Below are 55785 nucleotides of genomic sequence, written 5' to 3'. Positions count from 1 at the left end.
GTTTCTATGTGCTCTCTATTCTCAGTGACATTTCACTGCTGCGCAGTTCAGAGGCGCAGATCCGTTACCTTGCCTACCATGACACCCTGACCGGCCTGCCGAACCGCACCTCACTGAATGAGGAGCTGCACCAGCTGGCGGCCCGCAGCCTCTACCATCCGCAACATTGCGCTTTGCTGGTGTTCAACCTGAACTATTTCACTGTGCTGAATGACACTTACGGCTACCAGTCCGGTGACAGCATTCTGTGTGAGTTTGGCCAGCGACTGCGCACGCTGATCGGCCAGCAGGGGATGCCGGCGCGCCTGGGGGCGGATGAGTTTGCCGTGCTGCTGCGTGGCAAATCGGCCATTGAGGAGGTTGAGCCGGTTGCCAGTGCCATCATCGCCATGATGCATGAGCCGTTTACCCTGACCCAGGCCAAACCGGTTGTCACCCTCTCCTGCGGTATCGTCAGCCTGAACAGCGAAAACCTCACCGCCGGGGAGATCCTGCGGCGCGGCAATGCGGCCCTGCGTGAGGCGCAGCGCCAGGGGCAGAACACCTTCTGCTTCTACTCCGAAGCGCTGGATGCCGGTTCAGAGAACAAACGGGTGATGGTGAAAGCACTGGCGGAATCGCTGACCAAAGAGGGCGAACTGACCTGCGTCTACCAGCCGATTTTGCGCAGCAGCGATGAAAAAATCATCGGGGTTGAGGCACTGGCACGCTGGACGCACCCGCAACTGGGGCCGGTGCCGCCGGTGCAATTTATCGCGCTGGCAGAAGAGACCGGGCTGGTGAGCCAGCTGGGGGAATCGGTGTTGCGCCAGGCGTGCCGCCATATCAAACCGCTGGGGGATCTGCGGTTGGCGATCAACGTGTCAGCCGTGCAATTGCGTGAACGGCAGTTCGCTGAAAAAACCCTGGCCCTGCTGCATGAAGAGGGCTTCCCCTGCCACCGGCTGGAGCTGGAACTCACCGAAACCGCCGTGATGAACGCCGATGCCGACAGCCTGCAACAGCTGATGCAACTGCGCAACGCCGGCATCAAAATCTCGCTGGATGATTTCGGTACCGGTTACTCCAGCCTGAGCCTGCTGAAAGACATTGCGGTAGACAGCGTCAAAATCGACCGCTCTTTTGTGCAATACGTCAATGACGTTACGGATACGGCGGCGATCGTCACGGCGGTATCGCAACTCGGCAACAAGATGAAGCTGAACGTGATTGCCGAAGGGGTGGAGAACGATCTGCAAAAACGTTTCCTGCTGACCGCCGGTTGCTCCCATATGCAGGGTTTCCTGTTTTCACGCCCGGTGCCGGTGGATGTGCTGACCGCGCTGCTGCCTGCCGCCTGACCCCTGCCTGACAGAATGCCCGTTCCCGCCCTTTACCCAGGGAACGGCATCATCCATAAGCAAAAACAATAATAACGTTTTTGGTATTAATTCATTCAATTGGTACTCTGCCCTGTGCTGCGTCATAGTCTTGGCAGGCGGTGCTCCCGCTTAAAGAAGCCGAAAAATCAACCCACTATGGAACAGCTCATGACGCCCTCTGCCCCTCTGAACGGCCCTTCCGGCACCCCCGCGGTGACCCTGGCCTGTGGCGTGCGTGCTGCTGATAAATCGAAGAAACCGTCGCTCATCTGACCGGGCGCTGTCCCGTCAGGTGAGATGACAGGACAGCGGCATCACGGCAACGTGCCCCTTTCCTGGCCTCTTTCCCCCTGGCGGCACCTACTTTTCAAGGAGAAGAACATGTCATACTTTTCAGGTATCTGGGTTCCGCTGGTCACCCCTTTCCGCCAGGGCGCGCTGGATCTGCCCGCGCTGAAAACCCTGGCGACGTCACTGATTGCCTCCGGCGTGTCAGGCGTGGTGGTGTGCGGCACCACCGGTGAAGCCGCCGCCCTGAGCGACGAAGAACAGTTACAGGCGCTGGATGCGGTGCTGGAGGTGGTGCCGGGTGCGCAGGTGGTAATGGGGCTGGCCGGTAACCATCTGCCCTCCATCCTGGCGATGCAGGATGCTGTTCAGCAGCGGCCGGTTGCCGGGTTGCTGGTGGCTGCCCCCTACTATATCCGCCCGACCCAGGCAGCGCTGGCCCACTATTTCACCACGCTTGCCGATCGCACCCACCTGCCGATCATCCTGTATAACGTCCCTTACCGCACCGGCATTGCGCTGGAGTGGGAGACGCTGCGCCGCCTGAGCGATCACCCGCGGATTGTGGCGATCAAAGATTGTGGCGGCAATGCCGAGCTGACGCTGGACCTCATCCATGACGGCAAGCTGGATGTACTGACCGGCGAGGATACCCAGATGCTCACGGTGCTGGCACTCGGCGGCACCGGCGCGATTACCGCCTCAGCCCACCTCTGCCCGGCGCAGTTCGTCGCGCTGGTGCAACAGGTGAAAGAGGGCAACCTTCCGGCAGCCCGCGCCACCTTCTTTGGCCTGTTGCCGATGATCCGCCTGCTGTTCTCGATTGCCAACCCGGTCGCCATCAAGTGCGCCCTGGCGTTGCAGGGGCAGATGGAAAACGAGCTGCGCGAACCGATGCTGGCGGCCCCTGCCGACGTCGAACAGGCGCTGCGCGACTATTTCACCCTGCACATGCACTAGGCTTATCTTGCCCCTCCCGCCAAAAGGCGGCGAACCGGGTTTATCCCATGACGCCGCTTTTTATTCAGTATTTCGCACACTTACACCCTGACTTTTCCCCCACCGGCTTCTAGGATAAAGGTTTACCCCCCCCTGATGGAGCCTTACGATGAAACTTTACTACAAGCCGGGTGCCTGCTCGCTCTCCCCCCATATCGTTCTGCGTGAAGCCGGGCTGGACTTCAGCATCGAAAAGGTCGATCTGGTGTCGAAAAAGACCGAGCATGACGCGGATTTCCTGGCAATCAACCCGAAAGGCCAGGTGCCGGTGCTGCAACTGGACGACGGCAGCTTCCTGACGGAAAATGCGGTGATTGTGCAATACCTGGCCGACCAGAAGCCTGACCGCCAGCTGTTGCCGGAAGCCGGCACCCCGGCGCGTTACCATGCCCTGGAGTGGCTTAACTATGTGGCAACCGAGCTGCACAAAGGCTTCAGCCCACTGTTTAACCCGCGTTTCCCGGACGAGGCCAAAACGGTGGCACGTGAGCTGCTGGAGAAGAAGTTTATTTTCCTGAACGATCAGCTGGCGGAGAAAGAGTATCTGCTGGGGAGCCGGTTCAGCGTGGCCGATGCCTATCTGTTCACGGTCCTGAACTGGGCAAACGCGCTGAAATTTGATTTTTCCGCCCTGCCGCACCTGAGTGCCTTTGTTGAGCGCATGAAGGCCCGCCCGGCAGTGGATGCCGCCCTGACGGCGGAAGGGTTGAAATAACGCTGAGGCGTGAAGCAGGGGCAGCCACTGCCCCTGCAAATATCAGAGTTTTTCTGCGGTAAAATGGTGGGTTGGGCGGGCAATCGCCTCTTGTGCCGCCACCACCTGCAACTCATATTCGCCCATCTGCCGGGTCGTCAGCATCACCTCGTAGACCGCTGCCGTCACATGTTCCAGCGCCTTGTCCAACGGCTCGCCCTTCAGCAGATTCACTAACAACAAACCACTGGTGAGATCGCCGACGCCGACCGGCTGGCGATCGGGGAACGTCACCAGCGGGCGGCTGATATGCCATGCCTCTTCCGCGGTGACCAGCAACATCTCAAACGCATCCGCACGGCGGGCGGCACGGGCCAGGTGTTTCACCAGCACGATTTTCGGCCCCTGGGCGCAGAGCGCGCGGGCAGTGGCAACGGCGTCATCCACGCTGTTAACGGCGCGGCCGCTCAGTTGCTCCAGCTCAATCAGGTTCGGCGCGATGACATCACTGCTGGGCAGCGACTGTTTGCAGTGGAACTCCGCCACGCCCGGCGCCACGATGCACCCTTTTTCCGGGTGGCCCATCACCGGGTCACAGAAATAAATCGCCTGCGGATTAGCCTGTTTTACCCGGCGGACAATCTCCTGAATATGCTCGCCCTGCTCTGAGGAACCGATGTAGCCGCTCAGCACCGCATCACAGTGTTTCAGCTGATCGATGTCCGCAATCCCCTGCACAATCTCGGTCAGATGGCTGGCGGGCATGACGCAACCGGTCCAGCGGCCATATTGGGTGTGGTTGGAAAACTGCACCGTGTTGAGCGGCCAGACGTTGACACCCATGCGGCGCATTGGGAATTCGGCAGCACTGTTACCGGCGTGGCCGAATACCACATGCGATTGAATGGAAAGTATATTTTTCATTGCAACAACCTACTCTCTTACCCTTGCCAAAAGCGCCGGTTATGCCGGCACCCGGATGCCGCCGACGTAAGCGGCGACACGCTGTGTTTCAACCGGTGTGGCCGGTCAATGTTATCGCCCGCGCTGCGGGCAAAAGGGTGATTACCCGCATGACGGGCAACCCCTGTCATCGGCCTGCATCGCAGGCAAAAATAAAGGGGGCACTAAGCCCCCTTCTGCATCATGCGCCGTTTATTTCCAGCACACCAGGCAGTAATGTTTTTTGCCGCGGCGCAGCAGGGTGTAACGGCCGAACAGACGATCTTCTGCCGTGAAGCGGTATTCAGCGTCTGCTTGTTTCTCACCGTTTACCTGCACCGCATTGGACGTGATCATGGTACGTGCCTGCCCGCGGGACGGCACCAGCTCAGCATTCACCAGGGCCTGTTGCAGATCGGCATCCTGCTCCAGTTCGATAGCCGGCATCCCGTCCTGCGCCAGCTGGGCGAAGTCCGCTTCGGTCATGTCACCCAGCGCCCCGGAGAAGAGGCTGGCGGTGATACGGCGGGCCGCTGCCAGCCCTTCCTCGCCATGCACCATGCCGGTGACCTGCTCGGCCAGCACATACTGCGCGCGTGGGGCCTTGCCGCTGTTTTTATCTTCCTCTTCCAGCGCGTTGATCTCGTCCAGGCTCAGGAAAGTAAAGAACTTCAGGAAACGGTAAACATCGGCGTCCGCGGTGTTGATCCAGAACTGGTAGAATTTGTACGGGCTGGTTTTTTTCGGGTCCAACCACACCGCGCCGCCTTCGGTTTTACCGAATTTGGTGCCGTCTGACTTGGTGATAAGCGGCACCGTCAGGCCGAACACCTGTTTCTGGTGCATACGGCGGGTCAGGTCGATACCCGAGGTGATGTTACCCCACTGGTCGGAGCCGCCGATTTGCAGCTCAACGCTGTGCAGGCCATACAGTGAGGCGAAATCGTACCCCTGCAACAGGTTGTAGGAGAACTCGGTGAACGAGATGCCGCTGTCTTCGCGGTTCAGACGCTGTTTCACCGCTTCCTTGTTGATCATCTGGTTGACGGAGAAGTGCTTGCCGATATCACGCAGGAAGGTCAGCACATTCATGTTGCCGAACCAGTCGTAGTTGTTGGCCGCTATCGCGCTGTTCTCACCGCAATCAAAATCCAGGAACGGGGAGACCTGGCGGCGGATCTTCTCCACCCACTCTGCCACGGTGTCGCTGGTATTGAGCTTGCGCTCGGCGGCCTTGAAGCTCGGGTCACCGATAAGGCCGGTCGCCCCGCCCACCAGCGCCACCGGCTTGTGCCCGGCCAGCTGGAAACGTTTGAGGCAGAGTAACGGAACCAGATGGCCCAAGTGCAAGCTGTCTGCGGTGGGATCGAAACCGCAATAGAGTGCAATTGGCCCTTGCGCCAGTCGCTCTGCTAACGCTTTTTCATCCGTTACCTGGGCGATAAGGCCCCGCTCTTGCAATTGTGCAATCAAATTACTGCTGGTCATCAATGACTCCGTTAAGGGTGGGTAGTAAGTCGTGCCGCGTTGCTTGCCGTGTCAGGAAAAGCCTGCCCGGCCACGGCGAAATCCGGCAAAGCACATAGAATAAAGCGCCCGTAGCCCGAGCGCCAGAAGTAAGCACGGTTTTTACCGCTCAGGGGGCCAGGCGGTCGATTTTCCAGCCATCCGCCTGACGCTGGTAGATAAACCGGTCGTGCAGGCGATGTTCGCCGCCCTGCCAGAACTCAACCGAATCAAATACCACGCGGAACCCGCCCCAGAAGCTGGGCAGCGGCACTTCACCCTGCTGGAACTTCTGCTTCAGCTCGAGGAATTTGCTCTCCAGCACACCGCGCGCGGAAATCCGGGAGGATTGCTGCGACACCCAGGCACCGATCTGGCTCTCTTTCGGCCGGCTGCTGAAATACTTTACGACCTCCAGCGTAGAGAGCCGCTCCGCACGCCCGAGGAAACTGACCTGCCGCTCCAGCGTGTGCCAGGGGAAATGCAGGCTGATTTTGGGGTTATGGCTGAGGTGCTGTGCCTTGCGGCTGCCGAGGTTGGTGTAGAACACCAGCCCTTTTTCGTCATAGTGTTTGAGCAGCACAATCCGCTGGAACGGCTGGCCCTCTTCATCAACGGTGGCCACACACATTGCCGTCGGGTCAGCCAGTTGCGCATCGCACGCCTGTTGCAGCCACAGGGTGAAGAGATCCAGCGGATCGTCTGTCAGGTCATGGCGGCGCAAACCGCCTTTGGTGTATTCACGCCGTAAATCGGCGATAGAGAGTTTTTCAGTCATAGCCCATGTGATCCTGTCAACATGTACAACACGGCCAGCCCCGGCCCGCCGCAGTCACGGCGGCCGGTCAGCGGCTGACCACACAATCAGAAATAATGATTTCATCATCCCGCTGGATCAACGCTTTCTCGCCCTGTGACCAGTAGGTATAGCGGCCGTCACTGTATTTGGCCCCGGACGCAGCCTCCACATGCGGCAGGTGGAGCTGCTCCCCGTCCAGCACCAGGCTCACGCTCTGGCGATCGGCCGCCTGGTTCACGGTCAGCGGCAGGGTGCCGCATTGATAGTGGACAGACTGCGCCACCGGCTGGCTGACATGGCTGCATCCGGCCAACGCCAGCAGCGCGGCCGCAGTAAGTAACTGTTTATACATCTGAATCTCCTTATTAGCCCGGCAGTGTCAGCACAGCAACCCGCTTGCGCCGGGGTAAACCGCGCCCAGTACGGCAGCGGCCGACGCCCCGGTAACAGACGGCAGATTGCCCGGCAGCCCGGAAAGCGTGCGGGAGGCCAGCCAGGCAAAGGCCAGCGCTTCCATATCATCACCGCTGATGCCGAACGGATCGGTGGGGCTGACCTCGGTGCCCGGCAGCAACGCGGCCAGGCGGGTCATCACCAGCGGGTTACGGGCGCCGCCGCCGCAGACCAGCAGCCGCTCACAGCCGCCGCTGAGCAATACCTGTTCAGCAATGGTGACCGCCGTCAGCTCGGCCAGCGTGGCCTGGACATCTTCCGGCGCCAGGCCGGGATAGGCTGCCAGATGGCGCTCCAGCCAGGCGAGGTTGAAATATTCGCGCCCGGTGCTTTTCGGGGCCGGGGCGGCAAAATAGGGGTCTGCCAGCATCTGCTGCAACAGCGCGATAGCCGGCCGCCCTGCCAGCCCCAGCGCGGCATCTTCATCATACGGCAGCGCGCGCTGACGCCAGATCCAGGCATCCATCAGCATATTACCGGGGCCGGTATCAAACCCGCGTACCGGCTGGCCGGGCAGCAGCAGGGAAAGATTGGCGATGCCGCCGATATTCAGCACCATCCGCCGCTCGTTCGGGTGGGAAAGCAGCGCATCATGGAACGCCGGCACCAGGGGCGCGCCCTGTCCGCCCAGCGCAATGTCACGCCGCCGGAAATCGCCCACGGTGGTGATGCCGGTCAGGGCAGCGATGCGGTGGTTGTCACCCAGTTGCATGGAAAAAGGGGCGACGCCATTGGGTTCATGCCAGACAGTCTGGCCGTGACACCCGATGGCGGTAATGTCGCCCGCCTGTACCTGATAGTGGGCCAGCAACCCCTGCACAGCGTCGGCAAACAGCTGCCCAAGCTGGGCATCCAGTTGCCCCACCTGTGACAGTGTCACGCTTTGCCCCTGGCACATGCCCAGGATTGCCTGCTTCATCGCCGGCGGTATGGGGTGGGAATAACTGCCCTGCTGCGCCACCATGCGTTCATCAATGGCGGCCAGCACAACGTCGATCCCATCCAGGCTGGTTCCCGACATGACACCGATATAACGGCCTGACTTCATAACCTGTCCTCTTAGTGCACCGCCCTTCACTACACCAGATTTAACGGCTTAACGCCATGAAAGCGGCTGATTTTTTAACATCCCTGCGATCACAGGCGTTATTCAACGCCGCGGCATGCTGAACGGCTGTCAGAAACCTAAATACCCGTTTATTATCCGTTGACGGGCAGAAAGGTATGCTGCCCGGCAGTACACCGGCAAAATAGCCATTGGGCCGGTTATCAGCCATACTTTCACCGGTCGTTATCATCATTACGTCGTCAGGCAGGAAGTGCCGGGGACGGAGCGTAAAAAAATAGGAGTTTTTTATGATTAAGCGTCTTCTCGTGGTGGCATTAACGGGCGTAACGCTGACAGGTTGTGTAAACGACAGCGCCCTTTCCGGTGATGTCTATACCGCTGATCAGGCCAAACAGGTGCAGAATGTGACTTACGGCACCATCGTTTCAACGCGCCCGGTACAGATTCAGGGCGGTGAAGAGAATAACGTCATCGGGGCGATTGGCGGCGCGGTATTGGGTGGGTTCCTGGGTAACACCGTGGGTGGTGGTTCCGGCCGTAGCCTGGCCACAGCCGCAGGGGCAGTAGCCGGGGGTGTTGCGGGCCAGGGCGTGCAGGGTGCGCTGAACCGCAGCAACGGCGTCGAGCTGGAGATCCGTAAAGATGACGGCAACACCATCATGGTGGTGCAGAAAGCCGATGCCAGCAAATTCAGCGTTGGCCAGCGCGTGAGCCTGGCCAGCAGCGGCAGCACGGTGACTGTCTCCCCGCGCTAATCCCTGCTGAACGAGAAACCGGCGGCCAATGGCCGCCGGTTCTGTCTGTGTGCTGTGAAGTCGGTAAAATTTGTTATTTATTATGTAACTCGATGATGTTTTCTTCCAATTTTCCTATCAGTTTTGTCAGTAACTCCACCTCTTGCGGCGTAATACCGGCCAGGATTTCCTGACGGGTAGAATCAATCACATTCTCAACCTCGCCGATCACCGGCGCAGCCGCCTCTGTGAGTTTGATGCGCTTGGCCCGACGGTCACTGGCGCAGGTGTGACGGGTAATCAGCCCCTTCTCTTCCAGTTGGTCAAGCGTACGCACCAGCGACGGCTGCTCAATGCCAATGGCTTTCGCCAGCTGGATCTGTGACTGCTCAGGCGGTAGCCTGTTGATATTATGCAATGTCACCCAGTGGGTTTGGGTCATTTCCAGTGGTTTAAGCCGATGGTCAATCAGGGCACGCCATACGCGTACCAATCGTGCTAAATCTGAACCTAAGTTGGACTCCAATTGCCCCTCCTTATAATTAGCGTGCTAACATTGTTTCCCAGAGTGTAGCCTATTTTGGAGAGATAAGAACCCAAATTCAATTATATATATCATTATAATGATATTTGACTTAATAATTTATGACATGAATCATTCATCTGTTTTTAAAACAAATAAGTATTCATCCAAATAATAATACCCAGGTTAATAACCTTATTCTTTCCGTCAAATAACCTCTAAATGTGCAGGTATCCGGCGATTCCCTCTATAGACAGCCTATATTTAGTGCGTTTTCACCAGGGTTAGTATTAGGGCGGGTGAGACGCCGCGCTTTGCACAAAAACGGCTGTCTTGAAACCTGCGGTCGTTTTGTTGAGGGATCTGACAGGATTTTTGATAACCGTGAGGGTTTCTCACCGGGTTTCAGGAGAAGGGTAAATAAATAATGACATGTAAGATATTAAAATAGTCTGCATACTTTTGATCTGGGTCGTGGCAATTTTTGCAGGTGGGTGTTTATGGCCTTATTCGCGGTAAAATCCCGCCCCCGTTGCAGGACATCTGGATGTTGCAGGGTACGTGGATGTTGCAGGGCATCTGAATAAATTACCGCGCCTGCGTGATGGCGTGTTCTTCCCTGCGCACCGGCTGAGCGGGGCCTTGCCAGGGTGCGCCGGTGGCCGGCCTGCTCGCTGCCCCGCAATGGCCGGCTGTACCGGCACCAGGCACCTGCGCGTCAGAACCGGCCTGACAGGCAGACCGGTTCTGACGTATTACACCGGGGGGGAACTCTCTTCTTCCTATTACCCCGCAGCTTTATATTACCCCGCAGGCGATCCGGCCGCCTCCGCCACCCAGCGGCATCGGCATGTCGGCGTGGTTATCGCCACCGGCATGGATCATCAGCGCTTTATTATCGATCTCTGACAGCTTTTTCAGGCGTGGTGCCAGCACCTGATCGCTGGATGAGCCATCGTCATGCACAAACAGCACCGGCAGGTCGCCCAGGTGGCCTTCCTGATACGGCCCCAGATGTTTACCGGTGCTGCCCGGATCAAAGTGATCACCCGCTGCCTGTGCCGCCACTTTTTTCCCGTCTTTCATGCCCGCGTCACAACTGCCGTTCTGATGGACATGAAAACCATGCACGCCCGGCAGCAGGGAGGTCAGTTTTGGCGTAAACAGCAGGCCGTATTGCGTCTCACTGATGGTTATGGTTCCGATCGGTTTCGCCTCGCCCTCTGCCGAAACCAGGTTCATCGTCACATCTTTGCTGGCGGCCTGTGCCGCGCCACATACCATGATGGCGGCCAATGCTACGCCGGAAAGAGATTTCATGCTGCCTCCAGTGCCTGTTGATTCAGAACCCTGAGTATAGGCAACCCTGCTGTTTCCGTGCCGCCGCTTCGCTTATTTCCCTGCCGGCGCATTGCTTGCCGGGGGGCAGCCCGCGGTCTTGTGACCGCGGTCACCCTTTTAATCAGGGAACGTCATACCCCAGCGCAGCCTTGCGGATGCGGAACCATTGCTGACGGCTGAGCGTCAGGGAAAGCGCGGCCCAGGCGTCCCGCATCCGCTCAATTTTCCCGGTACCGAGGATCGGTAACGGTTGGCTGGGCAGGCGCAGGATCCAGGCATACACCACCTGCTCCAGGGTTTGCGCACCGATTTCGCCGGCGATCGCCTCCAGCTCCTCCCGCAACGGCTGGTAACGCGGTTCGGTAAACAACCGCCCGCCCCCCAGGCATGACCACGCCATCGGCCGGATGCGCAGCTGCTGGCATTGGTCGAGCGTGCCGTCTAGCGTCACCGTCTGGTTCAGCGGCGAGATTTCCACCTGGTTAGTCGCCAGCATAAACGGCAGGCGTGACTGCAACAGGCTGAATTGTGCCGGGGTAAAATTGGAGACACCAAAATGGCGCACCTTGCCGCTGCTGTGCAGCGCCGTGAAGGCTTCGGCCACCTCATCTGCTTCCATCAGCGGGTCCGGCCGGTGGATCAGCAGCAGGTCAAGGTAATCGGTATGCAGGTTTTTCAGCGACTGCTCCGCGCTGGCCAGAATGTGCGCCCGGTCAGTGATGTAGTGGCCGAGGGCATGTTCCGGTTTGGCCGTGGTGGCGATGCCGCATTTGCTCACCAGCTCCAGCTTTTCACGCAGTGACGGTTTCAGGCGCAGCGCCTCACCAAAAGCCGCTTCACACTGGTAGTCACCGTAAATATCCGCATGGTCAACGGTGGTGATGCCCAGTTCACTATGCTGCTCCATAAAAGCCAGCAGCTCCTGCGGGCGCATCCCCCACTCCATTAACCGCCAATAACCGGCAATGAGCGGCGAAAATTCAGGGCCTTGCGGAGAGATCTGACAACGTGAGTCCATAACAACATCCTCAAATAACGGCATCCTCAGAAAGTAAGGAGCCAAGCATACACAATTGCCCGGCCGGACTCGACGGCAGTGCGCCGCTTTGCGTACTGCCTCGCAAGAAAAAGCAGATCAGAACAGAGAGGGTTGTTCCGGCGGGGGATCGTCGGTTTTTCGCGCCAGCCGCTGTTGCCGCAGAAAACGCTGGCGGCACAGGTAAAGGACGTGCCGCTTCTGCGCATCGCTCATGCTTATCCAGCCAAAACGCTCCTCCCGGCTGCGCAGGCACCCCCGGCAGAAACCTCGGGCATCCATCTGGCAGATGCCGCGGCAGGGGCTGGGTATGTCAAAAAACTCCAGCTGTTCGGCCATAAAACCTCCCACGCCTCACACCAACAGGCGATACGGCGGGCGAATAAAAAGACGATGCCTTTAATTGAAGACGCTATCGCCGCGGCTGGCAAGGCATCGCGCCCCGGTACGGTGGGTGTCGCTCCCCTGATTCATGAAGGCTTATGATGGATACCTGCGGGGGCATAAGCCCTTGTGCCGGGCTGTGACGCAAACGGCCGCCCGTTACTCGTAAAAGAATTGTTGCCGGACTGTTTAAGGTTCTCTTAAGTTTCACCTGATACCTTGTGCCTATTCCTTTCGGACGGATTTTTCTATTCTGATGCGTACCCTGCGATCGTTGCACTGTAATTCCCTGAGCTTTGTGCTGCTGACGGCACTGGCCTTCCTGCTGTTTCAAAATGCGCTGTTTCTGCATAAAGCCTGGTCATTAATCACCTTCAGCCGGCTGCATGATGTGCTGTTCGCCCTGAGCCTACCGCTGGTTCTGTTCCTGGCACTGAACATCCTTTTCAGCCTGCTGGCACTGCCCTATCTCCGTAAACCGCTGGCGATTGTTTTGCTGCTGTGTGGTGCGGCGGCAAACTATTTTATGTTCAGCTATGGGGTGGTGATTGACGGCAATATGATGCAGAACGCCTTTGAAACCACGCCGCAGGAAGCCACCGCGCTGCTGACGCCGCAACTGCTGCTGTGGCTGCTGGGCGCCGGTGTGTTGCCGGCGCTGGTGATCGGGCTGGTTAAGGTGCGCAACGACCGCCCATGGTGGTACATGCTGGGGCTGCGGGCCGCCAATATCCTGGCGTCAGGGATGGTGATTCTGTTGATTGCCGCTTTTTTCTATAAGGATTACGCGTCGCTGTTCCGCAATAACCGGTCAATCGTCAAAATGCTGGCCCCCACCAGCTATGTCAGCGGCACGATTGCGTTTGCCCACCACCGCTATTTTGCCGAAAATCTCCCGCTGATCCCTATCGGCACAGACGCCCACAAAGGCCCGCTGATCTTGTCCCAACCGAAGAAAACGCTGGTGGTGCTGGTGGTCGGCGAAACGGCACGGGCTGAAAACTTCTCGCTGGGCGGTTATGAAAAACCCACCAACCCGCGCCTGGCAAAAGAGGGGGTCAGCTATTTCCGCCATGCCACCTCCTGCGGCACGGAAACCGCAATTTCTGTGCCCTGCATGTTTTCCAATATGCCGCGCCGTCACTATGACGCCGCCCTAGCCAGCCACCAGGAGGGGTTACTGGATGTGATGAAACATGCCGGAATTCATGTGCTGTGGCGTGAAAACGACGGCGGTTGCAAAGGGGCCTGCGACCGGGTACCGCACCAGGATGTGACCCAGCTTAAATTGCAGGAGGATTGCCGGGGCGACCTCTGCCGCGACGGCGCGCTGCTCTCCCGCCTCGACCAGTATATTGACGGCCTGAAGGAGGACAGTGTGGTCGTGCTGCACCAGATTGGCAGCCACGGCCCGGCCTATTACCAGCGCTACCCGGCGCAGTTCCGCACGTTCACGCCAACCTGTGACAGCAACCAGATCCAGGATTGCGATCATGAAAAACTGGTGAATACCTACAACAACACGCTGCTCTATACCGATGCGATGCTGGATGACACCATCAAATTGCTGCAACAGCACAGCGATAAATTCAATACCGTCATGGTTTACCTTTCAGATCATGGCGAATCGCTGGGTGAAAACGGCATGTACCTGCACGGCACGCCCTATCTGTTTGCGCCGTCGCAACAAACCCATATTCCGTTCCTGATCTGGATGTCCCCTCAATATGAGAAAAGTTACGGTATCGATCGCCGGTGCCTTAACCGTATCGCCGCCAACGATGATATCTCCCAGGACAACCTGTTCCCGATGATGCTGGGACTGATGGATGTGCAGACGCACGAGTACCAGCCGGATCTGGATCTTATACAGCGCTGCCGGGCTTCGCACATTTAAACAATCTGCCGCCGCCCTGCCCTTGCATAGTGTGCGCTGACAACAGGCAAGATATTTGGAGATATGATGAGCACACTTTTTACGCCGCTGACCGTCGGCAAACAGACTCTGCCGAACCGCGTGTTTATGGCCCCGCTGACCCGTCTGCGCAGCATTGAGCCTGGCGACATCCCGACTGACCTGATGGGCGAGTACTACGCCCAGCGTGCCGGTGCCGGGCTTATCATCTCCGAAGCGACCCAGATTTCCTTCCAGGGCAAAGGCTATGCCGGCGCACCCGGCCTGCACACGCCGGAACAGATTGCGGCCTGGAAAAAGATCGTTGAACGGGTGCATGCGCAACAGGGCCATATGGCGGTGCAGTTGTGGCACGTCGGGCGGATTTCACACCCTGAGCTGCAACCGGGCAAGCAGTTGCCGGTCGCTCCGTCGGCCCTGCCGGTGAACACCCGCACCACCCTGCGTGATGAGGCCGGCCAGCCGGTGCGCGTTGACTGCCCGGTGCCGCGCGCACTGGAGACTGACGAGATCCCAGGCATTATCAACGATTTCCGCCAGGCGGCGGCCAATGCGGTTGAAGCCGGTTTCGACTATCTGGAGCTGCACGCCGCTCACGGTTACCTGCTGCATCAGTTCATTTCGCCGGAATCGAACCAGCGTACCGACCAGTATGGCGGCAGCGTGGAAAACCGTATCCGCCTGACGCTGGAAGTGGTCGATGCCGCGGTGGCAGAAGCCGGGGCCGATCGCGTGGGTATCCGTATTTCCCCGCTGGGCACCGTCAGCGGGCTGGGGAACGGGGAGAATGAAATTGAAGACGCGCTGTACCTGATCGAGCAGCTGAATACGCGTAAGCTGGCCTATCTGCATATCTCTGAGCCGGACTGGGTCGGCGGTGCCTCTTACACTGAGACGTTCCGTGACGCGGTGCGCGCCCGTTATCAGGGGGTCATTATCGGGGCCGGTGGCTATACGCAGGAGAAGGCGGAGACGCTGATCGCCAAAGGGTATATTGACGCCGTGGCCTTTGGCCGTGACTACATCGCCAACCCGGATCTGGCTGAACGCTTCCGTCAGGGCGCGGCCCTGAATGCCCAGCGTACCGAGCTGTTCTACGGCGGCGGTGCGGAAGGCTATACCGATTACCCGACGCTGTAAGCGGCCCCTGCCACGCAGGCGCTGTTTTTGCATCACATTGAATTTATTCGCCTGCGGAGGCTATACTTAACTGTTTTTACCTTAATGGTACGGCGATCCCGGCGCGGTTTCAGCGCCGCAAACCGGGCTGCCGTGCCCTAACTTGTTATCAGAGGACAATATGCGCTTACTCCATACCATGCTTCGCGTCGGTGACCTGCAACGCTCCATCGACTTCTACACCAAGGTATTAGGCATGCGTCTGCTGCGTTCCAGTGAAAATACCGAATACAAATACTCCCTGGCGTTTGTGGGTTACACCGACGAGAGCGAAGGCGCGGTGATTGAGCTGACGTACAACTGGGGCGTAGAGAGCTATGAGATGGGCACCGCGTACGGCCATATCGCGCTGGGCGTGGATGACGTGGCCGCAACCTGCGACCAGATCCGCAACGCAGGCGGTAACGTCACGCGTGAGGCCGGCCCGGTAAAAGGCGGCACTACCGTGATCGCCTTTGTTGAAGATCCAGACGGTTACAAAATTGAACTGATCGAAAACAGCCACGCCGGCCACGGCCTGGGCAACTGATTTTCCCCTGACGGGTGCGGCTCCGCACCCGTTTCTCCCCTTCCGGACGTTCCCCGCCTGCATCCGCTGCAAAAATTTGCCATAATGCGCGCTGAATTCGGACAAGATAAGAAACTGATGGCTGATAAAAGTGATCTCAACGCCCTGAGTGGCCGCTTCCGCGGGTTTTACCCCGTCGTTATTGATGTTGAAACCGCCGGTTTCAGCGCCCGCACCGACGCCCTGCTGGAGATTGCCGCGGTAACCCTGCGTATGGACAGCGACGGCTGGCTGATGCGTGATGAAACCCTGCACTTCCATGTTGAGCCGTTTGAGGGGGCACTGCTGCAACCTGAAGCGCTGGCGTTCAACGGCATTGACCCGCATAACCCGCTGCGGGGGGCCGTCAGTGAATATGATGCGCTGCACGCGATTTTCAAAGCGGTGCGCAAAGGCATGAAAGAGCAGAACTGTAACCGGGCGATTATTGTGGCGCACAACGCCACCTTTGATCACAGCTTCCTGATGGCTGCTGCCGAACGCGCCGGGCTGAAGCGCAACCCGTTCCACCCGTTTGCCACCTTTGACACCGCGGCGCTGAGCGGGCTGGTGCTGGGGCAGACGGTGCTGGCCAAAGCCTGTATCACCGCCGGCATTGAGTTTGACAGCACCCAGGCGCACTCCGCGATTTATGACACCGAACAGACGGCGCTGCTGTTCTGCGAGCTGGTCAACCGCTGGAAACGGCTGGGCGGCTGGCCGCTGGCCACGCCGGAAGAGGCACCGGAGGCGGATGCCTGAGGGCCTGCCCTGCCGGCAACTTGCTTTTACCCATAAAAAAGGCGGCCCTGAGGCCGCCTTTTTTTACCTGACAGGCAGTTGCCCGCCCGGCCCGGTTACTGCTGATCTTCCTGAGACTTGTGCTTTTCAGCCGTCTCTTTGATCAACTGCTGCAATTCACCACGCTGGTACATCTCCAGAATGATGTCACAGCCGCCTACCAGCTCGCCGTCTACCCACAGCTGCGGGAACGTCGGCCAGTTGGCATATTTCGGCAGCTCTGCGCGGATGTCCGGGTTTTGCAGGATGTCCACGTAGGCAAAACGCTCGCCGCAGGCTGACAGCGCCTGTACCGCCTGAGCGGAGAAGCCGCAGCTCGGCAGCTTCGGTGAGCCTTTCATGTAGAGCAGGATCGGGTTTTCAGTGATCTGGGCCTGAATTTTATCAATCGTCGTCGTCATTGTCTTGCTTCCTCACGCCATAAGCTGGCTGTTATGCGTCACGTCAAATCGGCACTGGGTCTATTGTAACGATGGCAGCTATGGGATAAAAACGCCATTTTTTACAGGGTTTTTCCCCTAACCCGGCCAATGCGCGGGGGCGTGGCTGCCCGTAATCAATAAACATTCATTGAGAATAACATTTTTAAGCGGGGCTTTTCACCTGTAAAACCGGGCTGTTCCGCGGGCACTTTTGCACGCTAACCCGTTGAGCAGAGAATAAAATAGCAGCAAACGGCACTGTTTTTTCATTTGTGAAAAAAGCTATTAACGTTTTCTGACAATATGAATTAGAATCGATGCGTTTCGTGCTTTTTTGTACGGCAGGTTTCAGGAATACTGAGCCTCCTTTGACGTTCTTTCCGGGGCCACTTTTGGTAGCGTTACTATGCGTTTAATCGTCACGCTTTTTGTCCTGTTGTTGACACAACTGTTTATGAATCTGGCGCATGCGTCGCCGCACGCCCGTGTTTCTGCTGAACAGCGTAAAAGCCATGTCAGCGAAGCCAAAACGGATGAGCGCAAAAAGCGAAAGCCGGTGAAAACCAGTGCCAAAAAGAAAAGCACCGGGACGGAAAAGTCACGGGTAGTTAACGTCACCACCAAAAGCGGCAAAAGCCGCAAAACGGCCTCGACCCGGCTGGTCAAGGTCACCCCGCCAAAGAAAGGGTACAAAAAAGGGTATGGCCGCCACCGCACCAAAGGCGCGGACGCGCAGGAACTGGCCCAGCTCAGCAAACCGCTGACCCTCAGCCCGGCGCATAAAAAACGCTACCAGCATGCCAAGCAGACTGCGATGGCCAAGCTGATGAACCAGGTCGGCAAGCCTTACCGCTGGGGCGGTACCTCACCCAATACCGGGTTTGATTGCAGCGGCCTGGTCTATTACGCCTATAAAGACGTCATGAAAATCCGTATGCCGCGCACCGCCAATGAGATGTACCACCTGCGCGATGCTGCACCGGTCAAACGTGGTGAGCTGGAAACCGGCGATCTGGTGTTCTTCCGCATCAATAACCGCGGTGCCGCTGACCATGTGGGGGTTTACCTCGGCAACGGCAAGTTTATCCAGTCACCGCGTACTGGTGAGGATATCCGCATCAGTTTCCTGGACAATGATTACTGGCAGGATCATTACGTCGGCGCCCGCCGGGTGATGACGCCAAAAACCATCCGCTGAGTAAAGCGCACCCGTAAAAAACGCCGGATCTCCGGCGTTTTTTTATCAGCCCGGCCAGCCTCAGTGCAGGATGGCGGTAAAGCTGAAGAGTAAAATCACTGTCAGCGCGCCCACAGTGGTCAAAAGCGACATTTTCAAATCACTGTCCATTATTCTCTCCTTGGTGAACCACAAGAAAACCACACACTTAGTGTGCCGACCCTATTCTCACACTCTTTAAAGAAATGCCTAAACACTTTTTAAAGAAATTCCTAAACACTTTCGGGGTGTACGGCACAATTTTCCTCTTTCCCTTTTCACCATAATGAGTGAAAATTCGCGGTTTACGCACTGCGTACCCGGCCGGCTGCGATGCCCCACCGCTTAGTTCAGCGAAGATGACCGCTCCTTCCCCCCAGAATCCACTGCAATTCTTTCAGCGGGCAGGAGAATAAACGCAGGCAAACGATTAACATAATAGTTACGTGCTGTAACACGTACTATCAGGAGTCATTCTTTCCATGGCAACGATTAAAGATGTCGCCAGACGTGCCGGCGTATCCACGACTACCGTGTCACACGTCATTAATAAAACACGTTTTGTCGCTGAAGAGACTAAGGCGGCAGTCTGGGCTGCCATTAAGGAATTACACTATTCGCCGAGCGCCGTCGCGCGCAGCCTGAAGGTCAACCATACAAAATCGATTGGCCTGCTGGCGACCTCCAGCGAAGCGCCCTACTTCGCTGAAGTGATTGAGGCGGTAGAGAACAGCTGCTACAGCAAAGGCTATACGCTTATCCTGTGTAATTCCCATAACAACCTCGACAAACAACAGGCTTACCTGGCGATGCTGGCGCAAAAGCGTGTCGATGGGCTGCTGGTGATGTGCTCTGAATACCCCGACCAGCTGATCGGCATGCTGGAAGAGTACCGCAACATCCCGATGGTGGTGATGGACTGGGGCTCGGCGCGCAGCGATTTTACCGACTCGATTATTGATAACGCCTTTGAGGGCGGTTATCTGGCCGGGCGTTACCTGATTGAACGCGGCCACCGCGACATCGGCATTATCCCCGGCCAGTTGTCGCGCAATACCGGCGGCGGGCGGCATCAGGGCTTCCTGAAGGCGATGGAAGAGGCCAATATTCCGGTACGCGAAGAGTGGGTGGTTCAGGGCGATTTTGAGCCGGAATCAGGTTATAAGGCGATGCACCAGATCCTGACCCAGAAACAGCGCCCGACGGCGGTGTTCTGCGGCGGCGACATCATGGCGATGGGCGCGATTTGCGCCGCCGATGAGCTGGGCCTGCGTGTGCCGCAGGACGTCTCCGTGATCGGTTATGACAACGTGCGCAACGCGCGTTACTTCTCCCCGGCGCTGACCACCATCCACCAGCCCAAAGAGCGCCTGGGCGAGAACGCCTTTGCCATGCTGCTGGATCGCATCACCAGCAAGCGTGAAGACCCGCAGACCATTGAAGTCCACCCGAAACTGGTCGAACGCCGTTCCGTGGCAGACGGCCCGTACCGCGATTACCGCCGGTAATCCGTGAGCCGGGGGCATCCAGCCCGCCCCCGGCGTTTACCCGCGCCACCTTTTACCCGCCCAGCTTTTTACCCGCGCTGCGTTTCATCCACGTAACCACTCGCGGTTCAGCGTGTCACTCTCCCCCAGATAATCCAGCAACCATACCAACGCCGGTGACGATTTCTCCTGCGCCCAGGTCAGGCAACAGGCGCTGTCCGGGAATGGCTGGTGCAGCGTCAGCACGGTAAGGTCACCGCGGTCAATCAGCGGTTGCGCCATGTGCGCCGGGATCATGCCGACACATAACCCGGCCAGCAGGCAATCCAGCGCGCTGGTCCAGTCCGGCACCACCAGCCGCCGCTGGTTGTCGAGCGTCCAGGTATCGCGTTTCGGCAGGCTGCGCGAGGTGTCTTCCTGGCACAGTGCCGGATAGGGCCGCAGCTGATCGTCCGTCAGCGGCCCCGCCTGCTGCGCCAGCGGATGCCCCCGGCTGACCACACAGTGCCACGGCATAAACCCCATATCGCGGAAACGGTAACCGCCGCCCACCGGCACGGCACGCGTGGCCCCGATGGCGGCATCCACCCGCCCGTCGGCCAGGGCATCCCACACGCCATTAAACACTTCGGGTGAGATCAGCAGTTCCATGTCAGGGAATTCCCGGTAAAAATCCAGCACCAACTGCCGGGTACGGTCGGCCCGGACAATCCGGTCCACGGCAATGCTGAGCTGGCCGCGCCAGCCGTTCGCCACCTGTTGGCACTGGCGGCGTGTAGCCTGCATTTTTTTGATAAGCAGCCGCGCCTCCTGCACAAACACCCGCCCGGCTTCGGTAATCACCACATCCCGGTGGCGGCGCTCAAACAGCTCAACCGCCAGCCACTGCTCGAGCTGGCGCACCGTATAACTGACGGCAGAAGGCACGCGGTGCAGCTCCTGCGCGGCCGCACTGAAACTGCCGGTACGTGCCACGGCATCAATCACTTCCAGAGAGTATTCAGACCACATATCCTGCCTTCAATTTTTTTCACAGCATGGTGCAAATTTTACCGTTTCACAACCCACTGACGCTACCGTAGAGTGCGCGACGATATAGGATTTATGTATTGCCTCTGAATAAAATATTGAGATTACTTATGACTCGTTCCCCCTTTTTCCTGCTCTATCTTGCTGTCCTGAGTATGCTGGGCTTTTTGGCCACGGACATGTACCTGCCCGCCTTTGCGCTGATGCAGGAAGATCTCGCGCTCTCCCCCAATGCCATCAGTGCCAGCCTGAGCCTGTTTCTGGCCGGCTTCGCCTGCGCCCAGCTGATCTGGGGCCCGCTCTCTGACCGCATCGGCCGTAAACCGGTGCTGGTGCTGGGCCTGCTGCTGTTTGCGGCCGGGTGCGCCGGCATGATGTGGGTAACGAACGCCCACCAGCTCTGGCTGATGCGCTTTGTGCAGGCCATCGGCGTCTGTTCTGCCGCCGTGAGCTGGCAGGCACTGGTGGTGGATCGTTACTCCCCCCAGCAGAGCAAAAAAGTCTTTGCCACGATTATGCCGCTGGTGGCGCTCTCCCCGGCCCTTGCCCCGCTGCTGGGGGCGTGGCTGCTGAACCATTTCGGCTGGCGCAGTATTTTCCTCGCCCTGCTGGCGATAACGCTGCTGCTGCTGATCCCTACATTACGGCTGAAAGCGGCCGCCCCCGCGGCCGGTGCGGCCAACGCACCGAAAACCAGCCTGTGGACGCTGCTTAACTCCCGCGTGTTCAGCGGCAATGTGCTGATGTATGCCGCCTGCTCCGCCGGTTTTTTCGCCTGGCTGACCGGGTCGCCGTTCATCCTGCATGCGATGGGTTACAGCCCGGATGATATCGGCCTGAGCTATGTGCCGCAGACCTTTGCGTTCCTGCTGGGCGGGTTCGGCTGCCGGATGGTGGTCAGCCGCCGTGACGGCAAGTTCCTGGTGCCGTGGCTGCTGGCCGGGTATGGCCTGAGCATTGTGGCGCTGTTCTTGCTGGCGTTGCTGGCGCAACCGGGCCTGGCGGCGTTGCTGGTGCCTTTTTGTGTGATGGCTTTGGCAAATGGCGCGCTTTATCCCATAATTGTGGCTAATGCCTTGCTGCCTTTCCCGCACAGTACCGGTAAGGCCGCCGCCTTACAGAACGCGCTGCAACTCGGATTATGCTTTGTGGCCAGCCTGGCGGTGTCGGCGTTTATCAGCCGGCCGCTGATGGCGACGGTGACGGTAATGTTAATGACAGTGGGGTTAGCGGCCCTGGGCTTTTTCTTGCAACGTGGGGTGGCCTCACAGCGACACCTGCCGTCCGCCCGTCGTGAAAACAGTAACCAGGCGGCATAATTACCTTAGTTAATAATAACTTAAATAATATTAAGCCCGGAAGCGATTTGCGGTTGAGTATCGTTTCCGGCGCGCTTATACTCGGTTTCAACCCATAAAAATAACGCTTTTACAAAACTTTTATTACAGCATGTTTGGTGCGCGCGGAAAGCGCCCGCTTTATCAAGGATGACATCTCCGTCGCCTGCTCTCGGGCTCTGTTGGCGATCCGGGGTTCTTCCTGCATTTTCCTCTGTTCATAGTCGGATATCAGATACGGCGGGTAACCGCGGATTCTCGTATACGCCTGCAAATTGCCGCTGCTTTTCCTTGCAGGTATAAGTCAGAAGAAAGGTGATGGAGAAGCTATGAGTTCATCGTGTATAGAAGATCTAAGCATCCAGGATAATCAGTGGTACCGCATTGCCCATGAGATGCTCAGCATGGCCGATATCGAAATCAACGGCTCCCGGCCTTTCGATATCAAGGTTAATCATCCCGATTTTTTTAAACGCGTGTTACAGGACGGCTCGCTCGGCCTGGGCGAGAGTTATATGGATGGCTGGTGGGAGTGTGAACGGCTGGATATGTTCTTCCACCGTGTCATTGCCGCCGGGCTGGAACGGAAGCTCCCGCACCACCTGAAAGATACCCTACGCATTGCCGCCGCCCGCCTGACCAACCTGCAATCCAAGAAACGTGCCTGGATCGTCGGCAAAGAGCATTACGATCTCGGCAACGACCTCTTTACCCTGATGCTGGACCCCTACATGCAGTACTCCTGTGGCTACTGGAAGGAAGCGGAAACGCTTGAGCAGGCACAGGAGCACAAATTACGCATGATCTGCGAGAAGTTGCAGCTGAAGCCGGGCATGACCCTGCTGGACATCGGCTGTGGCTGGGGTGGGCTGGCGGCGTTTGCCGCGCGCCATTACGGCGTGTCGGTCAGCGGCGTGACGATCTCTGCCGAACAGCAGAAACTCGCCCAGCAGCGCTGCGAGGGGCTGGATGTCACTATCCTGTTGCAGGACTACCGCGACCTGGACCAGCAGTTTGACCGGATTGTGTCTGTCGGCATGTTTGAACATGTGGGGCCGAAGAATTACCAGACCTATTTCGATGTGGTCTCGCGTAACCTGAAACCGGACGGCCTGTTCCTGTTGCACACCATCGGGGCCAACAGGACCGATATGACGGTGGACCCGTGGATCGACAAATACATTTTCCCCAACGGTTGCCTGCCGTCCGTGAAACATATCGCCCAGGCCAGTGAGGGCGTCTTTGTGATGGAGGACTGGCATAACTTCGGCGCGGATTATGACCGCACGCTGATGGCGTGGTATGAACGCTTCCTGGCGGCGTGGCCGCAACTGGCTGAACGCTATTCAGACCGCTTCTACCGGATGTTCACCTACTACCTGAATGCCTGCGCCGGCGCCTTCCGCGCCAGGGATATTCAGCTCTGGCAGGTGGTATTCAGCCCGCATGGGGTCGAAGGCGGGATCCGCGTCCCCCACTGAGGCCATCAACGCGGTGCCTGTAAACACGATGCCCATAAAAAAACCGGTCAGATGACCGGTTTTTTTTCGCCCGGATTCAGGCCATTAAATGTAGACACGCAGGTATTCTGAGAGGCAGAGCACCGCCATCGCCTGCCCATAGGGCATGGAGGTGAGCGGGATGTCCCGGTAGAAATCGAGGTCGTTGCCCATTGCCGTCCCAAAGGAAACCTGCGTCAGCTCGCCCTGGCTGTTGATATGGCGCACCACGCCCTGCGCGGCCTTCAGCCCCATTTCTGCATACTGTTTGCCGACATAGCGTTTGCGCACCGCTTTCAGGATGCCATAGGCAAAACCGGCGGTGGCGGACGCTTCCAGATAAGCGTCGCGATCGTCAATCAGCGTATGCCACAGGCCGGAGGCATCCTGATACTGTTGCAGCGCGGCGATCTGGCTCTCCAGCACCTGCAGCAGGAAACGGCGGGTGGCGTCCTGTTCCGGCAGGTCCAGCATCTCAATAAAGTCCGGGATGGCCACCGTCAGCCAGCTGTTGCCGCGCGCCCAGCGTGCCTCGGCAAAGTTATGGTTGCCCTCAAACGTCCAGCCGTGGAACCAGAGGCCGGTTTTGCGATCCATCAGGTACTGCACATGCAGCATAAACTGGTATTTCGCCTCCTCGACATACTCAGGCCGGTTAAGCAATTTGCCGATTTTTGCCAGCGGCAGCACGCTCATCATCAGGGTGTCATCCCACATCTGCTGATGGTTTTCATTGTTGTACACAATATGCTGCAACCCGCCCTTCTCGGTGCGCGGCATCTGGTACATCACCCAGTCGGCCCAGGCTTCCAGGTAAGGCAGCCAGCTCTGGTTACGCGTTTCTTCATAGCGGTAAGCCAGTGTCAGGAACGGGCACATGGTGTTGACGTTTTTGGTCGGCATCGGCTCTTTAAAGCGGGCAGCGAACCAGTCATCAATGATCGCCAGCGCCTGCGGGTCATTGGTCTGCTGGTAATACTTATAAATGCCGTACAGCCCGACGCCGTGCGTCCACTCCCAGCCTGCCCAGCCTTTGGTGTCAATCACCCGGCCATCGTCCAGCCGCAGCAGGAATTCTCCGGTCTCATCCTTGATGTTAATCAGGTTATCCGCCGTGAGGCGAATCAGGCGCGTGACCTCATCGCGGGTAATAAAAAAGTCAGGCTGGCGCAGCAGTTCACTCTGTTTTACCGGGAATACGTTCATTTTTCACCTTCGCAAGAGAACAGGTTATAAGCTTTCCTGCAGTGTAAGCAGATGAAAACAGGGCTGCCTTTGGCTGACTGCCACGCCGCCGGGGGGGCTGGCAACACCGGAAAGAGGCCGGTGCCGTACCGGTGGTTTTGTGAGCCATGCCACAGCGAAAAAAACCCGGCGCGGGGCCGGGTGCAGGATGACAGGGGGTTTCGCGGGAAGGCTTACTCCGCCAGATTGTCACTGATCGCTTTGGCGGCGGCCATCGCCGCTTCGCGGCTGGCGAGCACCCGCTCTACGGTATCCACAATCGCCTGGGTTTGCGGATCGATCTCGATGTTCACCACATCACCCAGGCGTTTTTTGCCAAGCGTTGTCCGCTCCAGCGTTTCTGGGATCAGGTGCACGCAGAAGCGGTCTTTGACCACTTCCCCCAGCGTCAGGCTGATGCCGTCGATGCCGATGTACCCTTTATGCAGGATATATTTCATATACTCTGCGTTGGCGATGCGGAACCAGACCTGCCGGTTATGCTCCGAGGTCACGATTTTGCTGATCTCAGCGGTGCAGATGATATGGCCGGACATCAGGTGGCCGCCAATCTCATCACTGAAACGGGCTGCCCGCTCAAGGTTGACCCGATCGCCCACCTGAAGTGCGCCGAGGTTGGTCAGGCGCAGCGTCTCTTTGATCAGGTCAAAACTGACGCGATCGCCGTCAATTGACGTGACGGTCAGGCAGCAGCCGTTGTGAGCGACGGACGCCCCCAGGGCCAGGCCAGGCAGCATCTCCGCAGGCAACTGCACCACATGGGTACGGAAATTGGGTTTTTCATCAATCGCCACCACGGGCGCGGTGCCCTGAACAATACCGGTAAACATTAGCGAGCCTCTTTCATATTTTCAGGCGTTATCAATTCATCCAGTGTGCCGCAGTTTTCCCGGCTTGCCAACTCAGCGTCATCCGCACGCTTTTTGCCGCCGGGGTTTGCTTGACCGGGGTGGATCGGTACAATCTTACTCTTATTCTTATTTTTTCCTGATGCCGCCAGTGACGGCCGGCTCCCCTGCTCATTCCCCATAATAAAAAGGTGTTGGCGTGCAGAAGTATCTGATCGAAGCGCGAAGTTTATTGGCGTTAGCCATTCCGGTGATTATTGCGCAAATCTCCCAGACGGCGATGGGCTTCGTAGACACCATCATGGCCGGTTCTGTCAGCGCCACCGATATGGCGGCAGTGGCGATCGGCACCTCAATCTGGTTGCCGACGATCCTGTTCGGGCATGGCATCCTGCTGGCGATGACGCCGGTGGTCGCCCAATTGAACGGTGCCGGCCGCCGTGAGCGCATCTCGCACCAGGTGCGGCAGGCGTTCTGGCTGGTGGCGGCGCTGTCGGCGCTGGTGATTGCCGTGATTTCGCAAAGCGGCCACCTGTTGGGCCTGATGCAGGATGTGGACCCGGCGCTGGAAGCCAAAGCCGTGGGGTATCTGCACGCGATTATGTGGGGCGCACCGGGCTACCTGGGTTTCCAGGTGTTGCGCAACCAGTGCGAGGGGTTGTCCAAAACCAAACCGGGCATGGTGATCGGCTTTATCGGCCTGCTGGTGAATATTCCGGTCAACTATATCTTTATCTACGGCAAATTCGGCGCACCGGCGCTGGGCGGCGTCGGCTGCGGCGTGGCGACCGGCACGGTCTACTGGGTGATGTTCCTACTGATGGGCTGGTATGTGAAACGCGCGCCTTCCCTGCGTGACATCCATTTGCAGAGCAAACCGGCACGGCCGGACTGGCAGGTATTGCGCCGCCTGACCCTGCTTGGGCTGCCGATTGCGCTGGCCCTGTTTTTTGAGGTGACGCTGTTTGCCATTGTGGCGCTGCTGGTCTCCCCGCTCGGCATTGTGCCGGTGGCGGGCCACCAGATTGCCCTTAACTTCAGCTCACTGATGTTTGTTATCCCGCTGTCGGTGGGCGTCGCGGCCACTATCCGTGTCGGGCACCGGTTGGGCGAAGGGTCGGCGGAGGGCGCGCGGGTAGCGGCTTATGCCAGCCTCGCGACCGGCGTACTGATGGCCTGCTGTACGGCGATTTTCACCGTGCTGATGCGTGAGAAAATCGCGCTGCTGTATAACGAAAACCCGGCGGTGGTGGCGATGGCCAGCCAGCTGATGCTGCTGGCGGCGGTTTACCAGATCTCGGATTCGTTGCAGGTGATCGGTTCCGGGGTGCTGCGCGGTTATAAAGATACGCGGTCGATCTTCTTTATTACCTTTGTCGCTTATTGGGTGCTGGGGCTGCCGAGCGGTTACCTGCTGGCACTGACTGACGTGATCGTGCCGCGGATGGGGCCGAGCGGGTTCTGGTGCGGTTTTATCATCGGCCTCACCTTCGCGGCGGTAATGGTGATTTGGCGGATGCGCTGGCTGCAACGCCAACCGGCGGCGCTGATCCTGAAACGTGCGGCCCATTAACGCTGTCTTTGCGCCCGGCACCGGCCGGGAGTGCTGAAAAAAACAGCGGAGTGCGCACTCGCTCGGCAATCGCGTGAAATCTGGAAGAAAATTGCATTTTTCCGCTTGCCAGTGTCCGGCCACGCCGTTAATATTCGTCCCCGTTGCCGGCACCGGCAATCAGAAAAATGATGCGTCCGTAGCTCAGTTGGTTAGAGCACCACCTTGACATGGTGGGGGTCGGTGGTTCGAGTCCACTCGGACGCACCACACTTTCTGGCTTCTGCAAAATGATAATGTGCGTCCGTAGCTCAGTTGGTTAGAGCACCACCTTGACATGGTGGGGGTCGGTGGTTCGAGTCCACTCGGACGCACCACATCAGCTTTTCCGATGCGTTCTTAGCTCAGTTGGTTAGAGCACCACCTTGACATGGTGGGGGTCGATGGTTCGAGTCCATTAGAACGCACCATTCTTGCTTTCCCTGATTTTCCTTCGTTTTCCTTCCCTTAACGTCCCTGTTTTTGTCATACCTGCTGCTGTGTTGTCTGCTGTTTCATCACCTACTCTTTTCTTGCCTGCCCTGCTGCTTCTGCCATTTACACCTTATAAGCAGATGAAAAACAGCGATTAACCGGTTGCGCAACAAGTGGATGCAAAAAGTTTCATTTGCGTCACATTCCTGAGTATTTCGTATAAATCAAGCCGTCTCTTTCTGATTTTTGTTTTGTTTCCCCGTCGCTTACCCACTATAATGCGGAACGTCATTTCAATTGAAAGGTTTCAGCGCCTTGAACTGTCGATACCTCTTACAACGATTATTCCGACTCCTTCAACCGGCCACTGCCACGTCCGGCGCTGTTCCAACGCATATTTCCACCCCAACCCTGCTGCCATCGCCTATCCTTAGTTATGTTTTGCAGCGCCCAACACCGTCCCTATTCCACGCTGGTCGCACAGCGGCCAGCCATACGCACTTTTCAATCCATCACAACTTGTAGAACCTATTGTCATGAAAAAGACCAAAATTGTTTGTACGATCGGCCCGAAAACTGAATCAGAAGAGATGCTGACCAAGCTGCTGGATGCCGGCATGAATGTGATGCGTCTGAACTTCTCCCACGGGGATTACGAAGAACATGGCCAGCGCATTAAAAACCTGCGCGCGGTTATGGAGAAGACCGGCCATAAGGCTGGCGTCCTGCTGGACACCAAAGGCCCGGAAATCCGCACCATGAAACTGGAAGGCGGTAAAGACGCGTCTCTGACTGCCGGCCAGACTTTTACCTTCACCACTGACCAGAGCGTCATCGGTAACACGGAACGTGTGGCCGTGACCTATGCCGGTTTCGCCGCTGACCTGAAAATTGGTAACACCGTGCTGGTGGACGATGGCCTAATCGGCATGGAAGTGATTGAAGTCACTGAAACCGAAGTGATCTGTAAAGTGCTGAACAGCGGCGACCTGGGTGAAAACAAAGGCGTTAACCTGCCGGGCGTTTCTATCCAGTTGCCTGCACTGGCCGAAAAAGACAAACGTGACCTGATCTTCGGCTGTGAACAAGGCGTTGATTTCGTGGCGGCCTCGTTCATCCGTAAGCGTTCTGACGTGCTGGAAATCCGTGAGCACCTGAAAGCCAACGGCGGCGAGCAGATCCAGATCATCTCCAAAATCGAAAACCAGGAAGGCCTGAACAACTTCGACGAAATCCTGGATGCGTCTGACGGCATCATGGTCGCACGTGGTGATCTGGGCGTTGAGATCCCGGTTGAAGAAGTTATCTTCGCGCAGAAGATGATGATTGAGAAATGTAACCGCGCCCGCAAAGTGGTCATTACCGCGACCCAGATGCTGGATTCCATGATCAAAAACCCGCGCCCGACCCGTGCAGAAGCCGGTGACGTGGCCAACGCCATCATCGACGGCACTGACGCAGTGATGCTGTCTGGTGAAAGCGCCAAGGGTAAATACCCGCTGGAAGCGGTCACCATCATGGCGACCATCTGTGAGCGTACTGACCGCGTGATGCAGAGCCGTATTGATGGCCTGAATGACAGCCGTAAACTGCGCATCACTGAAGCAGTATGCCGCGGTGCGGTAGAAACCGCTGAGAAGCTGGACGCCCCGCTGATTGTGGTTGCGACCGGCGGCGGCAAATCAGCCAAAGCGGTACGTAAATACTTCCCGCATGCCACTATCCTGGCCCTGACCACCAATGCCGTGACTGCCCGCCAGCTGATCCTCAGCAAAGGCGTGATCACGCAGGTAGTGAAAGAGATCGCCTCCACCGACGATTTCTACCGCATCGGTAAAGAAGCGGCGCTGGAAAGCGGCCTGGCACAGAAAGGCGATGTCGTGGTGATGGTATCTGGTGCCCTGGTACCAAGCGGCACCACCAATACTGCCTCGGTGCACGTGCTTTAATTAAACGTGACATTCTGAACTGAATAAAAACGCCGCCCTTCAGCGGCGTTTTTTTCATCTGACGATCGGCTATTTTCAGAAAAACGCTACTTTTTTAAGCGTACAGAAATTGAGAGGGTTCTCATAGAAGCAGCATGTTTTCGCTGGTTTTTTTAACTTTTCAGCAAAAGCAGATGCTTCTTTGAGCGAACGATCAAAATAAAGTGCTTCAGCCCCAAAAATTTATTCTCATTAGAAAAAGGTTTGTGTAATACTTGTAACGCTACATGGAGATTAACTCAATCTAGAGGGTATTTATAATGAATCGCACTAAACTGGTACTGGGCGCAGTAATCCTGGGTTCTACTCTGCTGGCAGGTTGCTCCAGCAATGCTAAAATCGATCAACTGTCTTCTGACGTTCAGACTCTGAACGCTAAAGTTGACCAGCTGAGCAACGACGTGAACGCAATCCGTTCTGACGTCCAAGCCGCTAAAGACGATGCAGCACGCGCTAACCAGCGTCTGGACAACCAAGCTCACGCTTACAAAAAGTAATCGAGCTCGGCTAATAAAAATGGCGCACAGTGTGCGCCATTTTTTTTGCCTGTTATTCGCGGTGGCCTGCGCTGCCTTATGCTCCGCCCCTGCCCTGGTTTTCCCTCTTCCCTGACCTTCCCCCTTTTGACAACTTTTCTGCGCGTCCTTGCGCAAAAGGCTTCCCCTGCCCCTTATTGCAGGCTCTGTGGCGGCGTGGCGTCTGTCCCCGGCGCTGTGGGCTGGCTGCTGGCGCTCTGCGGCATAATCGCCTCAGGGATGGCGTCATTGGCTTCCGGCCCGGTGTTGACCAGTACCGGCATCCCGGAACGGCGCTCAATCGCCTGTTTCACGACGTCGGCATTGGTTTCCGGCGTTTTGATAAAGGCTTTAATCACCTTGGTTTTCGCGATAGGCATGGTTTGCGGGTCATCCTTATCGGTATGCGACAACGGTTGATGCACCTCAATGTAGCGTTTGCCATCCGGTTCGACCGCCACTTTGATCGGCTGGTTGATCACCTGCACCCGTGTGCCTTTCGGCACCTGGTTAAACAGCGCTTCGATGTCTGCCGCCCGCAGGCGGATGCAGCCGGAACTGACGCGCATCCCAATGCCGAAATTGGCATTGGTGCCGTGGATCAGGTAAACGCCGCCGCCTGCCGCCATACGCAGCGCAAACAGCCCCATCGGGTTATCCGGCCCGGCAGGTACCACGGCCGGCAAGGTGATGCCCTGCTCTTCCAGGTAGTGCTTACGGATATTGGCGGTGGGCGTCCAGGTCGGGTTCGGGATTTTCTGGATAATGGAGGTCACCATCGTCGGGGTATTGCGCCCAAGCTGGCCGATGCCGATCGGGTAGACCACCACTTTATTCTCACCTTTCGGGTAGTAATAGAGCCGCAGCTCGGCGAGGTTAATCACAATACCTTCGCGTGGGGTATCCGGGAGCAGCATCTGTGTCGGGATAGTCAATACCGAGCCGGGTGCCGGCAGATAGGGATCGGTGCCTGGGTTGGCTTCCAGCATTCCCAACAGGCCGATTTTAAAATCGGCGGCAATCATCTCCAGCGAACGGCCGTCATCCGGCACGGTATAGGTGATATTTTCACCAATCAACCGGCTGTTTTCTGCCGGCAGCGGGTATTCCGTGGCGTGGGCAGAAAATGAAATGAGTAACCAGAGGGTGCTGAGGAACCCCAGCAGCAAGCGTGCTTTTTTCATACCTGATTTTATCCTTATCACGTCACACAAGGGAGCCGGGTCGCTATCCTGGTGCCTGGCGCAGGCCAAAAAAAAGCCGCGCAGGAGGCGCGGCTTACAGGAGGTTTAAAGCTCTGCAGCGTTGGTGCGGATGGCGCGGATCATCGCCTCCAGCCCCTGTGAGCGGGAGGGGGTCAGATGCTGGCTTAATTCCAGCTCAGCAAAGAACGGGCGCACATCCAGTGCCACAATCTCCTGCGGCGTCATGCCGCTATAGAGAATAAACACAATGGTCAGCAACCCTTTCACGATGGCGGCATCGCTGTCACCCTGGAAGGTGACCCGGCCATCCAGGGTATCCATCGCAATCCATACCTGGCTCTGGCAGCCGGAAATGCGGTAACGGTCCTGGCGCAGTTCCTCATCGAGCGGCGGCAGTTTTGCCCCCAGCTCAATCACATACAGGTACTTCTCTTCCCAGTTTGCGCAACGGGAGAAGTTGCGCAGCAATTTTTGTTTGTCCGGCAACGTCGCCATAAAGCCCATCCTGCCTCAGTTAACATAAAAGCGGCCGGGCAATCAGCCCAGCAGCCGGTGGACACGCTGCAGGCCTGCGACCAGGCGATCCACTTCTTCACGGGTATTGTACATGGCCAGGGAGGCGCGGCACATGGCCGGAACCTGATAAAACGCCATCAGCGGCATCGCACAGTGGTGGCCGGTACGGATGGCGATACCATACTGGTCGAGGAAGCTGCCGACGTCATAGGCGTGGTGCTTGCCCAGGTTAAACGGGATCACCCCGGCACGATCGGCCGGGCCATACAGTGTGATATCCGGTACCTGCGCCATCGCTTCCAGCGCGTAGTGCATCAACGACGTTTCATACTCGTGAATGGCATCCAGGCCGATCGACTCCACGTAGTCGATGGCGGCCCCGAGGCCCATCATCCCGGCGGTATTGGGTGAGCCCGCCTCGAAGCGCCACGGCGCAGCCACAAAGGTGGTGTCACCGGTCAGGCTCACTTCGCGGATCATCGACCCGCCCCCTTCCCACGGCGGCATCTGCTCCAGCAATTCCGCCTTGCCGTAGAGAATGCCGATACCGGACGGCCCATACAGCTTGTGGCCGGAGAAGACATAGAAATCACAATCCAGTGCCTGCACATCCACTTTCTGGTGCATCACCGCCTGCGCGCCGTCCACCAGCACTTTCAGCCCGGCGGCTTTCGCCTGCGGGATGATCTGTTCCAGCGGGTTGATGGTGCCCAGCACGTTGGAGACCTGCGTCAATGCCAGCAATTTGGTGCGTGGGGTAATCAGCTGTTCCAGCATACCGGGCTGCAATTCACCCTCTGGGGTCAGCGGCCAGACATCAATATGCAGCGAACGGGCCTTCGCCAGCATCTGCCACGGCACGATGTTGGCGTGATGCTCCATCTCGGTGATCAGGATGCGATCGCCCGGTTGCAGGAAGGTGTTACCGAAACTGTGGGCGACCAGGTTGATCCCCTCGGTCGAGCCTTTGACAAAGATGATCTCTTCCGGCGAGGCGGCGTTGATAAAACGCGCCACCTGGGCGCGTACACCTTCCATCTGCTCGGTCGCTTCCGCGCTGAGGGTATGAATGCCGCGATGAACGGCGGCATAACCGTGGCGATAGAACTCCGCCTCGCGGGCAATCACCTGCTCCGGTTTCTGTGCGCTGGCTGCGCTGTCGAGATAGGCCAGCGGCTGGCCATTTACCTCACGCGCCAGCAGCGGAAAGTCCTGCCGGATCCGTTCAATCGGGTAACTCATTGCTGGCCTCCACGTAAGCGCCCGGCGATACGGTGCAAGACCGTTTCGCGCAGGACATCGTCCTCCAGCGCCTCAGTGAGTTCGGCGGCAAAGGCGAAGATAATCATCTCCTGCGCCGCATCACCGGCAATGCCGCGTGAACGCAGGTAGAACAGCTGTTCATCATCGATGCGCCCGACGGTGGCACCGTGGCTGCATTTTACGTCATCGGCGTAAATTTCCAGCTGCGGCTTGGTGTCCACTTCAGCCTGTTTGCTCAGCAACAGGTTGTTGTTGGTCATCTGGCCGTCGGTTTTCAGCGCATGTTTGGCCACTTTGATCATGCCGTTAAACACCGCTTTGGCGCGGTCATGCACAATCACTTTATGCATCTGGCGGCTCTGGCAATACCCCTGGTTGTGCTCCAGGTAGGTACGCGTGTCGCTTATCTCATCGTCCACCGGCAACACCAGGCTGTTGATGTGCAGCTGGGTGTTTTCACCGTTCAGCTGCGCACTGGTGTTATGGCGGGAGAGGCCCGCGCCCAGCAGGAAGCTGTGGCTGGTCACCTGGGCATCACGGCCGACAACCAGATCGTTATGCGCGAAGTGGTAGCTGGCCTGGCTCTCAAACGCCAGTTTGATGTGGCTCAGCACCGCATTGTCACCGATGTCCGCCGTCAGGCGTGCGCCGGTAAAGTGGCCGCTGTCGCTCAGGCTGAGGTAGTGCTCAATCACCTGAGCCTGGGCACCCCGGCCGATCTCGAGGTGGTAACGGTGGTGCACGGTGTTGATTTCCGCGGCCTGCGCCCGGCCGCTGGAGAGGTGCAGCAGGTATAGCGGCTTGTCAGCCTGTTTCCCGGCCGGCAGGCGGATCATCCGCGGCTGGTGCGCCAGGCTTTCCGTCAGGTGCAGGAAGACCTCAGACTGCACCGGCTCCGGCAATGCGTTATGCAGCGACGGCGTCAGGGCCTCAACCACAAAGGCACCGGTTTCGCTGTCACTCAGCTCAGCACTGAATTCGCCGTCCACAAACACCAGGCGGTAGGCGTCAATCGCCAGCGCGTGCTGGTCACAGTCACTGCGGCTCAGGCTGGGCGCGTGTGGGGCAAAGAACTGTTTGCCCAACAGCGGCGACACCGGCGTGTATTTCCAGTTTTCCATTTTTGCATGAGGAAAACCGAGGCGCATTACCTGCTGCCAGTGCGTATGTGCGTGGGCGGAGTGCTCACCGCCACGGCTTTCAAATAACCGGTAGAGCTGTTGCATTGCCTGCGGGCTGCCGGCCTGGGGTGCATCACTCTTGCTCGGTAAGCCAGCCATAACCCTGCTCCTCTAACTGTTTGACCAAGGTAAAGTCACCGGACTTCACAATGCGACCCTGATACAGCACGTGGACGAAATCAGGCTTGATGTAGTCCAGGATGCGCTGGTAGTGCGTCACAATGATGAAAGAGCGCTTGCCGTCACGCAGCGCGTTCACGCCGTTGGAGACGATTTTCAGCGCATCGATGTCCAGACCGGAATCGGTTTCATCGAGGATGCAGAGCGACGGCTCAAGCGCAGCCATCTGCAGGATGTCATTACGCTTTTTCTCACCGCCGGAGAAGCCTACGTTCACAGAGCGGGTCAGCAGGTCAGACGGCATCTTGAGCAGGTCAATTTTCTCTTCGATGAAATCAGCAAAATCAAAGCGATCCATCGGCTCCTGGCCGCGGTATTTGCGCACGGCGTTAACCGCCGTCTGCAGGAAGAAGTTGTTGCTGACGCCGGGGATTTCCACCGGGTACTGGAAGGCCATAAACACGCCTTCGCCAGCCCGGTCTTCCGGGTCGAGTTCCAGCAGGTCTTTACCGTTAAAGAGCACATCACCGTCAATCACTTCATACTCTTCACGGCCCGCCAGCGTGGCTGACAAGGTACTTTTGCCGGAGCCATTCGGCCCCATGATGGCGTGAACCTCACCCGGCTTGATCTCCAGATCGATGCCTTTGAGGATCTCCTTGTCTTCAATGCTCACTTTTAAATCTTTAATGCTTAACATGTCTGTCCTTTAGCGCGCCTGCGCCCTGTTCAGCGTGGACCTGCACGCTCTTGACCGCAAAATCCGGTGTTGTTCAACATGGGTAATAGTCAAAACAGGTGCCGACCGCAGCATCCTGTTTCTGCGCCGGTGTTACCCGACGCTGTGTTCAAGGCTTATCGCCAGCAGTTTCTGTGCTTCAACGGCAAACTCCAGCGGCAGCTCGGAGAAGACATCCTTACAGAAGCCGTTCACGATCATGGAGATCGCATCGTCTTCACTGATGCCGCGTTGCAGGCAGTAGAACAGCTGGTCATCACCAATCTTCGAGGTGGTCGCCTCATGCTCCAGCTGGGCGCTGTTGTTGCGCACTTCCACATACGGGAAGGTGTGCGCCGCGCTGTCCGGCCCAATCAGCATAGAGTCACACTGCGTAAAGTTACGCGCGTTCTCGGCACCCGGCAGCACTTTCACCAGGCCGCGGTAGCTGTTCTGGCTGTGGCCGGCCGAGATCCCTTTCGAAATAATGGTCGATTTGGTGTTTTTACCGATGTGGATCATCTTGGTGCCGGTATCTGCCTGCTGTTTGCCGCTGGTCAGTGCCACCGAGAAGAACTCACCAATCGAGTTGTCCCCTTTCAGGATCACGCTCGGATATTTCCAGGTAATGGCGGAGCCGGTCTCAGACTGGGTCCAGGACATTTTCGAGCCATTGCCTTCACACAGTGCACGCTTGGTCACAAAGTTCAGGATACCGCCGCTGCTCTCTTTGCTGCCGGAGAACCAGTTCTGCACCGTGGAGTATTTCACTTCCGCGTCTTTGTGCAGAATCACTTCCACCACGGCCGCATGGAGCTGGTAGGTGTCACGCACCGGTGCGGAACAGCCCTCAATGTAGCTCACGTAGCTGCCTTCATCGGCAATCAGGATGGTGCGCTCGAACTGGCCGGTTTTCGCCGCGTTGATGCGGAAATAGGTCGACAGTTCCATTGGGCAGCGCACGCCTTTCGGCACGTAGACGAAGGTGCCGTCAGAGGCCACCGCCGCGTTGAGCGCCGCAAAGAAGTTATCCTGCGCCGGCACCACGGTACCGAGGTACTTACGCACCAACTCCGGGTGTTCCTGGATAGCCTCGCCGAACGAGCAGAAGATGACGCCGTGCTCAGAGAGCTTGTCACGGTAAGTGGTCGCCACCGACACCGAGTCAAAGATGGCATCGACCGCCACTTCTGCCCCTTCACGCACCGGCACACCCAGCTGATTAAAGGCGGCTTCCACTTCACTGGTCAGGTAATTTTTGTGGGTCTCCAGTGCCGGCACACCCAGCGCATCCGCAGCGGACGGCTGTTGGGTGGCACCCGGCTGCGAGCCGCAGACATCATCACAGCTGCCGCAGGACGGCGCGGAATAGTAGCTGTAATCCTGATAGTCCAGGGGCTTGTAATAGGCTTTCAGCCAATGCGGCTCTTCCATCTTGGTCCAGGCATGGTACGCCTTCAGCCGGAAGTCGAGCATCCATTCAGGTTCATTACGCTTGGCGGAGATGGCACGAACCACATCCTCATTGATGCCGGAGGCCAGCTCATCGGTCACCAATTGGGTAAAGAAACCTTCCTTGTATTTGCTGCCCTCACCGACCCAAGCCTGTACGTTCTCAGGAATTTCTACATTGCTTCGTGTCATGTTGGAGTCACTTAAACGCCAAAGCTCTCGCCACACCCGCAGGCGTGCTGAGCTCTAGGATTGTTGAATTTAAAAATCTGATTCAGCCCTTCACGGACGAAATCGACCTCAGTACCGTCGATAAACGGCATCGCTTTCAGCGGGACATACAGCCGGGCACCGTCGCGCTCATAGACCAGATCGTCTGCGGCCGGATTTTTGGTCAGATCCAGCACGTAGGCAAAGCCGGCGCAGCCGGATTGCTTCACCGCCAGTTGCAGCCCCTTGACTTCCGGGTCCTGCTCCACCAGCTTTTTGACCTGCCGGGCCGCGGCATCGGTTAATGAAAGCCCCTGCCAGACATTCTCTTCCAGCGAGAATGTCCCGACATTTTCCTTTGGCAACGTGTTGTCTGTCTGCATCGTAACCACCTCGTAATGAGCAAAAATTGTACGCACCCCGTATTGCCGTTAACGAAATCAGGGCGTCGTCCAATCTGATCCTACCTGAATTATAGTGTACCGGCGCTGACCCGAGGAAGAGTGCCGGTCAGGAAGCGCTGTCGCATGGCGACCATCTTAGTGATAAGAATAATCACTTCAACCTCTTGTTTTGAGAGGGTATACCGATTAGGGCATTCCTGACGGGGCAGCAGGTGGGCCGGCCTGACACTGTCAGGATGCGGGCCGTTAACCTGCCGGGCCGAACGCGTTGAAATTGTTGTGAATTTAATGTTAACAGATTAATGCTTTACGGTATATCTCATGTAACACATTAGACCGCGCACTGCTTATTAAACATTCATCGGTAATACCTATTTATCTTACAGTGCCTGACTATGAAGCGAAACCGGTTTAAAAAAGGATGTGAGATTCTGGTTAAATGGGGGCGAAAAAGTACCCAGGCAACCATTGATCGGCGCTATTTTTATGAATATGATAATCATTATCATTCATGGTTAGCGGAACTCTTATGACGGCCTCCCTTAACGCCTGGCTACAGGGCAAAATTGACGACTATAAATTTCAGGTGCGGGATGCCACCGTGGACTTTTATCTGGCTGACGCGGCCCTCAAGCGCCCGGAAGCGAGTATTGAGCAGCTGACCCGGTTTAACCGCCTGTGCCTGGAGATGGCCAACCTCTGCGCGATGAACGGCGATGATGAGAGTTATCTCCATGCCTTATGCAAATTGCACAACCGGCTGATTATCGAAATCAACAACCCGGCCAGGGCTTACCTGTTCCGGGTTCAGTGCTACCATTTTGCGCGCCATACGCTGAAACTGATCTGCCAGCATTACGCCCAGCTCGGTATCTGGGAAAAAGCCACCGCGTTTCAGAACGATTTCGTCAAACGCGTCCCTAACCCGCTGTAACCCTGCTGTACGGCGTGGTTAACCGCCGCGCACGGCCGTGGTCAGCCGCGCCGTGCAGCACAGCCGATCCGCCTCATCATAGAGATCAATCTGCCACACCTGGTGGCTGCGCCCGCAGTGCAACGCCCGGCAGACGCCGCGCACGCTGCCCTGACGCACGGCACGCAAGTGGTTGGCATTGACTTCCAGCCCGACCACCTGCTGTTCACCGTCGGTACACAGGTAACCGGCCACTGATCCCAGCGTTTCCGCCAGCACCACCGACGCCCCGCCGTGCAGCAAGCCGAACGGCTGGGTGGTGCGGCTGTCCACCGGCATGGTCGCCTCCAGCTGATCAGGTGCCAGCCGGGTAAACACAATCCCCAGGTGCCCGACCAGGCACCCGGCGCTCATCTGGTTGAGCGCCTCCAGGGTGGCTTCCCGTTTCCACAGGCTCATACCAGCTCCAGCAACGCCTGCAGCGGATGGCGCAGCCCGTTGCCCTCGATGCGTTTCACCTGGCTGCGGCACGAATAGCCGGTTGCCAGGCAGCGCTGGCGCGGCAGCCGTTGCAGTGACTGGTGCCAGGAGAGCTCGTAAATGCCTAACGAGTTGGCGATGTTTTTCGCTTCATGCCCGTAGGTGCCTGCCATGCCGCAACAGCCGACGCTGATGTTCTCCAGCTTTGCCCCGAAACGGGCAAAAATATCAGCCCATTGCTGGCTGCTGGAGGGCAGCGAGGTGGTTTCCGTGCAGTGGCCGAACAGGTACCAGGATTCGCCGCTGATCTGCTGCACCGGCCGCGCGGCCAGCGCCTGTTGCAGCCACTCATGCACCAGCTGCACCTGGAAACTGCCGCGGCGGATGCCGAGAATTTCGCGGTACTCTTCGCGGTAACAGAGCACCAGCGCCGGGTCGACGCCGACCATCGGCATATCCAGCTGCGCGATGCGGTTGAGGAAGTCCGCGGTTTTGGCGGCTGTCTTCGCAAAACGCACCAGGAACCCTTTGATATGCTGCGCCTTGCCGTTCGGCGCAAACGGCAGCAACACCGGCTTCAGCCCCAGTTTATCCACCAGATAGACCAGATCGCTGACCACTTCCGCATCGTAGAAGCTGGTGAACGGGTCCTGCACAATCAGCACATACTCATGGCGCTGGTTTTTCGGCACGCTCTCCAGCTGTTCCAGGGTCATGGTCACGGCACGGTGGCCAATCAGTTGCTGTTTCAGCGTCGGGCTGGAGAGCAGCGGCAGGTCGACCATACCGAGCGCGTTGCGGCTCATTTCGCGCACCCACGGCTGTTTAAAGAAGAAGTTGAACACCCGCGGCGCTTTCGCCATCAACGGCGCGTAGCTTTCGACATTGGCCACCACATGGTCACGCGCCGGGCGCAGGTAACGGGTATGGTAGAGCTGGAGGAAACGCGCCCGGAAGCCGGGGACGTCAATCTTGATCGGGCACTGGGTGGAGCAGGCTTTGCAGGCCAGGCAGCCGGACATCGCCTCTTTTACTTCGTGGGAGAAGTCATACTCGCCTTTGTTGGCGTGCCAGCTGTTGCGCATCTTCTCAATCATGCCGCGCAGGCTGATGCGGTTTTCCGCCAGCCGTTTCTCCAGCTCCAGCGGGTCAACGCCCTGCTCCGCCAGCAGCCGCAGCCACTCGCGCACCAGCCCGGCCCGCCCTTTCGGCGAATGGATGCGGTTGCCGGTGATCTTCATCGACGGGCACATCGGGCTTTTTACATCAAAGTTAAAGCAGAGGCCGTTGCCGTTACACTCCATCGCGCCGCGGAATGAGGTCCGCACTGCCAGCGGGATGCGCCGGTCAAAGGTGCCGCGCTTCACCGCGTCCACGCGCATCATCGGCGCATCGCTGCTCAGTGGGGCGCAGATCTTGCCGGGGTTGAGGCGGTTATCCGGGTCAAAGGCGGCTTTGATACGGCGCAGTTCGGTAAACAACTCCTCGCCAAAGAAAGCCGGGCTGTATTCGGCGCGGAAACCTTTGCCGTGCTCGCCCCACAACAGGCCGCCATATTTGGCGGTCAGCGCCACCACCTGATCGGAGATCTGCTTCAGCAGTACCTCCTGGCGCGGGTCGCACATATCCAGCGCCGGGCGCACATGCAGCACCCCGGCATCAACGTGGCCAAACATGCCGTAGCTGAGGTCATAACTGTCGAGCAGCGCGCGGAACTCCACAATGTAATCCGCCAGGTGCTGGGGCGGCACACAGGTGTCTTCGGCAAACGGCAGCGGCTTGGCCTGCCCTTTGGCATTGCCGAGCAGCCCCACCGCTTTTTTACGCATCGCATAGATGCGCTCAATCTCGGCCAGCTCGCCGCAGACCTGGTAGCCGATCACCCCGTCTTTGCCGTCCGACATCAGCCCGTCGAGCTGGGAACAGAGATCCGTGACCTGGTTTTCGATCAGGTCATGATCGTCACCGGCGAACTCCACGATGTTCAGCCCCAGCATCTCTTTGTCCGGCACGTCTTTGATCAGATCTTTCACCGAATGCCAGACGATGTCCTCGCGGGCCAGGTTGAGGACCTTGGAGTCCACCGTCTCGACGGAGAGCGCGTTGGCGCGCACCATAAAGGGCGCATTGCGCAGCGCAGAGTCAAAGGAGTCATATTTGATGTTCACCAGCCGGCGCACTTTCGGGATCGGCGTGATGTCGAGGCGCGCCTCGGTAATAAAGGCCAGTGTCCCTTCTGCACCGGTCAGGATGCGCGTCAGGTCAAAGGTCTGGAGATCGTCACTCAGCACATGGCGCAGGTCATAACCGGTGAGGAATCGGTTCAGCTTCGGGAATTTTTCCAGGATCAGGTTACGCTGCTCACGGCAACGCGTCAGCACCGTGCGGTAAATAGTGCCGGTGGGCGAGTCCTCTTTTGCCAGATGTTCCGCCAGTGCGGTGGGCATGGCGCGGGTATCGAGGATCTCACCGCCGAGCAGCACGGCGCGCAGCCCCAGCACATGGTCAGAGGTTTTGCCGTACACCAGCGAGCCTTGCCCGGAGGCATCGGTATTGATCATGCCGCCCAGCGTGGCGCGGTTGCTGGTGGAAAGCTCCGGCGAGAAAAAGTAGCCGAAAGGTTTCAGGTAGGCGTTGAGCTGATCCTTGATAACCCCGGCCTCCACTTTTACCCAGCCCTGCTCGGTATTGATGTCGAGGATGCGGTTCATGTAGCGTGACATGTCCACCACAATCCCGCTGTTAAGGGCCTGGCCGTTGGTGCCGGTGCCGCCGCCGCGCGGGGTAAACACCAGCGAACGGAAACGCTCCTCGCCCGCCAGGCGCGCCAGCAGGGCCACATCCGCCGTGGAGCGGGGAAACACCACCGCGTCCGGCATCAGCTGGTAGACGCTGTTGTCAGTCGCCATGGTCAGGCGGTCGGCATAGCTGGTGGCGGTGTCGCCGTTAAAACCGTTTTTCTTTAAGGCTTCCAAAAAATCGAGCACGCGCTGAATAAGCCCCGGTGCCTGAGAAATCTGTGGGATCATTGCTGTTGACCCTGTCCGTGTGAGGTTGTGTTCACGCCTGGCCTGCCGGAACACCGGCTGCGCAGGCCCTTCCCGTTTGCCGAGCCTTCTCCGTATTATTGTTATAGGAATAATGGCGAGCGGCACACGCAGTGCTACAGAAAACTACCACACTTCTTTTTTCTGCGCGCCGTCACCTTACCATAAACTTTTTCGCCACAGGCGATTGCAACTAATCCCCCTTGCTGCGGGAAAAAACTCTTATAATGCGCCATGATTCAGCGGTTAGATGTTGGCATTGTTGCCTTTTATTGAGATGAGATCCTTCCATGATGTATTCGAATAAGAACTATGATCTGCCCCAGATTATGTTTGGCGTGCTGTTCATCTCGTTGATGACCATCGCCAGTATCTGGGTGGTACAGCCCTTTATCCTGGGGTTTGCCTGGGCCAGCATGGTGGTGATCGCCACCTGGCCACTGCTGCTTAAAGTGCAGGCGCTGCTGTGGGGGCGGCGCTCACTGGCGGTGCTGGTGATGACCCTGCTGCTGATCCTGCTGTTTGTGCTGCCGATTGCCCTGCTGGTCAACAGCGCGATTGAGAATGGCGCGCCGCTGGTGGATCTCGCCAGTGACCCGTCCAAGCTGCAACTGCCGACGCTGGAGTGGCTGCGTGACATCCCGATGGTCGGGAACAAATTCTACAATGGCTGGCACAGCCTGCTGGATGGCGGCGGCAGCGCGCTGATGGCAAAAATGCAACCCTATATCGGCCGCACGGCCAGCTGGGTCGGCATTCAGGCCGCGCACCTTGGGCGCTTTATCATGCACTGTGCGCTGATGGTGCTGTTCAGTGCCCTGCTCTACAGCCGGGGCGAACAGGTCGGCATGGGTATCCGCCACTTTGCCTACCGTCTGGCCGCGGAGCGTGGTGATGCCGCGGTGCTGCTGGCCGGCCAGGCAATCCGTGCCGTGGCGCTCGGGGTGGTGGTGACGGCGATTGTGCAGGCGGTGCTGGGCGGCGTCGGGCTGGCGATTGCCGGTATCCCTTATGCCACGCTGCTGACAGTGGTGATGTTTACCCTGTGCGTGGCCCAGCTGGGGCCGTTGCTGGTGCTTATCCCGGCGATCATCTGGCTCTACTGGTCAGGCGACACCACCTGGGGCACAGTGCTGCTGGTCTGGAGCTGCGTGGTCGGCACGCTGGATAACGTGCTGCGGCCGGTATTAATCCGGATGGGCGCTGATTTGCCGATGATCCTGATCCTCTCCGGCGTTATCGGCGGGCTGCTGGCATTCGGGATGATTGGGCTGTTTATCGGGCCGGTGGTACTGGCGGTTTCTTACCGGTTAATCTCTGTGTGGGTCAGCGAGGCACCGGAACCGGAAAAAGACAGCCGTGATGCAGCGCACGGTTTAGATGAATTAAAATAAAAAAAATGTGGGCGGATTAAGTAGCGTTACTGAATCTGCCCACACGCTTCTCCGGTTATTTTTATCCGCCTAACCCCGCCAGCCTGTTGATAAAAGCGGAACCTCCCCATTGGGAAACCGGTTTATTTATCATTATAAATAATCAAGGCGCGTTGAAACCCTTAAGTCAGCGTAATCATTTATCTCACAATGCCAGAATGATTAGGATGATTCTTAAAGACTCCTTTGCCCCACATCTCTAGTATTGTTGGTAATTCGGATTTCAACCCACTGATTTATATACAACCTTTCCCCTGAGTGAGTATAGTGAATCATCGAATTGCTGTGTGTAGTCTTTGCCCGTCATCCTATGATGGGCTTTTTTTTTGCTGATTTTCCAGGTAAGCGGATAATTACTCAGCATTTTAATTAATTGCCCGATGAACATGCGGTGTAGCTAATTCCCGCCCGGTATAAAATTCATCACGCTTATTTCCTCTGTGATGAAATTTTATTTCCGGTGAGGAAAATGTGTAGAAAACGCCGTAATGCCAGAAAAAAAAGCCTGCCGGGTAAATCGGTTTACAGCACCCTGCCGGCATCGGGTTTAAAGGTGCCGCCGAAAAAAAACACCACGGCGGCTGCCATGGTGTTATTCACGCGGCATGTTCTTAATACAGCAAGGTTTGCGCGGCCATTACACCGGTTTTTCTGCCAGCGCCAGCCAGGTCTGCACCACGGTATCCGGGTTCAGCGACAGGCTGTCAATCCCCTGCTCCATCAGCCAGGCGGCGAAGTCCTCATGATCGGACGGCCCCTGTCCACAGATGCCCACATATTTGCCCTGCCGTTTCGCCGCCTGAATCGCCATCGCCAGCAGCGCCTTCACCGCGTCGTTACGCTCATCAAACAGCGCGGACACCACGCCGGAGTCGCGGTCCAGCCCCAGCGTTAGCTGGGTCATGTCATTGGAGCCGATGGAGAAGCCGTCAAAGTGTTCCAGGAACTGATCGGCCAGCAGCGCATTGGACGGGATTTCGCACATCATGATCACTTTCAGGCCATTCTCGCCGCGTTTCAGCCCCTGCGCCGCCAGCTCGGTCACGACGGCTTCTGCCTGGGCCACGGTACGCACAAACGGCACCATGACTTCCACGTTGGTCAGCCCCATGTCATTGCGTACCCGCTTCATCGCCTCGCACTCCAGCGCGAAACAGGGTTTGAAGCTGTCAGAGACATAGCGCCCGGCCCCGCGGAAGCCCAGCATCGGGTTCTCCTCATGCGGCTCATACTTCTCGCCGCCGACCAGGTTGGCATACTCATTGGACTTGAAGTCAGAAAGGCGCACGATAACCCGTTTCGGCCAGAACGCCGCGCCCAGCGTGGCGATCCCTTCGGTCAGGCGGGCCACGTAGAACTCTACCGGGTCGTCATAGCCCTGCATCAGCCGCGTGATCTCTTCCTGCAAGGCCGGTTCCTGCTGGTCAAACTCCAGCAAGGCGCGCGGGTGAACGCCAATCATGCGGTTGATGATGAACTCCAGCCGCGCCAGCCCGACGCCTTCGTTCGGCAGGCAGGCAAAATCAAAGGCGCGATCCGGGTTCCCGACGTTCATCATAATTTTCAGCGGCAGCGGCGGCAGCTCATCAATCTCCGAGCTGTGGACGCTGAAGTCCAGCATCTCGCCGTAAACGTAGCCGGTATCGCCTTCTGAACAGGAAACCGTGACGTTCTGGTTCTCCTGCAGGCGCTCCGTGGCATCGCCACACCCGACCACCGCCGGAATGCCCAGCTCACGGGCGATAATCGCCGCATGGCAGGTCCGGCCGCCGCGGTTGGTCACAATCGCTGACGCCTTTTTCATGATCGGTTCCCAGTCCGGGTCGGTCATGTCGGTGACCAGCACGTCGCCCGGCTGGATGCGGTTCATCTCGCTGATGTCATGGATAACCTTAACCGGCCCGGCCCCGATGCGGTGGCCGATGGCACGCCCTTCCACCAGCACCTGGCCGCTGGCATTGAGCTGGTAACGCTCCATCACCTGGCCGTTGGAGCGCACGGTTTCCGGACGGGCCTGCACGATGAACAGTTTGCCGGTGTGGCCGTCTTTGGCCCACTCAATGTCCATCGGCCGTTTGTAGTGCTGTTCAATCAGCACCGCCTGCTGCGCCAGCGCCTGTACTTCCTCATTGGTCAGGCAGAAGCGCCCGCGCTGTTCTTCCGGCACATCCTCAATCTGTACCTGTTTGCCGTGCTCCTGGCTGTCGGCGTAGACCATGCGGATCTTCTTCGACCCCAGCGTACGGCGCACAATCGCCGGGCGGCCGTTGGCCAGCGTGGGTTTATGCACGTAGAACTCATCCGGGTTCACCGCGCCCTGCACCACCATTTCACCCAGCCCATAGGCCGCGGTGATAAACACCACCTGGTCAAAGCCTGATTCGGTATCAATGGTGAACATCACGCCGGAGGCCGCCAGATCGGAGCGCACCATACGCTGTACCCCGGCCGACAACGCGACGCCGCGGTGGTCGTAGCCCTGGTGCACGCGGTAGGAGATCGCGCGGTCATTGAACAGGGAGGCGAAGACATGCTTCACCGCCACCAGCACCGCATCAAACCCCTGCACATTGAGGAACGTCTCCTGCTGACCGGCAAAGGACGCATCCGGCATATCTTCGGCGGTCGCTGAGGAGCGCACCGCCGACGACGCGTCCGCATCGTCGGCGGAGAGCGTCTCGTACGCCTCACGGATCGCCTGCTCCAGCGCCGGCTGGAAAGGTGTTTCGATAATCCACTGGCGGATTTGGTTGCCCGCTTTGGCCAGTTGGGTGACATCATCAATATCGGTCTGGTCCAGCAGTTGGTAGATACGCTGGTTGACGCCGCTCTGATCGAGGAACTCATTAAACGCCTGAGCGGTGGTGGCAAAACCATTGGGCACAGAAACGCCCAGCTCAGACAGGTTAGTGATCATTTCACCCAGGGAGGCATTTTTACCGCCCACTTTATCCACGTCATGCATACCAAGCTGGTTGTACCAGAGGATATTACGCACGTCAGACTCTTTATTGGACATCGAAGCAATCCTTTTGACATTCAGTAAGATACAAACGGAAGCATTTCTGGCTGATTATTCAGCAATTCCAGCCTAGCACAATGATCCATACCGGTTGGATGGGTGAATCGATACAACTGTCGCAATCCCAACGCTTTAGGATTAATCCGCGCTGTTTCTGCCCCGGCTAAAAGACGACAATGGCTTGAGAATCCTGACTTTTGCCTGAAAACCGCTGCGGCGTGAAACGCATTTTCGTTTTCCTTCATGCAGGGAACAGGCATTCCTTGCCCGGCAGGAACGCGGCTGAAAGGCGCAAGCAGGCCCACTCGCCTGAACGTCTGCGCTGTGCCAGACTGGGATCAGGGCCGGTAGCGGCCACAAAACAGACAAGGAGACGGACGTGGAAAGGTGTGTGTTCTATATCTCAGACGGGACGGCCATCACGGCAGAAGTGCTTGGCCATGCGGTGCTGTCACAGTTTCCGGTGAAGGCGACCATTTTTTCCCTGCCTTTCGTGGAGAATGAGGGGCGCGCCAGGGCCGTCTGCCAGCAGATTAATGAGATCTACCAGAAAAGCGGCGTCCGCCCGCTGGTGTTCTACTCGATTATCTCCCCGGCAGTGCGGGACATCATCAACAGCAGCGCCGGGTTCTGCCAGGACATCGTGCAGGCGCTGGTGGCCCCGTTGCAGCAGGAGCTGGGGGTCGACCCGACCCCGGTGGCCAACCGCACCCACGGCCTGACCGAAAGCAACCTCGGCAAATATGATGCGCGTATCGCCGCCATCGATTACACCCTGGCGCACGACGACGGCATTTCATTGCGTAACCTCGACCAGGCACAGGTGATTTTGCTCGGCGTCTCCCGCTGCGGCAAAACGCCCACCAGCCTCTATCTGGCGATGCAGTTCGGCGTGCGTGCCGCCAACTACCCGTTTACCGCCGATGACATGGACAATATCCAGTTACCGGCCGCGCTGCGCCCTTACCAGAGCAAACTGTTCGGGCTGACGATTAACCCGGAGCGGCTGGCAGCCATCCGCGAGGAGCGGCGCGAGAACAGCCGTTACGCCTCCCTGCGCCAGTGCCGGATGGAGGTGGCGGAAGTAGAGGCGTTGTTCCGCAAACACCAGATCCGTTACCTCAACAGTACCAACTATTCGGTGGAAGAGATCTCCACCAAAATCCTCGACAGCTTCGGCATGAGCCGCCGCCTGTTCTGAGGGTTGGCCCGGCAGGTGCCCGCCTGCCGGTGCCGGTTTTTCCCCGCTTTTCCCCCTGCTGCGTCAATCCGGCCTGCATAACGCATCACAGATGGTTGAAATCATCGCCATTTGCTTTATTGTGATCGCCATCACTTCCCGGCATTCCTGCCGCTGCGAAGACCCATTTTGAGAGCGTTATGAACAAAACCGATGAATTGCGGACCACGCGCATCGACAGCCTGATCACCCCGCAAACCCTGGCCGACCGCCTGCCGGTTTCTGCGGCGGTGGCCCGGACGGTGACCGGCGCGCGTCAACGTATTGAACAGATTATCAGCGGCGCGGACCAGCGCCTGTTAGTGGTGATTGGCCCCTGCTCCATCCATGATGTGGAAGCCGCCATTGACTATGCCCAACAGCTTAATGAACTGCGCATCCGTTATCAGGATCGGCTGGAAATCGTGATGCGCACCTATTTTGAGAAACCGCGCACCGTGGTGGGCTGGAAGGGGCTGATCTCCGATCCGCACCTGGACGGCAGTTACCAGGTGAATCAGGGCATTGAACTGGCGCGCCGTTTGTTGCTGGCCGTCAATGAGCTGGGCCTGCCGACCGCCACGGAGTTCCTGGATATGGTGATCGGGCAGTATATTGCTGACCTTATCAGCTGGGGGGCCATCGGGGCGCGTACCACTGAGAGCCAGATCCACCGCGAAATGGCCTCGGCGCTCTCCTGCCCGGTGGGCTTCAAAAACGGCACGGACGGCAACACCCGTATCGCGATTGATGCCATCCGCGCGGCGCGTGCGGCGCACATGTTCCTGTCGCCGGACAAGCACGGCCAGATGACGGTCTACCAGACGGCCGGTAACCCTTACGGCCATGTGATTATGCGCGGCGGCAAAGCGCCGAATTACCATGCGGAAGATCTTCAGCAGGCGTGTGATAACCTGCGTGAATTCGCCCTGCCGGAACGGCTAGTGGTGGATTTCAGCCACGGTAACTGCCAGAAAGTGCACCGCCGCCAGCTTGAGGTAGCGGAAGACATTTGCGGCCAGATCCGCCGCGGCAGTACCCAGATTGCCGGGATTATGGCGGAGAGTTTCCTGGTCGAGGGCACTCAGCAGGTGATCGCCGGCGAGCCGCTGACCTACGGCCAGTCAATAACCGACCCGTGCCTCAGCTGGGGCGACAGCAACACGCTGCTGGCGATGCTGGCTGATGCAGTGGACAGCCGCTTCTGACGGCGTGCCCGCACCTGCCCGCATAAAACGAAAAAGCCTTGCATCCGCAAGGCTTTTTTATGTTTCCGGTTCAGCTGGAACAGGAGATTTCAAGGTGTTTGCCCCAGTCCGGCGGCAGGGCGGCGAAATCATCGAACGCCGGATCGTCGCTGTACGGGTCACGCAATGCCTGGTGCAGCCGCGTCAGGGTGCTGATGTCATCTTTCTCTGCACCGTCAATCGCCTGTTGCGCCAGATAATTGCGCAAAATGATGCGCGGGTTCACCGCTTTCATCGCCTGCTGGCGTTCGCCGTCGCTGACGCCCTCTTCCTGCAGCCGCTCACGGTAACCCTGGTACCAGCGGTCAAACGCTTCGCGGTCGATAAACTCATCACGCAGCGGGGAAACTGCCTGATCCTGCTGCACCTCACTCAATAACCGGAAGGTGCGGGTGTAATCACGACCCTCTTTGGCCATCAGGCTCAGCAGGCCGGTCAGCACGTCATTGTCTTTGGCGCTCTGGGTAAACAGCCCCAGCTTGGCCCGCATCTGTGCGCCAAAGGCCGCCATCAGCGCCGGTTCATACGCCTTCAGCGCCTCCTGCAACACCTCGGTGGGCATCAGGTCAGAGAGCGCCTGCGCCAGCCGGTGCAGGTTCCAGAAAGCCACCGCCGGCTGGTTGTCAAAGGCGTAGCGCCCCTGATAGTCAGAATGGTTGCAGATGTAGCCGGGCTGGTAATCATCGAGAAAACCAAACGGGCCGAAGTCGATGGTGAGGCCCAGAATTGACATATTGTCGGTGTTCATCACCCCGTGGGCGAACCCGACTGTCTGCCAGTGGGCAATCAGCCGTGCGGTGCGCTCCACCACATCGGTCAGCCAGCGGGCATAGCGATCCGGTGCCTGCGCCCACTGCGGCCAGTGTTTCGCGATCACGTAATCCGCCAGCTGTTGCACCTGTTCAGGCTGCTGGCGGTAGTAGAAGTGCTCGAAATGGCCGAAACGGACGTGGCTTTCCGCCACCCGCAGCAACATCGCGCCGCGTTCCTCCCGCTCACGGTAGACCGGCTCATCACTGGTGACGATGGTCAGCGCGCGGGTGGTCGGGATGCCGAGATGGTGCAGCGCCTCTGAGGCGAGGAATTCACGCACTACGGAACGCACCACCGCCCGGCCATCGCCCATACGTGAATACGGGGTCAGCCCGGCCCCTTTCAGGTGCCAGTCCATATGGCGGCCGTCCCCGAGCCGCTGCTCGCCAAGCAGGATGCCGCGCCCGTCGCCAAGCTGACCGGCCCAGACGCCGAACTGGTGGCCGCTGTAAACCTGCGCCAATGGCTGCATACCCGGCAGCAGCCGTTCCCCGGCCCAGACCGGGGTATGTTCCGCGCTGAACCATGACGCCTCCAGCCCCAGATCCTGGGCCAGTGGTTCACTGTGGTAGAGCAGGCGTGCACCTTTCAGCGGAGTGGGTGTCAGGGCCGTGTAGAAGCCCGGCAATTGGGTAAAATAGGTGTTATCGAATTGTGGCATAAAGTATCCCCCTGGTGACAGTGTAGAACGCCGGGCGGGGAATTCATACCAGACAACGGGCAGCAGACAGGGGGTTACCGGAAGGAATCAGCGAAATTCGGCGGGTTTTTGCAGCAGGCTGTCCAGTTGGTTTTCATCGCGGCTGGGCCAGAGCTGGCCCTGAACGCCCGCCAGCGGCAATTCAGAAAACGCATTGAAATAGGCGGGGCTGTCCACCCCTTCAATAATAATGCCGTGGCAGAAACGGTTGACGTTACGGATAAGCGAAGGCATCACGATGGTGAAGTGTTCGCCATCCACCAGTTGCCAGAAAAAGGTTTTATCCACTTTCACGTAATCAAACAGCCCGTCAAACAGCGGCGTCAGGGTGGCGTTGCCGGAGCCAAAGCTGTCCAGCCACAGGGTAAAATCACGGCTTAATGCCGCGAGCACCGGGTTACGTTTGCCGCTGGAGAGCGCCGGGTAAGACTCGGCAATCTCCAGGTGGACAAACGGCAAGGCGGTCAGGTGGCGGCGCAGCACCGGCTCCTGCACAATCGCCCTGGCACACGCCTCGCCGATATTCAGGTTCAGCGGCACACCCGCCCGGTGAAACCAGTCAGCATGGCGTTCAGCCCAGGCCACCTGCTCCATCAGCAACGCCACAATTTGCGGCCGATCGAGTGACTTCATCACCAGCTCGGTTGGGGTACTTAACTTATGGTCTTCACTGTTAAAACGCACGAGCAGTTCAACGGCCAGCAGCGACCCTTGCAGGGTATAGACAGGCTGGAAGAAAAAGCTGCTGATGAACGTCGTCTCGCGTTGTATTTTCATCTCAGTTCCGGGCAGGCATCAGGGCATAGCCGGCGTTATTTTTTCCGGCAAACGCCAGCGCGCACTGCCTCCGGCACTGCGCGCATTATGCGTAGATATAAAGCATTATGTTGTTTTCCAAGCAAAAATTAAAGGTGGGCCTGATTTTTTAAGAATTTATCTTGCCGGTATCCGGCGGGGAACCATCGCACTTATTTAAGTATTAACTGTATAAAAAATAACCAGCGAAGTCACGCGCTTCGCGCTTCGGTTCATCAGGCAACTGTTTAGACGGAAAAAGGGCCGAAACCGGCCGGAAAACCGGGTAACCCTGCAGGGCGGGAAGCCCTACGCCGGCGTTAATGATTGCTGGCCTTAACCATTATGATCACCGGCGTTGCCTGTGGGGCGGCTATTTCAGAACGCGCTCCAGCCAGTCGGCGAGCGCCTGGAATTCGGCCTGTTGCTGCGGACAGGCAGCGGCCATTGCCAGGCAGCGGGCCGCTACTGCCTCACTCTGGTAGGCGCAGCCCACCAGGTGCCCGGCCAGCGCCTGAAACGGCTCCGGCTGGAGGCTGTCGGTGAACAGTTGCGCGCGGCGGATATGCCCATGCTCAATGTCCAGATAGAGGTCAATGCCGCCCCAGACAAAACGCTCATCCAGCAGGTGGCTGAACGCCGGGGCCTTGCCGAAATTCCACGCCCAGCTGCTCTGTTTGGCAAACTGTTCCGGGAACCCCGGCAAGTCGGGGAAGACGTCGGGCGAGATCACCTCGGCCTCCACCTCTTCGCCATACCAGCTGAAAAAGGCGGCGATCACGGCATCACACACCTGCTGGTGGGTCAGGCCGGGGTGCAGCTCGCTGAGATTCGCCACCCGCCCGCGCACCGAGGTGATGCCTTTGGCCTGTAACTTTTTGATGTCAGGGTTCAGGTAGTCCGCCAGGCGGCTGAGGTCAGCATCCAGCAGCAGCGTGCCGTGGTGGAAACCGCGATCGGCGGTTTCGCGGTAGGCAGAGCCGGAAATCTTCCGCTCGCCCTGTGGCGTGCTGACCACCAGATCGTTACGCCCCGACGCCGACGCCGGAATGCCGAGCGCCTGCAAGGCGTTGAGGATGATCCGGGTCGAGACGGTTTTGTCATACTCCGGCTTACCGGCCATAAAGGTAAAGCAGGTGTTGCCGAGATCGTGGAACACCGCCCCGCCCCCGCTGCTGCGGCGCGCCAGTTTGATGCCGTCTTGCTCCATGCGCCGGGTATTGCACTCTTTCCACGGGTTCTGCGCCTGGCCGATCACCACGGTTTCTGCATTGCGCCACAGGAACAGTACCCGCTGGGTGGTCATCTGCCGGAAAATGCACTCCTCTACCGCCAGGTTGAACCACGGGTCATAGGAGTCAGAGATCAGTAAACGTAAACGGGGCGTCATGTACCCTCCTTGGGCTGGGGAAGCGTGCTAAATGCGCCGCGCCTGCCAATAGACGCGCTTCCAGTAAACATTATCCAGGGATGACCGGGTCACACCCTGGCTGGTGGAGGCGTGGATAAAGGTGTCATCCGTATCATAAATACCGACATGCAGGCCATTTTCGCCGCTGCCGGTCTTGAAGAAGATGAGATCGCCGGGCAGCAGTTCGTCCCGCGACACTTCGGTGCCGATGCGGGTCTGTGCTTTGGTGGTACGCGGCAGTTGCAGGTCAAAGCGATCCTGGAAGGTGAGGTAAACAAAGCCGGAGCAGTCCACCCCGCCCTGGCTGAGGCCGCCATAACGGTAGGGGGTGCCGTGCCATTGCCGGAGTTGGTCGTTAAGCTCGGCCACCACGGTGATGGAATCCGCCAGCCGGCCGCTGGGCGGCGGAGCATGGCTGCTGCACCCCACTAATACCCCGCTGATGAAGAGTATGCAGATGAGTAATGGCCAACGTCGCATGGCGGAACATCCTTGATGGAGAAGCAAAACCAACCTTATTTCCCAGCGGGAAACCTCCTTGCCCCGGCCTGTGAATGCCGCGGGCGCGCTGCTCAATGTAGCCTGATTTTTTTCCGCTTTCCAATGGAAAAACAGGGGTTTTGCCGCTAAACAGGCATTTTATACCGTATCGTCACGAAATTTGGCTTATTCCGCGGATTCAGGCCGTCCGGGTGATTAGCCACTGGTGCCCGGCGGCCTCATGCCGCTGGAAGGTCACCCCATACACCGGCTCAAGCACTGACGGTTGCATCACGGCGTCCGGGTCACCGGCGGCCACCAGTTTCCCCTGATGCAGTAACCAGACGGCGTCAGCCTGGTGCAGGGTGTGGTTGAGGTCATGGGCGCTGAGGATCACGCACAGGCCGTGGCGGCACACCTCAGCAATCAGTTGGTCCAGCGCGGCCTTTTGGGCCACGTCCAGACTGTTGACCGGTTCATCAAGCAGCAACAGCCGCCCATGCGGATTAAGCGTCGGCCAGATCTGGAGCAGCACCGCCATCAGCCGTACCCGTTGCCACTCACCGCCGGAGAGCATCGTGGTCGGGCGCGCCAGTTTATCCGCCATGCGAAGCCGGTCTGCAAGATCGGCGACCACCCGTTCTGCCGCCTGCGGTGGGCTGCCCGGCGGCTGGTGCAAAGCCAGATACTGGAACACCGGCATCATGGAAACCGGGGGCTGTTGCTGGCTCAGGTAGGCACGATGCCCGGCCTGCTGCCGCCCAGGCTGCGTAAGCAGCGGCTCACCGGCCAGCCGGGCGTCGCCACTGCCGGCAGTCACTCCGGCCAGGGCCGCCAGCAACGAGCTTTTGCCCGCCCCGTTTGGGCCGATCAGATGCACCTGACACCCGGCGGGCACCTCCGCGCTGAACGGGGCGAGTCGCCCCGCCACCGCAAATTGCCGGAGTTGCAGCATCACTATTTTGCCAGGGCGATCTTGATCGCTTCCATGATGATCGGATCCTGCGGATCCATGTCCGGCGCAAAGCGCTGGATCACCGTGCCGTCACGCCCCACCAGGAATTTTTCGAAATTCCAGAGGATATCCTGGGAGAATTTCGGTTCGCGGCCTTTGCTGGCAAGGCGGTTATAGAACTCGCTGCCTTCTGCCTGCACGGCCGTTGGGCAGGCTTCAACCAGCACCTGGTAAAGCGGGTGGCGGTTATCACCATTGACCTCGATTTTACTGAACATTGGGAAGGTGACGCCGTAGGTGGTGCTGCAAAATGCCTGGATCTCCGCCTCACTGCCCGGCTCCTGCCCGGCAAATTCATTGCTCGGGAAGCCGAGCACCTCAAAACCGCGCGGGTGCCATGCGTCGTAAATCCCTTGCAGCTGTTCGTACTGTTTGGTCAGCCCGCATTTTGAGGCCACGTTCACGATCAGCAGTACGGACCCTTTATACGCCTCCAGTGTGGTGGATTTACCGTCAATGGTTTGCAGCGGGATAGAGAAATCAACATTATTCATCGCATCAGTCCTTCTGTTGGAGTGTTCCGGGCAGCACGCTGCCGCGGAGAAAAGGGTAACCGGTGGACGGCGGCCTTACGCCTGCCGCTCTTTCAGCCGCACCAGCAACCAGATAAAGACCGGGGCGCCGAGGGTGGCGGTGACCACACCAATCGGCAGTTCCGCGGCCGGCAGCAGCGTGCGGGCCAGCACATCCGCCAGCAGCAGGATCGCCGCCCCAGCCAGGGCGCACCCCGGCATCAGGCGGCGCTGGTCAGTCAGCCCGCACAGCCGCAGGATATGGGGGATAACCAGCCCGACAAAGCCAATCACCCCGGCCAGCGCCACGCTGACCCCGACCAGCCAGCCTACGGCCAGTACCAGCAAGCTGCGCCACAGGGTGACGTCCAGCCCCAGTTGCCGCGCCTGCACAGCGCCCAGCGCCAGCAGGTTCAGGGCGTTGCCCTGCCCGCCCAGCCAGAGCGCGACCGGCAATAACCCCAGCATCAGCCAGCCCTGTTGCCAGTCCACCCCGCCAAACCCGCCCATCATCCAGTACATCAGCTGGCGCAGATCGAGTTCGGTGCTGAAGTAAACCGCCCAGGTCATCACGGCGCTGCAGACAATCCCCAGCGCCACGCCGACTAATAATAGCCGTGCATTGCTGAGTAAGCGTCGCCGGGCAACCATCAGTAACAAAAAGGTGACGATCAGCGCGCCGGCCACCGCACTCAGGCTGATAAGCCACCCCGGCAACACGCCCTGCCCCAGCAGCAGCGCCAGCACCAGTGCCACCCCGGCACCGTTGGCCACCCCCAGGAGTCCCGGCTCGGCCAGCGGGTTTTCAAACAGCGACTGCATCACGGCACCGGCCATTGCCAGGGCGGCCCCGGCCAGCAGCACGGCCAGTGTACGCGGCAAGCGGATCTGCCAGACAAACAAACGCGCGCCGTCATCCCACCAGTGGCGCGGTGTGATCCAGGCTTCCCCGGCGCTGAGGCTGAGCGCCACCACGGCCGCCAGCAGCAACGCCAGCAGTAATAGCCCACGGCGATCGCGACGCTGCTGTTGCCGCACGAGGTGGGAAAAGGTCAGGTCAGAGGAGGAAGCGGGAGCGCGGTGCATAACAGTTTCCGGATGCGGCAATGCCGATAAATCAATGGGATTGATCGTCCATCCTACCGGGAAGCGGGCGTCAGCTCCAGAGGGGAGCCACGGTGGCGTGCAGGCATAAAAAAATCAGGCCGCATTGCGCGGCCTGAGCGTGTGTTACCGGAATCAATGGCGCGGGCCATTCTCCTGTGGCGGCACCGGCCGGCCGTTACCGCCGCGGTGGTCGTCACCCCCGTGATTCCCCCGATCGCCCTTATTACCCTTACCAGGATTGCCGGGATGATCATTGCCGGGCTTGTCATGGCCGCGCGGGCCATTGTCATGCTGCGGGGCGTGTGGCGCGGCATTGCGTTGCGGCGGGCGGTGCGGCTG

The 55785-nt window shown here is 58.4% G+C and carries 54 protein-coding genes, 3 tRNA genes and 1 other RNA gene (1 of these 58 only partly in view); 25 read left to right on the top strand and 33 right to left on the bottom strand.

Annotated features, from left to right (window positions below; genetic code table 11):
* The 3 genes from CYR52_RS15260 to gstA all read left to right on the top strand — a co-directional run.
* Nucleotides 1-1340 carry the 3' portion of a sensor domain-containing protein gene (locus tag CYR52_RS15260; protein WP_072930864.1) on the top strand. It extends 313 nt beyond the left edge of the window, so the window shows 1340 of its 1653 coding nt (coding positions 314-1653); the start codon falls outside the window, past its left edge; its stop codon occupies nt 1338-1340.
* A 402-nt stretch (nt 1341-1742) separates the two neighbouring features.
* Nucleotides 1743-2609 (top strand): 4-hydroxy-tetrahydrodipicolinate synthase, encoded by an 867-nt coding sequence (dapA, locus tag CYR52_RS15255; RefSeq protein WP_101828886.1) that lies wholly within the window; start codon nt 1743-1745, stop codon nt 2607-2609.
* Nucleotides 2610-2757: 148 nt separating this feature from the next.
* A complete protein-coding gene (gene gstA / locus CYR52_RS15250) occupies nt 2758-3363 on the top strand; it encodes a glutathione transferase GstA (RefSeq protein ID WP_072930869.1) in 606 nt (201 codons plus the stop codon).
* Nucleotides 3364-3405: 42 nt separating this feature from the next.
* On the opposite strand, the gene pdxY is transcribed toward gstA, so the two are convergent.
* From pdxY to CYR52_RS22440, 6 genes are all read right to left on the bottom strand, one after another.
* Entirely contained in the window at nt 3406-4266 is an 861-nt protein-coding gene (gene pdxY / locus CYR52_RS15245; RefSeq protein WP_072930871.1) for a pyridoxal kinase PdxY, read from the bottom strand.
* 231 nt (nt 4267-4497) lie between these two features.
* Nucleotides 4498-5772: a tyrosine--tRNA ligase gene (gene tyrS / locus CYR52_RS15240; protein WP_072930873.1), complete on the bottom strand. Its 1275-nt coding sequence runs from the start codon at nt 5770-5772 to the stop codon at nt 4498-4500.
* A 148-nt stretch (nt 5773-5920) separates the two neighbouring features.
* Entirely contained in the window at nt 5921-6568 is a 648-nt protein-coding gene (gene pdxH / locus CYR52_RS15235) for a pyridoxamine 5'-phosphate oxidase (RefSeq protein ID WP_072930875.1), read from the bottom strand.
* Nucleotides 6569-6635: 67 nt separating this feature from the next.
* Nucleotides 6636-6941, bottom strand: a complete 306-nt coding sequence (locus CYR52_RS15230) for an MliC family protein (protein WP_101828885.1) — start codon at nt 6939-6941, stop codon at nt 6636-6638.
* A gap of 27 nt (nt 6942-6968) precedes the next feature.
* Nucleotides 6969-8090, bottom strand: coding sequence for an anhydro-N-acetylmuramic acid kinase (anmK, locus tag CYR52_RS15225; RefSeq protein WP_101828884.1), 1122 nt, complete (start codon nt 8088-8090; stop codon nt 6969-6971).
* A gap of 40 nt (nt 8091-8130) precedes the next feature.
* Nucleotides 8131-8319, bottom strand: coding sequence for a hypothetical protein (locus CYR52_RS22440; protein WP_139300325.1), 189 nt, complete (start codon nt 8317-8319; stop codon nt 8131-8133).
* Nucleotides 8320-8398: 79 nt separating this feature from the next.
* On the opposite strand from CYR52_RS22440, the gene CYR52_RS15220 reads away from it, so the two are divergent.
* A complete protein-coding gene (locus CYR52_RS15220; protein ID WP_072930881.1) occupies nt 8399-8866 on the top strand; it encodes an outer membrane lipoprotein in 468 nt (155 codons plus the stop codon).
* Nucleotides 8867-8939: 73 nt separating this feature from the next.
* On the opposite strand, the gene slyA is transcribed toward CYR52_RS15220, so the two are convergent.
* The 4 genes from slyA to CYR52_RS15200 form a co-directional block, all read right to left on the bottom strand.
* Nucleotides 8940-9371: a transcriptional regulator SlyA gene (gene slyA / locus CYR52_RS15215; RefSeq protein ID WP_072930883.1), complete on the bottom strand. Its 432-nt coding sequence runs from the start codon at nt 9369-9371 to the stop codon at nt 8940-8942.
* A gap of 795 nt (nt 9372-10166) precedes the next feature.
* Nucleotides 10167-10688 carry a superoxide dismutase family protein gene (gene sodC / locus CYR52_RS15210; RefSeq protein ID WP_101828883.1) on the bottom strand — a complete coding sequence of 174 codons (522 nt, stop codon included), beginning with the start codon at nt 10686-10688 and terminating at the stop codon, nt 10167-10169.
* A 142-nt stretch (nt 10689-10830) separates the two neighbouring features.
* Complete coding sequence (locus tag CYR52_RS15205; protein ID WP_072930887.1) at nt 10831-11727, bottom strand: aldo/keto reductase; 897 nt, start codon at nt 11725-11727, stop codon at nt 10831-10833.
* Nucleotides 11728-11844: 117 nt separating this feature from the next.
* Nucleotides 11845-12084 (bottom strand): DUF1289 domain-containing protein, encoded by a 240-nt coding sequence (locus tag CYR52_RS15200; protein WP_072930889.1) that lies wholly within the window; start codon nt 12082-12084, stop codon nt 11845-11847.
* Between the two features lie 301 nt (nt 12085-12385).
* On the opposite strand from CYR52_RS15200, the gene eptA reads away from it, so the two are divergent.
* The 4 genes from eptA to rnt all read left to right on the top strand — a co-directional run bounded on the left by eptA (nt 12386) and on the right by rnt (nt 16532).
* Nucleotides 12386-14026 carry a phosphoethanolamine transferase EptA gene (eptA, locus tag CYR52_RS15195; protein WP_101828882.1) on the top strand — a complete coding sequence of 547 codons (1641 nt, stop codon included), beginning with the start codon at nt 12386-12388 and terminating at the stop codon, nt 14024-14026.
* Between the two features lie 66 nt (nt 14027-14092).
* Nucleotides 14093-15184, top strand: coding sequence for an alkene reductase (gene nemA, locus CYR52_RS15190; RefSeq protein ID WP_072931030.1), 1092 nt, complete (start codon nt 14093-14095; stop codon nt 15182-15184).
* Nucleotides 15185-15344: 160 nt separating this feature from the next.
* Nucleotides 15345-15752, top strand: a complete 408-nt coding sequence (gloA, locus tag CYR52_RS15185) for a lactoylglutathione lyase (protein WP_072930891.1) — start codon at nt 15345-15347, stop codon at nt 15750-15752.
* 84 nt (nt 15753-15836) lie between these two features.
* Nucleotides 15837-16532 carry a ribonuclease T gene (gene rnt / locus CYR52_RS15180; protein WP_072930893.1) on the top strand — a complete coding sequence of 232 codons (696 nt, stop codon included), beginning with the start codon at nt 15837-15839 and terminating at the stop codon, nt 16530-16532.
* Between the two features lie 95 nt (nt 16533-16627).
* Here rnt and CYR52_RS15175 read toward each other — a convergent pair whose 3' ends face one another.
* Nucleotides 16628-16972 (bottom strand): Grx4 family monothiol glutaredoxin, encoded by a 345-nt coding sequence (locus CYR52_RS15175; protein WP_072930895.1) that lies wholly within the window; start codon nt 16970-16972, stop codon nt 16628-16630.
* 427 nt (nt 16973-17399) lie between these two features.
* On the opposite strand from CYR52_RS15175, the gene CYR52_RS15170 reads away from it, so the two are divergent.
* On the top strand, nt 17400-18191 hold the full coding sequence (locus CYR52_RS15170) for a C40 family peptidase (RefSeq protein WP_072930897.1): 792 nt from the start codon (nt 17400-17402) through the stop codon (nt 18189-18191).
* Between the two features lie 60 nt (nt 18192-18251).
* Here the strand turns inward: CYR52_RS15170 and cydH are convergent, their stop codons facing one another.
* Nucleotides 18252-18341 (bottom strand): cytochrome bd-I oxidase subunit CydH, encoded by a 90-nt coding sequence (cydH, locus tag CYR52_RS15165; protein ID WP_101828881.1) that lies wholly within the window; start codon nt 18339-18341, stop codon nt 18252-18254.
* 350 nt (nt 18342-18691) lie between these two features.
* Between cydH and purR the strand changes: the two genes are divergently transcribed.
* Nucleotides 18692-19717, top strand: a complete 1026-nt coding sequence (gene purR / locus CYR52_RS15160) for an HTH-type transcriptional repressor PurR (protein WP_072930900.1) — start codon at nt 18692-18694, stop codon at nt 19715-19717.
* 84 nt (nt 19718-19801) lie between these two features.
* Here the strand turns inward: purR and punR are convergent, their stop codons facing one another.
* Nucleotides 19802-20707: a DNA-binding transcriptional activator PunR gene (gene punR / locus CYR52_RS15155; protein WP_072930902.1), complete on the bottom strand. Its 906-nt coding sequence runs from the start codon at nt 20705-20707 to the stop codon at nt 19802-19804.
* A 128-nt stretch (nt 20708-20835) separates the two neighbouring features.
* Between punR and punC the strand changes: the two genes are divergently transcribed.
* Entirely contained in the window at nt 20836-22044 is a 1209-nt protein-coding gene (gene punC / locus CYR52_RS15150) for a purine nucleoside transporter PunC (protein ID WP_101828880.1), read from the top strand.
* 347 nt (nt 22045-22391) lie between these two features.
* The gene (gene cfa / locus CYR52_RS15140) at nt 22392-23543 is read left to right on the top strand and encodes a cyclopropane fatty acyl phospholipid synthase (protein ID WP_072930909.1); all 1152 of its coding nucleotides are present in this window, start codon (nt 22392-22394) and stop codon (nt 23541-23543) included.
* Nucleotides 23544-23627: 84 nt separating this feature from the next.
* Here cfa and bglB read toward each other — a convergent pair whose 3' ends face one another.
* Nucleotides 23628-24767 carry a beta-galactosidase BglB gene (gene bglB, locus CYR52_RS15135; protein ID WP_072930911.1) on the bottom strand — a complete coding sequence of 380 codons (1140 nt, stop codon included), beginning with the start codon at nt 24765-24767 and terminating at the stop codon, nt 23628-23630.
* A gap of 212 nt (nt 24768-24979) precedes the next feature.
* On the bottom strand, nt 24980-25636 hold the full coding sequence (locus CYR52_RS15130) for a riboflavin synthase subunit alpha (RefSeq protein WP_072930912.1): 657 nt from the start codon (nt 25634-25636) through the stop codon (nt 24980-24982).
* Nucleotides 25637-25853: 217 nt separating this feature from the next.
* Here CYR52_RS15130 and CYR52_RS15125 point away from each other — a divergent pair, with 217 nt between their 5' ends.
* From CYR52_RS15125 to CYR52_RS15100, 6 genes are all read left to right on the top strand, one after another.
* On the top strand, nt 25854-27227 hold the full coding sequence (locus CYR52_RS15125) for an MATE family efflux transporter (RefSeq protein ID WP_101828879.1): 1374 nt from the start codon (nt 25854-25856) through the stop codon (nt 27225-27227).
* A gap of 172 nt (nt 27228-27399) precedes the next feature.
* Nucleotides 27400-27476, top strand: a tRNA-Val gene (locus tag CYR52_RS15120).
* 30 nt (nt 27477-27506) lie between these two features.
* A tRNA-Val gene (locus tag CYR52_RS15115) sits at nt 27507-27583 on the top strand.
* Nucleotides 27584-27599: 16 nt separating this feature from the next.
* Nucleotides 27600-27676 (top strand) — tRNA-Val (locus CYR52_RS15110).
* 540 nt (nt 27677-28216) lie between these two features.
* Complete coding sequence (pykF, locus tag CYR52_RS15105) at nt 28217-29629, top strand: pyruvate kinase PykF (protein WP_072930916.1); 1413 nt, start codon at nt 28217-28219, stop codon at nt 29627-29629.
* 299 nt (nt 29630-29928) lie between these two features.
* Complete coding sequence (locus tag CYR52_RS15100) at nt 29929-30165, top strand: major outer membrane lipoprotein (RefSeq protein ID WP_004943717.1); 237 nt, start codon at nt 29929-29931, stop codon at nt 30163-30165.
* A gap of 173 nt (nt 30166-30338) precedes the next feature.
* On the opposite strand, the gene CYR52_RS15095 is transcribed toward CYR52_RS15100, so the two are convergent.
* From CYR52_RS15095 to sufA, 7 genes are all read right to left on the bottom strand, one after another.
* The gene (locus CYR52_RS15095; RefSeq protein ID WP_072930917.1) at nt 30339-31367 is read right to left on the bottom strand and encodes a L,D-transpeptidase family protein; all 1029 of its coding nucleotides are present in this window, start codon (nt 31365-31367) and stop codon (nt 30339-30341) included.
* 105 nt (nt 31368-31472) lie between these two features.
* The gene (sufE, locus tag CYR52_RS15090) at nt 31473-31883 is read right to left on the bottom strand and encodes a cysteine desulfuration protein SufE (protein ID WP_072931032.1); all 411 of its coding nucleotides are present in this window, start codon (nt 31881-31883) and stop codon (nt 31473-31475) included.
* Nucleotides 31884-31925: 42 nt separating this feature from the next.
* Nucleotides 31926-33146 carry a cysteine desulfurase SufS gene (gene sufS / locus CYR52_RS15085; RefSeq protein ID WP_072930919.1) on the bottom strand — a complete coding sequence of 407 codons (1221 nt, stop codon included), beginning with the start codon at nt 33144-33146 and terminating at the stop codon, nt 31926-31928.
* Nucleotides 33143-34447: a Fe-S cluster assembly protein SufD gene (gene sufD / locus CYR52_RS15080; RefSeq protein ID WP_101828878.1), complete on the bottom strand. Its 1305-nt coding sequence runs from the start codon at nt 34445-34447 to the stop codon at nt 33143-33145. Before sufD ends, sufS begins: the two co-directional genes overlap by 4 nt.
* The gene (gene sufC, locus CYR52_RS15075) at nt 34422-35168 is read right to left on the bottom strand and encodes a Fe-S cluster assembly ATPase SufC (protein WP_072930923.1); all 747 of its coding nucleotides are present in this window, start codon (nt 35166-35168) and stop codon (nt 34422-34424) included. Before sufC ends, sufD begins: the two co-directional genes overlap by 26 nt.
* Before the next feature lie 132 nt (nt 35169-35300).
* Nucleotides 35301-36830 (bottom strand): Fe-S cluster assembly protein SufB, encoded by a 1530-nt coding sequence (gene sufB, locus CYR52_RS15070; RefSeq protein WP_072930925.1) that lies wholly within the window; start codon nt 36828-36830, stop codon nt 35301-35303.
* Nucleotides 36831-36841: 11 nt separating this feature from the next.
* Nucleotides 36842-37231, bottom strand: a complete 390-nt coding sequence (gene sufA, locus CYR52_RS15065) for a Fe-S cluster assembly scaffold SufA (RefSeq protein ID WP_072930927.1) — start codon at nt 37229-37231, stop codon at nt 36842-36844.
* Nucleotides 37232-37781: 550 nt separating this feature from the next.
* Here sufA and CYR52_RS15060 point away from each other — a divergent pair.
* The gene (locus tag CYR52_RS15060; RefSeq protein ID WP_072930928.1) at nt 37782-38186 is read left to right on the top strand and encodes a hypothetical protein; all 405 of its coding nucleotides are present in this window, start codon (nt 37782-37784) and stop codon (nt 38184-38186) included.
* A gap of 18 nt (nt 38187-38204) precedes the next feature.
* Here CYR52_RS15060 and CYR52_RS15055 read toward each other — a convergent pair whose 3' ends face one another.
* Both CYR52_RS15055 and ydiJ read right to left on the bottom strand, forming a co-directional pair.
* Nucleotides 38205-38624, bottom strand: coding sequence for a hotdog fold thioesterase (locus CYR52_RS15055; protein ID WP_101828877.1), 420 nt, complete (start codon nt 38622-38624; stop codon nt 38205-38207).
* A complete protein-coding gene (gene ydiJ, locus CYR52_RS15050; protein WP_072930932.1) occupies nt 38621-41674 on the bottom strand; it encodes a D-2-hydroxyglutarate dehydrogenase YdiJ in 3054 nt (1017 codons plus the stop codon). The genes CYR52_RS15055 and ydiJ overlap by 4 nt, the downstream gene beginning before the upstream one ends.
* Before the next feature lie 308 nt (nt 41675-41982).
* Between ydiJ and ydiK the strand changes: the two genes are divergently transcribed.
* Together ydiK and rprA are read left to right on the top strand one after the other, a co-directional pair.
* Nucleotides 41983-43086 (top strand): AI-2E family transporter YdiK, encoded by a 1104-nt coding sequence (ydiK, locus tag CYR52_RS15045; RefSeq protein WP_072930934.1) that lies wholly within the window; start codon nt 41983-41985, stop codon nt 43084-43086.
* 253 nt (nt 43087-43339) lie between these two features.
* An RNA gene (rprA, locus tag CYR52_RS15040) (antisense sRNA RprA) lies at nt 43340-43454 on the top strand.
* Nucleotides 43455-43762: 308 nt separating this feature from the next.
* On the opposite strand, the gene ppsA is transcribed toward rprA, so the two are convergent.
* A complete protein-coding gene (gene ppsA / locus CYR52_RS15035; protein ID WP_101828876.1) occupies nt 43763-46144 on the bottom strand; it encodes a phosphoenolpyruvate synthase in 2382 nt (793 codons plus the stop codon).
* Between the two features lie 20 nt (nt 46145-46164).
* On the bottom strand, nt 46165-46392 hold the full coding sequence (locus tag CYR52_RS22690) for a hypothetical protein (RefSeq protein ID WP_165698422.1): 228 nt from the start codon (nt 46390-46392) through the stop codon (nt 46165-46167).
* Nucleotides 46393-46526: 134 nt separating this feature from the next.
* On the opposite strand from CYR52_RS22690, the gene ppsR reads away from it, so the two are divergent.
* Both ppsR and CYR52_RS15020 read left to right on the top strand, forming a co-directional pair.
* The gene (gene ppsR / locus CYR52_RS15025; protein WP_072930938.1) at nt 46527-47348 is read left to right on the top strand and encodes a posphoenolpyruvate synthetase regulatory kinase/phosphorylase PpsR; all 822 of its coding nucleotides are present in this window, start codon (nt 46527-46529) and stop codon (nt 47346-47348) included.
* 179 nt (nt 47349-47527) lie between these two features.
* Nucleotides 47528-48574 carry a 3-deoxy-7-phosphoheptulonate synthase gene (locus CYR52_RS15020; protein ID WP_072930940.1) on the top strand — a complete coding sequence of 349 codons (1047 nt, stop codon included), beginning with the start codon at nt 47528-47530 and terminating at the stop codon, nt 48572-48574.
* 70 nt (nt 48575-48644) lie between these two features.
* Here CYR52_RS15020 and CYR52_RS15015 read toward each other — a convergent pair whose 3' ends face one another.
* Nucleotides 48645-50087 carry a protein adenylyltransferase SelO gene (locus CYR52_RS15015; protein ID WP_101828875.1) on the bottom strand — a complete coding sequence of 481 codons (1443 nt, stop codon included), beginning with the start codon at nt 50085-50087 and terminating at the stop codon, nt 48645-48647.
* A gap of 87 nt (nt 50088-50174) precedes the next feature.
* Nucleotides 50175-50903 carry an EAL domain-containing protein gene (locus CYR52_RS15010; protein ID WP_072930944.1) on the bottom strand — a complete coding sequence of 243 codons (729 nt, stop codon included), beginning with the start codon at nt 50901-50903 and terminating at the stop codon, nt 50175-50177.
* On the opposite strand from CYR52_RS15010, the gene CYR52_RS22435 reads away from it, so the two are divergent.
* Nucleotides 50875-51102 (top strand): hypothetical protein, encoded by a 228-nt coding sequence (locus CYR52_RS22435; RefSeq protein WP_146000765.1) that lies wholly within the window; start codon nt 50875-50877, stop codon nt 51100-51102. The genes CYR52_RS15010 and CYR52_RS22435 overlap by 29 nt on opposite strands.
* 192 nt (nt 51103-51294) lie before the next feature.
* On the opposite strand, the gene CYR52_RS15005 is transcribed toward CYR52_RS22435, so the two are convergent.
* The 5 genes from CYR52_RS15005 to btuC form a co-directional block, all read right to left on the bottom strand.
* Nucleotides 51295-52311 carry a lipoate--protein ligase gene (locus tag CYR52_RS15005; protein ID WP_072930946.1) on the bottom strand — a complete coding sequence of 339 codons (1017 nt, stop codon included), beginning with the start codon at nt 52309-52311 and terminating at the stop codon, nt 51295-51297.
* Nucleotides 52312-52338: 27 nt separating this feature from the next.
* Nucleotides 52339-52812: a C40 family peptidase gene (locus tag CYR52_RS15000; RefSeq protein WP_072930948.1), complete on the bottom strand. Its 474-nt coding sequence runs from the start codon at nt 52810-52812 to the stop codon at nt 52339-52341.
* Between the two features lie 199 nt (nt 52813-53011).
* Complete coding sequence (btuD, locus tag CYR52_RS14995; RefSeq protein ID WP_072930950.1) at nt 53012-53767, bottom strand: vitamin B12 ABC transporter ATP-binding protein BtuD; 756 nt, start codon at nt 53765-53767, stop codon at nt 53012-53014.
* Nucleotides 53768-53769: 2 nt separating this feature from the next.
* Nucleotides 53770-54321: a glutathione peroxidase gene (locus CYR52_RS14990; protein ID WP_101828874.1), complete on the bottom strand. Its 552-nt coding sequence runs from the start codon at nt 54319-54321 to the stop codon at nt 53770-53772.
* A gap of 75 nt (nt 54322-54396) precedes the next feature.
* The gene (gene btuC / locus CYR52_RS14985) at nt 54397-55425 is read right to left on the bottom strand and encodes a vitamin B12 ABC transporter permease BtuC (protein ID WP_101828873.1); all 1029 of its coding nucleotides are present in this window, start codon (nt 55423-55425) and stop codon (nt 54397-54399) included.
* A gap of 156 nt (nt 55426-55581) precedes the next feature.
* Between btuC and CYR52_RS14980 the strand changes: the two genes are divergently transcribed.
* Nucleotides 55582-55785 (top strand): hypothetical protein (locus CYR52_RS14980; protein WP_146001345.1); only part of this gene is annotated, 204 nt, incomplete at its 3' end.

This window comes from Chimaeribacter arupi, from assembly GCF_002858805.1.
Taxonomy (GTDB): domain Bacteria; phylum Pseudomonadota; class Gammaproteobacteria; order Enterobacterales; family Enterobacteriaceae; genus Chimaeribacter; species Chimaeribacter arupi.
This window is presented reverse-complemented; position numbering and strand designations above follow the sequence as displayed.

Bases quoted from the DNA above. Each gene is read 5' to 3' on its own strand.
- cfa (WP_072930909.1), top strand. From the start codon at position 22,392: ATGAGTTCATCGTGTATAGAAGATCTAAGCATCCAGGATAATCAGTGG.
- CYR52_RS15020 (WP_072930940.1), top strand. From the start codon at position 47,528: ATGAACAAAACCGATGAATTGCGGACCACGCGCATCGACAGCCTGATC.
- CYR52_RS22435 (WP_146000765.1), top strand. From the start codon at position 50,875: ATGAACGTCGTCTCGCGTTGTATTTTCATCTCAGTTCCGGGCAGGCAT.
- CYR52_RS15095 (WP_072930917.1), bottom strand. From the start codon at position 31,367: ATGAAAAAAGCACGCTTGCTGCTGGGGTTCCTCAGCACCCTCTGGTTA.
- bglB (WP_072930911.1), bottom strand. From the start codon at position 24,767: ATGAACGTATTCCCGGTAAAACAGAGTGAACTGCTGCGCCAGCCTGAC.
- CYR52_RS14990 (WP_101828874.1), bottom strand. From the start codon at position 54,321: ATGAATAATGTTGATTTCTCTATCCCGCTGCAAACCATTGACGGTAAA.
- anmK (WP_101828884.1), bottom strand. From the start codon at position 8,090: ATGAAGTCAGGCCGTTATATCGGTGTCATGTCGGGAACCAGCCTGGAT.
- gstA (WP_072930869.1), top strand. From the start codon at position 2,758: ATGAAACTTTACTACAAGCCGGGTGCCTGCTCGCTCTCCCCCCATATC.
- purR (WP_072930900.1), top strand. From the start codon at position 18,692: ATGGCAACGATTAAAGATGTCGCCAGACGTGCCGGCGTATCCACGACT.
- punR (WP_072930902.1), bottom strand. From the start codon at position 20,707: ATGTGGTCTGAATACTCTCTGGAAGTGATTGATGCCGTGGCACGTACC.
- ppsA (WP_101828876.1), bottom strand. From the start codon at position 46,144: ATGTCCAATAAAGAGTCTGACGTGCGTAATATCCTCTGGTACAACCAG.
- sufA (WP_072930927.1), bottom strand. From the start codon at position 37,231: ATGCAGACAGACAACACGTTGCCAAAGGAAAATGTCGGGACATTCTCG.
- ydiK (WP_072930934.1), top strand. From the start codon at position 41,983: ATGATGTATTCGAATAAGAACTATGATCTGCCCCAGATTATGTTTGGC.
- nemA (WP_072931030.1), top strand. From the start codon at position 14,093: ATGAGCACACTTTTTACGCCGCTGACCGTCGGCAAACAGACTCTGCCG.
- sodC (WP_101828883.1), bottom strand. From the start codon at position 10,688: ATGAAATCTCTTTCCGGCGTAGCATTGGCCGCCATCATGGTATGTGGC.
- punC (WP_101828880.1), top strand. From the start codon at position 20,836: ATGACTCGTTCCCCCTTTTTCCTGCTCTATCTTGCTGTCCTGAGTATG.
- sufD (WP_101828878.1), bottom strand. From the start codon at position 34,447: ATGGCTGGCTTACCGAGCAAGAGTGATGCACCCCAGGCCGGCAGCCCG.
- CYR52_RS15005 (WP_072930946.1), bottom strand. From the start codon at position 52,311: ATGACGCCCCGTTTACGTTTACTGATCTCTGACTCCTATGACCCGTGG.
- btuC (WP_101828873.1), bottom strand. From the start codon at position 55,425: ATGCACCGCGCTCCCGCTTCCTCCTCTGACCTGACCTTTTCCCACCTC.
- cydH (WP_101828881.1), bottom strand. From the start codon at position 18,341: ATGGACAGTGATTTGAAAATGTCGCTTTTGACCACTGTGGGCGCGCTG.
- dapA (WP_101828886.1), top strand. From the start codon at position 1,743: ATGTCATACTTTTCAGGTATCTGGGTTCCGCTGGTCACCCCTTTCCGC.
- CYR52_RS15100 (WP_004943717.1), top strand. From the start codon at position 29,929: ATGAATCGCACTAAACTGGTACTGGGCGCAGTAATCCTGGGTTCTACT.
- CYR52_RS15010 (WP_072930944.1), bottom strand. From the start codon at position 50,903: ATGAAAATACAACGCGAGACGACGTTCATCAGCAGCTTTTTCTTCCAG.
- eptA (WP_101828882.1), top strand. From the start codon at position 12,386: ATGCGTACCCTGCGATCGTTGCACTGTAATTCCCTGAGCTTTGTGCTG.
- sufB (WP_072930925.1), bottom strand. From the start codon at position 36,830: ATGACACGAAGCAATGTAGAAATTCCTGAGAACGTACAGGCTTGGGTC.
- btuD (WP_072930950.1), bottom strand. From the start codon at position 53,767: ATGCTGCAACTCCGGCAATTTGCGGTGGCGGGGCGACTCGCCCCGTTC.
- rnt (WP_072930893.1), top strand. From the start codon at position 15,837: ATGCGCGCTGAATTCGGACAAGATAAGAAACTGATGGCTGATAAAAGT.
- CYR52_RS15130 (WP_072930912.1), bottom strand. From the start codon at position 25,636: ATGTTTACCGGTATTGTTCAGGGCACCGCGCCCGTGGTGGCGATTGAT.
- sufC (WP_072930923.1), bottom strand. From the start codon at position 35,168: ATGTTAAGCATTAAAGATTTAAAAGTGAGCATTGAAGACAAGGAGATC.
- pdxY (WP_072930871.1), bottom strand. From the start codon at position 4,266: ATGAAAAATATACTTTCCATTCAATCGCATGTGGTATTCGGCCACGCC.
- CYR52_RS15200 (WP_072930889.1), bottom strand. From the start codon at position 12,084: ATGGCCGAACAGCTGGAGTTTTTTGACATACCCAGCCCCTGCCGCGGC.
- CYR52_RS15205 (WP_072930887.1), bottom strand. From the start codon at position 11,727: ATGGACTCACGTTGTCAGATCTCTCCGCAAGGCCCTGAATTTTCGCCG.
- CYR52_RS15060 (WP_072930928.1), top strand. From the start codon at position 37,782: ATGACGGCCTCCCTTAACGCCTGGCTACAGGGCAAAATTGACGACTAT.
- CYR52_RS22690 (WP_165698422.1), bottom strand. From the start codon at position 46,392: ATGAAGGAAAACGAAAATGCGTTTCACGCCGCAGCGGTTTTCAGGCAA.
- CYR52_RS15170 (WP_072930897.1), top strand. From the start codon at position 17,400: ATGCGTTTAATCGTCACGCTTTTTGTCCTGTTGTTGACACAACTGTTT.
- CYR52_RS15015 (WP_101828875.1), bottom strand. From the start codon at position 50,087: ATGCCACAATTCGATAACACCTATTTTACCCAATTGCCGGGCTTCTAC.
- CYR52_RS22440 (WP_139300325.1), bottom strand. From the start codon at position 8,319: ATGGCTGATAACCGGCCCAATGGCTATTTTGCCGGTGTACTGCCGGGC.
- CYR52_RS15000 (WP_072930948.1), bottom strand. From the start codon at position 52,812: ATGCGACGTTGGCCATTACTCATCTGCATACTCTTCATCAGCGGGGTA.
- pdxH (WP_072930875.1), bottom strand. From the start codon at position 6,568: ATGACTGAAAAACTCTCTATCGCCGATTTACGGCGTGAATACACCAAA.
- CYR52_RS15055 (WP_101828877.1), bottom strand. From the start codon at position 38,624: ATGAGCCTGTGGAAACGGGAAGCCACCCTGGAGGCGCTCAACCAGATG.
- CYR52_RS15230 (WP_101828885.1), bottom strand. From the start codon at position 6,941: ATGTATAAACAGTTACTTACTGCGGCCGCGCTGCTGGCGTTGGCCGGA.
- CYR52_RS15175 (WP_072930895.1), bottom strand. From the start codon at position 16,972: ATGACGACGACGATTGATAAAATTCAGGCCCAGATCACTGAAAACCCG.
- gloA (WP_072930891.1), top strand. From the start codon at position 15,345: ATGCGCTTACTCCATACCATGCTTCGCGTCGGTGACCTGCAACGCTCC.
- tyrS (WP_072930873.1), bottom strand. From the start codon at position 5,772: ATGACCAGCAGTAATTTGATTGCACAATTGCAAGAGCGGGGCCTTATC.
- sufE (WP_072931032.1), bottom strand. From the start codon at position 31,883: ATGGCGACGTTGCCGGACAAACAAAAATTGCTGCGCAACTTCTCCCGT.
- pykF (WP_072930916.1), top strand. From the start codon at position 28,217: ATGAAAAAGACCAAAATTGTTTGTACGATCGGCCCGAAAACTGAATCA.
- ydiJ (WP_072930932.1), bottom strand. From the start codon at position 41,674: ATGATCCCACAGATTTCTCAGGCACCGGGGCTTATTCAGCGCGTGCTC.
- sufS (WP_072930919.1), bottom strand. From the start codon at position 33,146: ATGAGTTACCCGATTGAACGGATCCGGCAGGACTTTCCGCTGCTGGCG.
- CYR52_RS15220 (WP_072930881.1), top strand. From the start codon at position 8,399: ATGATTAAGCGTCTTCTCGTGGTGGCATTAACGGGCGTAACGCTGACA.